51 protein-coding genes (2 of these 51 only partly in view) are annotated in these 57,671 nt (G+C 70.0%); 32 read left to right on the top strand and 19 right to left on the bottom strand.

Translation table 11 applies throughout. The annotated features are described in order from the left end of the window. The 3 genes from G361_RS0132680 to G361_RS45750 form a co-directional block, all read right to left on the bottom strand. Window positions 1-99 carry the 5' portion of a TetR/AcrR family transcriptional regulator gene (locus G361_RS0132680; RefSeq protein ID WP_019931354.1) on the bottom strand. 486 nt of this gene lie to the left of the window's left edge, so the window shows 99 of its 585 coding nt (coding positions 1-99); it begins with the start codon at window positions 97-99; the stop codon falls past the left edge of the window. Continuing rightward, the gene (locus G361_RS0132675; RefSeq protein WP_019931353.1) at window positions 96-1,334 is read right to left on the bottom strand and encodes a cytochrome P450; all 1,239 of its coding nucleotides are present in this window, start codon (window positions 1,332-1,334) and stop codon (window positions 96-98) included. The genes G361_RS0132680 and G361_RS0132675 overlap by 4 nt, the downstream gene beginning before the upstream one ends. A gap of 72 nt (window positions 1,335-1,406) precedes the next feature. Beyond that, a complete protein-coding gene (locus G361_RS45750; protein WP_036496158.1) occupies window positions 1,407-2,081 on the bottom strand; it encodes a phosphoribosyltransferase in 675 nt (224 codons plus the stop codon). Between the two features lie 269 nt (window positions 2,082-2,350). Between G361_RS45750 and G361_RS0132665 the strand changes: the two genes are divergently transcribed. From G361_RS0132665 to G361_RS0132615, 11 genes are all read left to right on the top strand, one after another. Beyond that, the gene (locus tag G361_RS0132665) at window positions 2,351-3,562 is read left to right on the top strand and encodes a hypothetical protein (RefSeq protein ID WP_231387176.1); all 1,212 of its coding nucleotides are present in this window, start codon (window positions 2,351-2,353) and stop codon (window positions 3,560-3,562) included. Next, window positions 3,559-4,527 (top strand): glutamate ABC transporter substrate-binding protein, encoded by a 969-nt coding sequence (locus G361_RS0132660; protein ID WP_019931350.1) that lies wholly within the window; start codon window positions 3,559-3,561, stop codon window positions 4,525-4,527. Before G361_RS0132665 ends, G361_RS0132660 begins: the two co-directional genes overlap by 4 nt. Before the next feature lie 7 nt (window positions 4,528-4,534). Beyond that, window positions 4,535-5,713, top strand: a complete 1,179-nt coding sequence (locus tag G361_RS0132655; RefSeq protein ID WP_019931349.1) for a hypothetical protein — start codon at window positions 4,535-4,537, stop codon at window positions 5,711-5,713. Then, window positions 5,710-8,028: a serine/threonine-protein kinase gene (locus G361_RS0132650; protein WP_019931348.1), complete on the top strand. Its 2,319-nt coding sequence runs from the start codon at window positions 5,710-5,712 to the stop codon at window positions 8,026-8,028. Before G361_RS0132655 ends, G361_RS0132650 begins: the two co-directional genes overlap by 4 nt. Beyond that, on the top strand, window positions 8,025-9,143 hold the full coding sequence (locus tag G361_RS45745) for a serine/threonine-protein phosphatase (protein ID WP_019931347.1): 1,119 nt from the start codon (window positions 8,025-8,027) through the stop codon (window positions 9,141-9,143). The genes G361_RS0132650 and G361_RS45745 overlap by 4 nt, the downstream gene beginning before the upstream one ends. 47 nt (window positions 9,144-9,190) lie before the next feature. Further along, window positions 9,191-10,450 (top strand): VWA domain-containing protein, encoded by a 1,260-nt coding sequence (locus tag G361_RS51660; protein ID WP_019931346.1) that lies wholly within the window; start codon window positions 9,191-9,193, stop codon window positions 10,448-10,450. 165 nt (window positions 10,451-10,615) lie between these two features. Further along, window positions 10,616-11,293 (top strand): FHA domain-containing protein, encoded by a 678-nt coding sequence (locus G361_RS0132635; protein ID WP_019931345.1) that lies wholly within the window; start codon window positions 10,616-10,618, stop codon window positions 11,291-11,293. A gap of 339 nt (window positions 11,294-11,632) precedes the next feature. Next, the gene (locus tag G361_RS0132630) at window positions 11,633-12,526 is read left to right on the top strand and encodes a DMT family transporter (protein ID WP_026343776.1); all 894 of its coding nucleotides are present in this window, start codon (window positions 11,633-11,635) and stop codon (window positions 12,524-12,526) included. 335 nt (window positions 12,527-12,861) lie between these two features. Further along, a complete protein-coding gene (locus G361_RS47515) occupies window positions 12,862-13,377 on the top strand; it encodes a C40 family peptidase (RefSeq protein ID WP_231387175.1) in 516 nt (171 codons plus the stop codon). Between the two features lie 518 nt (window positions 13,378-13,895). Further along, a complete protein-coding gene (locus tag G361_RS0132620; protein ID WP_019931342.1) occupies window positions 13,896-14,558 on the top strand; it encodes an MspA family porin in 663 nt (220 codons plus the stop codon). Between the two features lie 56 nt (window positions 14,559-14,614). Beyond that, a complete protein-coding gene (locus G361_RS0132615) occupies window positions 14,615-15,307 on the top strand; it encodes an MspA family porin (RefSeq protein ID WP_019931341.1) in 693 nt (230 codons plus the stop codon). 72 nt (window positions 15,308-15,379) lie between these two features. Here the strand turns inward: G361_RS0132615 and G361_RS45735 are convergent, their stop codons facing one another. Next, window positions 15,380-16,234, bottom strand: a complete 855-nt coding sequence (locus G361_RS45735; protein ID WP_196814708.1) for a hypothetical protein — start codon at window positions 16,232-16,234, stop codon at window positions 15,380-15,382. A gap of 512 nt (window positions 16,235-16,746) precedes the next feature. On the opposite strand from G361_RS45735, the gene G361_RS0132605 reads away from it, so the two are divergent. Further along, window positions 16,747-17,538, top strand: coding sequence for an IclR family transcriptional regulator (locus G361_RS0132605; RefSeq protein WP_036496156.1), 792 nt, complete (start codon window positions 16,747-16,749; stop codon window positions 17,536-17,538). A 71-nt stretch (window positions 17,539-17,609) separates the two neighbouring features. Here G361_RS0132605 and G361_RS0132600 read toward each other — a convergent pair whose 3' ends face one another. The 5 genes from G361_RS0132600 to G361_RS0132580 form a co-directional block, all read right to left on the bottom strand. Beyond that, window positions 17,610-18,425, bottom strand: coding sequence for a hypothetical protein (locus G361_RS0132600; RefSeq protein ID WP_019931338.1), 816 nt, complete (start codon window positions 18,423-18,425; stop codon window positions 17,610-17,612). Window positions 18,426-18,821: 396 nt separating this feature from the next. Beyond that, window positions 18,822-19,649: a hypothetical protein gene (locus G361_RS0132595; protein WP_019931337.1), complete on the bottom strand. Its 828-nt coding sequence runs from the start codon at window positions 19,647-19,649 to the stop codon at window positions 18,822-18,824. A 94-nt stretch (window positions 19,650-19,743) separates the two neighbouring features. After that, entirely contained in the window at window positions 19,744-20,586 is an 843-nt protein-coding gene (locus G361_RS0132590) for a hypothetical protein (RefSeq protein WP_019931336.1), read from the bottom strand. Window positions 20,587-21,124: 538 nt separating this feature from the next. Next, window positions 21,125-22,864, bottom strand: a complete 1,740-nt coding sequence (locus tag G361_RS0132585; RefSeq protein WP_036496154.1) for a dynamin family protein — start codon at window positions 22,862-22,864, stop codon at window positions 21,125-21,127. Window positions 22,865-22,925: 61 nt separating this feature from the next. Continuing rightward, complete coding sequence (locus G361_RS0132580) at window positions 22,926-27,704, bottom strand: hypothetical protein (protein WP_019931334.1); 4,779 nt, start codon at window positions 27,702-27,704, stop codon at window positions 22,926-22,928. A gap of 565 nt (window positions 27,705-28,269) precedes the next feature. On the opposite strand from G361_RS0132580, the gene G361_RS0132575 reads away from it, so the two are divergent. The 9 genes from G361_RS0132575 (at window position 28,270) to G361_RS0132535 (ending at window position 37,121) form a co-directional block, all read left to right on the top strand. Then, on the top strand, window positions 28,270-28,569 hold the full coding sequence (locus G361_RS0132575) for a hypothetical protein (RefSeq protein ID WP_019931333.1): 300 nt from the start codon (window positions 28,270-28,272) through the stop codon (window positions 28,567-28,569). Window positions 28,570-28,860: 291 nt separating this feature from the next. After that, complete coding sequence (locus G361_RS0132570) at window positions 28,861-29,694, top strand: metal ABC transporter solute-binding protein, Zn/Mn family (protein ID WP_231387174.1); 834 nt, start codon at window positions 28,861-28,863, stop codon at window positions 29,692-29,694. Then, on the top strand, window positions 29,695-30,597 hold the full coding sequence (locus G361_RS0132565) for a metal ABC transporter ATP-binding protein (RefSeq protein WP_019931331.1): 903 nt from the start codon (window positions 29,695-29,697) through the stop codon (window positions 30,595-30,597). It abuts the gene before it with no gap. Beyond that, window positions 30,594-31,658, top strand: a complete 1,065-nt coding sequence (locus tag G361_RS45730) for a metal ABC transporter permease (protein ID WP_019931330.1) — start codon at window positions 30,594-30,596, stop codon at window positions 31,656-31,658. The genes G361_RS0132565 and G361_RS45730 overlap by 4 nt, the downstream gene beginning before the upstream one ends. Beyond that, entirely contained in the window at window positions 31,655-32,518 is an 864-nt protein-coding gene (locus G361_RS0132555) for a metal ABC transporter permease (protein WP_019931329.1), read from the top strand. Before G361_RS45730 ends, G361_RS0132555 begins: the two co-directional genes overlap by 4 nt. A 232-nt stretch (window positions 32,519-32,750) precedes the next feature. Next, on the top strand, window positions 32,751-33,851 hold the full coding sequence (locus G361_RS0132550; RefSeq protein ID WP_019931328.1) for an amidohydrolase family protein: 1,101 nt from the start codon (window positions 32,751-32,753) through the stop codon (window positions 33,849-33,851). Between the two features lie 49 nt (window positions 33,852-33,900). Beyond that, window positions 33,901-35,043, top strand: a complete 1,143-nt coding sequence (locus tag G361_RS0132545) for an amidohydrolase family protein (protein WP_026343773.1) — start codon at window positions 33,901-33,903, stop codon at window positions 35,041-35,043. Beyond that, window positions 35,040-35,456, top strand: a complete 417-nt coding sequence (locus G361_RS0132540) for a Rieske 2Fe-2S domain-containing protein (protein ID WP_019931326.1) — start codon at window positions 35,040-35,042, stop codon at window positions 35,454-35,456. The genes G361_RS0132545 and G361_RS0132540 overlap by 4 nt, the downstream gene beginning before the upstream one ends. Window positions 35,457-35,666: 210 nt before the next feature. Then, a complete protein-coding gene (locus G361_RS0132535) occupies window positions 35,667-37,121 on the top strand; it encodes an aldehyde dehydrogenase family protein (RefSeq protein ID WP_019931325.1) in 1,455 nt (484 codons plus the stop codon). Window positions 37,122-37,184: 63 nt separating this feature from the next. Here G361_RS0132535 and G361_RS0132530 read toward each other — a convergent pair whose 3' ends face one another. Together G361_RS0132530 and G361_RS45725 are read right to left on the bottom strand one after the other, a co-directional pair. Then, window positions 37,185-38,738, bottom strand: a complete 1,554-nt coding sequence (locus G361_RS0132530) for an AMP-binding protein (protein ID WP_019931324.1) — start codon at window positions 38,736-38,738, stop codon at window positions 37,185-37,187. A 267-nt stretch (window positions 38,739-39,005) separates the two neighbouring features. After that, window positions 39,006-39,224 carry a hypothetical protein gene (locus tag G361_RS45725; RefSeq protein WP_019931323.1) on the bottom strand — a complete coding sequence of 73 codons (219 nt, stop codon included), beginning with the start codon at window positions 39,222-39,224 and terminating at the stop codon, window positions 39,006-39,008. Window positions 39,225-39,385: 161 nt separating this feature from the next. Here G361_RS45725 and G361_RS0132520 point away from each other — a divergent pair, with 161 nt between their 5' ends. The 7 genes from G361_RS0132520 (at window position 39,386) to G361_RS0132490 (ending at window position 47,593) form a co-directional block, all read left to right on the top strand. Further along, window positions 39,386-40,282, top strand: coding sequence for a helix-turn-helix transcriptional regulator (locus tag G361_RS0132520; RefSeq protein ID WP_019931322.1), 897 nt, complete (start codon window positions 39,386-39,388; stop codon window positions 40,280-40,282). Between the two features lie 16 nt (window positions 40,283-40,298). Continuing rightward, window positions 40,299-41,129: an SAM-dependent methyltransferase gene (locus G361_RS0132515; RefSeq protein WP_019931321.1), complete on the top strand. Its 831-nt coding sequence runs from the start codon at window positions 40,299-40,301 to the stop codon at window positions 41,127-41,129. Between the two features lie 87 nt (window positions 41,130-41,216). Then, window positions 41,217-42,770, top strand: a complete 1,554-nt coding sequence (locus tag G361_RS45720; protein ID WP_019931320.1) for an MFS transporter — start codon at window positions 41,217-41,219, stop codon at window positions 42,768-42,770. Further along, on the top strand, window positions 42,763-44,013 hold the full coding sequence (locus tag G361_RS0132505; RefSeq protein WP_019931319.1) for a serine hydrolase: 1,251 nt from the start codon (window positions 42,763-42,765) through the stop codon (window positions 44,011-44,013). The genes G361_RS45720 and G361_RS0132505 overlap by 8 nt, the downstream gene beginning before the upstream one ends. Before the next feature lie 311 nt (window positions 44,014-44,324). Further along, window positions 44,325-45,101, top strand: coding sequence for a hypothetical protein (locus G361_RS0132500; RefSeq protein WP_196814706.1), 777 nt, complete (start codon window positions 44,325-44,327; stop codon window positions 45,099-45,101). Window positions 45,102-45,394: 293 nt separating this feature from the next. Further along, window positions 45,395-46,882 (top strand): MDR family MFS transporter, encoded by a 1,488-nt coding sequence (locus tag G361_RS0132495; RefSeq protein WP_019931317.1) that lies wholly within the window; start codon window positions 45,395-45,397, stop codon window positions 46,880-46,882. A 99-nt stretch (window positions 46,883-46,981) separates the two neighbouring features. Next, complete coding sequence (locus G361_RS0132490) at window positions 46,982-47,593, top strand: Uma2 family endonuclease (RefSeq protein WP_019931316.1); 612 nt, start codon at window positions 46,982-46,984, stop codon at window positions 47,591-47,593. 15 nt (window positions 47,594-47,608) lie between these two features. Here the strand turns inward: G361_RS0132490 and G361_RS0132485 are convergent, their stop codons facing one another. The 4 genes from G361_RS0132485 to G361_RS0132470 all read right to left on the bottom strand — a co-directional run bounded on the left by G361_RS0132485 (window position 47,609) and on the right by G361_RS0132470 (window position 51,439). After that, complete coding sequence (locus tag G361_RS0132485) at window positions 47,609-49,126, bottom strand: long-chain fatty acid--CoA ligase (protein ID WP_019931315.1); 1,518 nt, start codon at window positions 49,124-49,126, stop codon at window positions 47,609-47,611. A 38-nt stretch (window positions 49,127-49,164) separates the two neighbouring features. Beyond that, the gene (locus G361_RS0132480) at window positions 49,165-49,980 is read right to left on the bottom strand and encodes a crotonase/enoyl-CoA hydratase family protein (protein ID WP_196814705.1); all 816 of its coding nucleotides are present in this window, start codon (window positions 49,978-49,980) and stop codon (window positions 49,165-49,167) included. A 62-nt stretch (window positions 49,981-50,042) separates the two neighbouring features. Then, window positions 50,043-50,693, bottom strand: a complete 651-nt coding sequence (locus tag G361_RS0132475; RefSeq protein ID WP_026343770.1) for a 3-oxoacid CoA-transferase subunit B — start codon at window positions 50,691-50,693, stop codon at window positions 50,043-50,045. Continuing rightward, a complete protein-coding gene (locus tag G361_RS0132470) occupies window positions 50,690-51,439 on the bottom strand; it encodes a CoA transferase subunit A (protein WP_019931312.1) in 750 nt (249 codons plus the stop codon). Before G361_RS0132470 ends, G361_RS0132475 begins: the two co-directional genes overlap by 4 nt. Window positions 51,440-51,598: 159 nt before the next feature. On the opposite strand from G361_RS0132470, the gene G361_RS0132465 reads away from it, so the two are divergent. The 3 genes from G361_RS0132465 to G361_RS0132455 all read left to right on the top strand — a co-directional run bounded on the left by G361_RS0132465 (window position 51,599) and on the right by G361_RS0132455 (window position 54,317). After that, a complete protein-coding gene (locus G361_RS0132465; RefSeq protein WP_019931311.1) occupies window positions 51,599-52,360 on the top strand; it encodes an IclR family transcriptional regulator in 762 nt (253 codons plus the stop codon). A 92-nt stretch (window positions 52,361-52,452) separates the two neighbouring features. Then, a complete protein-coding gene (locus tag G361_RS0132460) occupies window positions 52,453-53,115 on the top strand; it encodes a hypothetical protein (RefSeq protein WP_019931310.1) in 663 nt (220 codons plus the stop codon). Next, window positions 53,112-54,317, top strand: coding sequence for a PrsW family intramembrane metalloprotease (locus G361_RS0132455; protein ID WP_019931309.1), 1,206 nt, complete (start codon window positions 53,112-53,114; stop codon window positions 54,315-54,317). The genes G361_RS0132460 and G361_RS0132455 overlap by 4 nt, the downstream gene beginning before the upstream one ends. A gap of 49 nt (window positions 54,318-54,366) precedes the next feature. Here G361_RS0132455 and G361_RS0132450 read toward each other — a convergent pair whose 3' ends face one another. The 3 genes from G361_RS0132450 to G361_RS45715 form a co-directional block, all read right to left on the bottom strand. Further along, window positions 54,367-54,990, bottom strand: coding sequence for an HD domain-containing protein (locus G361_RS0132450; RefSeq protein WP_026343769.1), 624 nt, complete (start codon window positions 54,988-54,990; stop codon window positions 54,367-54,369). Window positions 54,991-55,096: 106 nt separating this feature from the next. Further along, window positions 55,097-55,714 carry a DUF305 domain-containing protein gene (locus G361_RS0132445; RefSeq protein ID WP_019931307.1) on the bottom strand — a complete coding sequence of 206 codons (618 nt, stop codon included), beginning with the start codon at window positions 55,712-55,714 and terminating at the stop codon, window positions 55,097-55,099. A gap of 80 nt (window positions 55,715-55,794) precedes the next feature. Further along, window positions 55,795-56,277, bottom strand: a complete 483-nt coding sequence (locus G361_RS45715; RefSeq protein WP_019931306.1) for a hypothetical protein — start codon at window positions 56,275-56,277, stop codon at window positions 55,795-55,797. Between the two features lie 120 nt (window positions 56,278-56,397). On the opposite strand from G361_RS45715, the gene G361_RS0132435 reads away from it, so the two are divergent. Beyond that, a complete protein-coding gene (locus tag G361_RS0132435; RefSeq protein WP_019931305.1) occupies window positions 56,398-57,387 on the top strand; it encodes an alpha/beta hydrolase in 990 nt (329 codons plus the stop codon). Between the two features lie 28 nt (window positions 57,388-57,415). Here G361_RS0132435 and G361_RS0132430 read toward each other — a convergent pair whose 3' ends face one another. Then, window positions 57,416-57,671 carry the 3' portion of a glycosyltransferase gene (locus G361_RS0132430; protein WP_019931304.1) on the bottom strand. 878 nt of this gene lie beyond the right edge of the window, so only the last 256 of its 1,134 coding nucleotides appear in the window; the start codon falls outside the window, past its right edge; it ends in the stop codon at window positions 57,416-57,418.

Raw genomic sequence — 57,671 nt, 5'->3', positions numbered from 1 at the left:
GGTGGCGGCGACGCCGCGTTCGGCGAATTCCGCGGCCGCGGCGTCGAGGATCCGCTCGGCGGCCCGCATCGAGTGCTCCGCGCTGAGCCAGCCGCTCATACCGTGGCCGCCCGTGCGGCATCCGCCACGAACGGCACCCGCACCGGCCAGCGCACATAGCTGCCCTCGGCGTATTCGACGCCGTCCGGATCGACCGCGAAATCCGGGCAGCGCGCGAGCAATTCGCGCAGTGCGACGGTGGCCTGCATCCGTGCGGCCGCCGCGCCCAGGCAGTGGTGGTTGCCGTGGCCGAAGGTGACGATGCCGCGCGGACTCCGGGTGACGTCGAGTTGATCTGCGTCCGAACCGAATTCGCGCTCGTCGCGATTCGCCGAGGCGTACAGCAGCAGTACCCGGCGGCCGGCCGGGACGGTCACGCCGTGCAGTTCCACCTCGCGGGTGGTGGTGCGCGCGAGACCCTGCACCGGGGAGGTGAGACGCAGGAATTCGTCGATCGCGCCGGGGATCAGATCCGGATCGTCGATCAGCCGCTGCCGCTGCTGCGGGAACCGGGTCAGCAATTGCACCGCGCCGCCGAGGTTTCCGGTGGTGGTGTCGTTACCGCCGGACACCATGGTGAAGGCGAATCCGAGGATCTGCAGGATGCCGCCGACATCCCCGTCCGCCCCGAGCCCCGAGGCGATCAGATGCGAGACGGTGTCGTCACCGGGTTCGCGGCGGCGGCGCTCGACCAATTCCGTGAAGTACCCGGCCAATTCGGCGACCGCCTGTTGCGCACCCGCCAGCGCGCCGGTGGCGGAGGCGCCGACGATGGCATGGCTCCAGGAGTCGAAGCGCTGCCGATCGGCCTCGGGCACACCGAGATAGTGCGCCACCACCATCGTGGGCAGCGGCTTGAACAACTCCTGCGAGATGTCGCCGCCGCCGGCCGCGCGCAGCGCCTCGAGCCGCTGCACCACGAAATCTCTTACCGCGGGCAGGATCTCCTGCACCTGCCGCGGGGTGAAACCCTGGGCGACGCGACGGCGGAACGCGGTGTGATCGGGTGGATCGGTGAAGACGAACGGGCGGTTCTCGCCCAGGCCGATCTCGGCGATGTCGTGGTAGTCGACGGTGAGGCCCGCGGCGGAGGAGAAGGTTTCGGGATCGCGCACCGCGTCGTAGACGTCCCGGTAGCGCGACAGGACGTAGTAGTCCTCGGCCGGGCGGTCGGCCGGCACCACGTGGTGCACCGGATCATGTTCGCGCAGTGCGGAATACATCTCCCAGGGGTCGCGCCAGGTAGCGCCGGACCGCAGTTCGAACCGAGTCGAGTGAGACAGATCGCCGTCCATGTATCGACGGTAGGACACCCAGCGGCGACTGTCTATAACTTGTTGCAGAAATGGCCGAAATGGAGAACCTGTTCAGCGCGGCGGGAAGCGCGCGGCCGGCGCGGCCGCCCGCTGTCCGCTCGCCCGGTCCAGCAGTTCGGACACCAGCGCGGGCGGCACCGGATCGAAGTGGCGATACCACTGGCCGAGGGTGTGGAACAGCGCGGGCGTCTCCAGGCAGACCACGTGGTCGGCGTGCGCGGACAGTTCGAGGATGGGCCGGCAGGCGCCGACCGGGGTCGCGAACACGATCCGGGCCGCGCCGCGCGCCCGCGCCAGGGCGCAGGCCGCGCGGGCGGTGGCGCCGGTGGTCACGCCGTCGTCGACGAACACCGCCGTGTACCCGGCGATCGACAGCCGGTCCCGGCCGGCCCGGAAGCGGGCGGAATCGTTGCGCACGGCCTCCCGGGCGATCCGTTCGACCCGGCTCTGCTCGGCCGGATCGATCAGGGCCCGCCGCACCTGCTCGTGGTCGACGACGCGCACCGCGCCCTCGGCGACCGCGCCGAACGCCTGCTGATGCGAGCCCGGCGCGGCCAGCCGGCGCACCACCGCGATATCCAGCGGCAGCCGCAACGCCGCGGCCACCTCGTACGCCACCGGCACACCCCCGCACGGCAGCCCGAGCACGACCGTCTCCGGCCCGCGAAAGGGCCGCAGGCGCTCGACGAGTCGGCGTCCTGCTTCACGGCGGTCGAAAAATGGCATCCGTTTCACCAGGTGTCGGTTGCGAAAGAGGGCCCACCACACCCGGCCCGGGAAGACAGCAGGCCACTCTACCCGCGAGCTCCTTTCGCGGGTACGGAAACCCCGCGGTTCGCGGGGTCCCGACGGTGGAAACGATCGTCGCGCGATACCGATTCGCCTCCCGTACCATCCTGGGCGAGACAGCGTGACGACGGGAGGAGGGGGCGATCTTGGCACCTCGTCTGCCGGGGTCACTGCGGACCGGGACCCGGTGGTTGCGGCGATTCGCCGTGACGACGCCCGGTGTGCTCGTCGCCATCGCTTTCGGGGCCGTATTGCTGTGCCTGGTCACCGGACTGGTCGGGGCGAACGAACTCAACGACCGGACCGGCCGGCGCGACGCCGCGCTGCAACGGGAGGAACCGCTGGCCGACGCGGCGCAGCGGTTGTATGTCGCGCTGTCCGCCGCGGATGCCTCCGCGGCGAGCGCGTTCCTGTCCGGCGGGGTCGAATCACCGCAGATCCGAGCGCAATACGAGCAGTCGCTCACCGATGCCGCGAATGCACTGGCTGCGGCCACCGCCGGCGTCGGCGATCCGGACACCCGGCAGATCGTCGCCCGCATCGACGCCGATCTGCCCGTCTACACCGGACTGGTGGAGTCGGCGCGGGCGAACAACCGCCAGGGCTTCCCGGTCGGTTCGGCCTATCTGCGCGAGGCGTCGGCGCTGATGCAGAATTCGTTGCTGCCCACTGCGGCCCGGCTCACCACCCAGCGCTACGCGGCCGTGCGCGCGGACCAGGGGGTACTGACCCGGCCGCCGTGGATCACCGTGGTGCTGCTGCTCCTGGTGATCGGCGGCGCGGTCGCCGGTTCCCGGATCCTGTTGCGGCGCACCAACCGGCTGTTCAATCTCGGACTGGTCGCCGCGGCCGCGGCCGCCGTACTGGCCCTGGTGTGGATCGTGGCCGCGACCGTCGCGGCGCACGGCGCGATCGACGGCGGCCCGGGTGGAACCGCGGCCCGCACCGAGAATCTCGCGCGGGCACGGATTCTGGCGCAGCAGGCCCGCACCGACGAAACCCTGGAACTGATCACCCGCGGCGACACCCAGGCGCCCGAGGACGATTTCAAGGCCAAATCCACCGCGCTGCGCGATCAACTCGCCGCCGCGGCCGGTCCCGGATCGCCCATGCCGCAACAACTCGCGCGCTGGCTGGACGGCCACCAACTGCAGGTGAACGCCTACAACGGCGCCAACTACCTGTCGGCGGTGGATCAGGCGATCGGTTCCGGACCGGACTCGTCGGCCCGGCGTTTCACCGACCTCGACGGATCGTTGCGCGACGCGATCGCCGGCAGCCGCGACCACCTGCGCGCGGATATCGGTGACGGTGGTGGCAGCTGGAGTGGCTGCGATCTTGGCACACTGGGATTGATGGTGTTCGCGGCCATCGCCGCCGTCGGCGGATTGTGGCCGCGGCTGAAGGAGTTTCTGTGAGTGCCGGGCGACTGTTGCGGGTCGTGGTGGCCGCCACCGCGGTGCTGGCGGCCGGCTGCGGCGTGGACACCCGGGTGCCGGTGACGACGGCCCCGTCGGCGGTGCAGCCGCAACCGCCGGGTGCGCAGCCGATCACCATGTCGGGTGCGGTGGACAACGGCTGCGACGTGGAGGCCAGTCTCCGGCCCGGCGCGCAGCCGCAACCCGGTGCCATGCCGCCGAATTCGGTGATGGCGAGAATTCTCGCCAAGGGCCGGCTGACCGTCGGCGTCGACCAGAACACCTACCTGTTCGGCTACCGCAATCCGGCCACCGGCCAATTGCAGGGCTTCGACATCGATCTGGCCCGGGAGATCGCCCGCGACCTGTTCGGGGATCCGAATCGGGTGGAACTGCGGTCGGTTTCGACCGCGGGCCGGGTGCCGGCATTGCAGAAGGGGCAGGTCGACCTGGTGGTCCGCACCTTCTCGGTGACCTGCGACCGCCGCCGCGACGTCGACTTCTCCAGCGTGTACTACCGTGCGCCGCAACGGATTCTGGTGCCGATCGGCTCGGGTATCCGCTCCAACGCCGACCTCGCGGGCAAGCGGGTGTGCGTCACCTTCGGCTCCGATTCCACGGCGCCGCTGCTGGCGATTCCGAATCCGCCGATCGTGCAGGGCGTGGACAACTGGACCGACTGCCTGGTCGAACTGCAACAGGGCCAGGTCGACGCGGTCCGCACCGACGAGGCCATTCTGGCCGGCCTCGCGGCCCAGGACCCGAATCTCCAATTGATCGGCGACGCCATGGGTTTCGAGCCGTACGCGGTCGGATTGCCCAAGGGCGAACCGGAATTCGTGCGATTCGTGAACGGCGTGCTGGAACGCATCCGCAGCGACGGCACCTGGCAGCGCCTGTACGCCACGAACCTCACGCCCCTGGGTCCGTCGCCGGGGCCGCCGGCCGCCCGCTACAGCGATTGAGGCGACGATGTACGCCTTGACCGTTGCCGAGATCGACACCGAACTGGCCACGCGGGGCAGGGAGATCGACGCCGTCACCGCGACACTGCTGGAGCTGGACCGGCATCCGGGCCTGACGCTGCTGCGCGGCTTCCCGCCGGCCGGGACGACCGCGCAGCGCTGGCCGCCGATCCAGCGGCAACTGGACCTGATGTGGACGGATTTCGGCCGCCTCCAGTCGATCGTGGAGGAGGCTCGCGCGATCCGGGCCCGTCGGCACCGGCCCACCGACGCCGAGCGCGCGGAGCTGACCCGGCTGTTGCGGGAACGTCCGCACGAGGTGTCGCGCACCCCGATCCCGATGGCGCAGCGCACCCTGACCGGTCCGGGGGAGCAGGTGCTGTTCGTCGGCATCGCCGACACCCTGGACCGGATGCGCCGCACCTTCCCGGCGATCGCCGAATTCCTCGACTCCGTCGACGCGCGCAATTCCCGGGTGCTGACCGGCCTGGCGCCCGTCCAGGCCCGGCTGGACCGGCTCGGCGGCGCCACCGCCGAACTCGTCGACATCGGCGCCGCGGTGGCCGAACTGCTGGCCCGCTCGGCCACCGACCCGCTGTCCCTGTCGCCCGCGGACGCCGACGCGCGGATCGCCGCACTGGCCGAGCGGGTGCGCCGGGAGGACGAGGCGCTGGCCCAACTGCGGACGCTGCTCGCGGACTGGCCCACCGCGATCGCCGAGACCCGGGGCCGCCTCGACGCGCTGCGCGTCGCCGCCGGCCGCGCCGACCGGATCCGCGCCGAGGTGGAGGAGAAGATACTCACCGCGGCGCTGCCTCGGCGTCCCGATCCGACCCGGGCCCCGGCCGCCGATCTGAACGTGCTGGCCGCCGGTGCGGCCACCGCCGCCACCGCCGTGACCCTGCTGGACATCCGCCGCCGGATCGAGGCCGCCGGCCGGGCCGTCGCGGCCGACGAGGAACTGGCGCAGGGCCTGCTCGACCGCCGTGCCGAACTCCGCGGCCGGCTCGGCGCCTATCAGGCGAAGGCGGCCCGGCTGGGGGTCGGCGAGGACCGCGACGTGCTGTCCTGCCATCGCCTCGCCGACGGCCTGCTGGCCCACCACCCCTGCGACCTGGCGGCCGCCACCCGTGCCGTCGCCGACTATCAGCAGATCATCGCGGAGAAATCGGGGAGGCGGGGATGAAATGCCGCGAAACCGGCTGTGCCGGAACGGTGATCGACGGTTACTGCGTCCACTGCGGGATGGCAGCGGAGTCGCCGGGCACGGTGGTGCCCGAACCGCCGGGCACGGTGGCGGTGGAATCGCCGGGCACGGTGGCGGTGGAATCGCCGGGCACGGAGGCGGTGGAATCGCTCGGCACGCAGGCGGTGGAACCATCCGGTACGGAGGCGGTGGAGCCGCTCGGTACGGTGGCGGCGGCGCGGACCGGTCCGTCGACCGCGCGGACGGTGCGCACCCGCACGACCGGTTCGCGGCGGCGTAATCGGCGCGGGGCCGGGCTGGTGGAGGTGCCGCCGGTACCGCGGGTGGATCCGGCGACGGCGGTGCTCACCGATCCGTGTGTGCCGGAGTCGAAACGGTTCTGCGCCAAGTGCGAACAGCCGGTCGGCCGCGGGCGTGACGAGCGGGCCGGCCGGGCCGAGGGCTTCTGCGCGCACTGCGGTACGCGATTCTCCTTCGTGCCCAAGCTTTCCCGGGGCGAGCTGGTCGGCAATCAGTACGAGGTGGCGGGGGCGCTGGCGCACGGCGGGCTGGGCTGGATCTATCTGGCCGTCGATCGTCAGGTCAGCAATCGCTGGGTGGTGCTGAAAGGTCTGCTGAATTCGGAGGATCCGACCGCGATGGCCGCCGCGCTGGCGGAGCGCCGATTTCTCGCCCAGGTCGAGCATCCGAACATCGTCAAGATCTTCAATTTCGTGGAACACACCGGATCCGACGGTGTCCCAGTCGGTTACATCGTGATGGAGTACGTCGGTGGCACCTCACTGGATCAATTGCTGCGGGATCGGCTCGACGGGCGGGACGGTCATCTGCCGCCCGCCCAGGCGATCGCGTACGTGCTCGACATCCTCCCCGCGCTCGGTTACCTGCACGGACTGGGCCTGGCCTACTGCGATTTCAAACCGGGCAACGTCATGCTGACCGCGGAGCAGCCGAAGCTGATCGACCTCGGCGCCGTGATCGCGATCGACGACGAGGACAGCCCGATCTACGGCACCGCCGGCTATCAGGCGCCGGAGATCGCGCGCACCGGCCCGACCGTCGCGAGCGAGGCCTACACGGTGGGCCGCACCCTCGCCGTGCTGATGATGAAGGTGCCGCAGCGTGACGGGCATTTCGCGGATCTGCCCGGCCCGGATACCGAACCGCTGCTGGCCGGTCACGACTCCCTGCACCGATTCCTGTTGCGGGCCACCGATATCGATCCGGACGCGCGCTTCGGCTCCATGGAGGAACTGGCCGAACAGCTGACCGGGGTGCTGCGCGAGGTGCTCGCGACCGGCGACGGCCGGCCCCGGCCGCCGGAACAGCCGATCAACTTCGGACCGCCGCGGGCGCCGTTCGGGATCGCCGCCGTGCCCACGCCGCGCGAGATCGTCGCGGCCCTGCCGGTGCCGCTGGTCGACACCGGCGATCCGGGCGCGGCCCTGCTGGCCGCGACCACCGGGACGACGGTCGCGGAACTGGAAACCGGCCTGGCCGGCGGCAGCGACGAGTCGGTGGAGATCCCGCTGCGGCTGATCCGCGCCGCGATCGAATCCGGTGACGCCGCCGACGCGGGCCGCCGCATCGGCGACCTGGCCCCGGTGGTGGGCGCGGACTGGCGACTGGCCTGGTTCCGCGGCGCCGCTCGCCTGATCGAGGGCGAATTCGATTCCGCGGCAGCGGAATTCGATGCGGTCTACAGTGCACTACCGGGTGAGGCGGCGCCGAAACTGGCGCTGGCCGTGGCCTCGGAACTGGGCCGCGCCGCGGCGGGCGCCGACCCGGACGCGGAGACCGGCCGCTACTACGAAACCGTATGGCAGACCGATCATGCCCACGTGTCGGCCGCCTTCGGCCTGGCCAGGCTGCGGCGCGCGGCCGGCGACCGCGCCGGCGCAGTGGCGGTGCTGGATCAGGTCGAGCCGTCCTCGGCGCTGTATTCGGAGGCCCGCGTCGCGGCGGTGGAGGCCCTGCTGCACGATCGGAATCCCACGGAGATCACGGAGGAACTGTTGCGCGACTGTGGCGAACGGGTGAGCCGGCTGACGCTGGACTCCACCCGCCGAGCGGTCGCGGTCCGCTCGCTGGTGCTGGAGACCTCGCTGCGCTGGCTGGCCGCGGGGCATCGTCCCGGCCCGGCGCCGTTGCTGGGCAACAGCTTCGACCTCGGCGGGGTCCGGGCCGGGCTGGAATCGTGCTATCGCGCGGTCGCCCACGACACCGGCGACATGTGGCGGCGCTTCGCACTGGTGCAGCGCGCCAACGAGATCCGGCCGAGGTCGGTCCTGTGAGCGCGCCGAACCGATGCCCCGCCTGCGGGGCCGAGATCGCCGGGCCGGCGGACCGGTTCTGCGAGAACTGCGGCCGGGACCTGAATCCCGCCCCCGACGAACCCGCGACCACCCTCCCGATCCCGACCGGGGAGCCCGGGATCCCGCACACGACCCTGCCCGCGACGGCCGCGGATGCGTCGGCCCCCTGCGCGGGCTGCGGCGGCACCGGTTTCGACGCCGACGGCTACTGCGCCGGCTGCGGCGAACTGCGCAGCCCGCCGGACGGCAGTTCGGCCGATCTGGGCGCGGTACTGCTGAGCACCCATCGCGGAAAAGTGCACGCGCACAACGAGGATGCGGTGTCGGCGACCGTGGTCGACGACGGATCCGGCCCGGTGGCGGTGATCGTGCTGTGCGACGGGGTGTCCACCTCCTCGGATCCGCAGGCCGCGTCCGGCGCGGCGGTTCGCGCCGGTGGCGAGGGCATCGTGGCGGCCCTGGCCGGGGGCCGGGATCCGGTGGCGGCCAGCAGGTTCGGACTCGACGCGGCCTTCGAGGCGGTCCGCGCGACGGCGGGCCGGGATCGCAACGCGCCGTCGTGCACCTATGTCTCGGCGATCGTGCGCCGCGACCCGGCGGCCGCCTCCGGCGACCCGCAATACGAGATCACCGTCGCGAATGTCGGTGACAGCCGCGGCTATTGGCTGGCGGCCGGGTCCGAGTCGCGCCGGCTGACCGTCGACGATTCGTGGGCGCAGGTCGTGATCGCCGCCGGACAGCTCGACGAGGCCACGGCGATGCGCGATCCCCGCGCGCACGCGCTGGTGCGCTGGCTGGGTGCGGATTCCACCGATTCCGCCGCCACCACCGATATCCGGACCCACCGGGTCGGCGGTCCCGGGCTGGTACTGCTGTGCAGCGACGGACTCTGGAACTATCTGCCCGGCGCCGACGATCTGGCGAACCTGGTCGCCGCGACGGCCCCGGACGCGGCGGCGAACGCACTGGTCGACTTCGCGCTCGCCGGCGGTGGCAGCGACAACATCACGGTCGCGCTGGTGCCCGTGCCCATGCCGGGGCAGTCGCGCGCGAAGAGCACACCCTGGTCGCGAACGGGAGGAGAACAACGGTGAGCACCGGGTCGGAATCTGGCAGAGCCGATGGGGGGCAAGGCATTTCGGTGACCATCGACCAGAACTCGTATCTGGCCGCCGGCGCCGACACCGTCGACGCCATCGTCACCATCGAGGCGGGTGCGGATTTCGCGGCCGCCGCTCCGCCACCGCAGCGGCTCGAGATCATCATCATCGACTGCTCCGGTTCGATGGGGGCCGGTGACCGGTTCCAGGGCGCCCGGCGGGCGGCCTTCGCGGCGATCGAAACCATCACCGACGGAACGTTGTTCACGGTCATCGCGGGCACCGCCGAGGCGCAGGTGGTCTATCCGCGGCGCGGGCCGTTGCTGCCCGCCGACGACACCACCCGCGGTGCGGCCCGGCTGGAACTGGATCGGCTGCGGCCCTACGGCGGTACCGCGATGGGCACCTGGGTCGGCCTGGCCCGGCAGATCGCGCAGCAGCATCCGGGCACCCTCGCGCACGCGATCCTGTTGTCCGACGGTAAGAACGAGCACGAGAGCCCGGAACAGCTGGCCGCCGAGATCGGCCGTTCCCAGGGTCTGCTGAGCGTCGACTGCCGCGGCGTCGGCGACAGCTACATCGTGGAGGAGTTGCGTTCGATCGCGTTCGCGCTCAACGGAACCCTGGACGTGCTGCGCCAACCGGCGGAACTGGCCGCGGAATTCGCGGCGATGATGCAGGCCTCGATGAACAAGGCCGTATCCGATCTGACGCTGCGGGTGTGGACCCCGGCCGGGGCGGTGGTGCGCTTCGTCAAGCAGGTCGCCCCCGATCTGACCGACCTGTCCCGCACCGAGGCGGGCGGGCAGATCGGCGAATATCTGCTCGGTCCGTGGGGCGGCACCGACGACCGCGACTACCACGTCCAGGTGCGGGTGGATCCGGCCCCGGTGGGCCGGGAGAAGCTGGCGGCCCGGATCAGTGTGGTGTCCGGTACCGAGGTGCTGGGGCAGGGCCTGGTCAAGGCGATGTGGACCGCCGATACCGAACTGTCCACCCGGATCAATCACCGCGTGGCGCATTACACCGGACAGGCCGAACTCGCCCAGACGATCCAGGACGGGCTGGCGGCGCGGCAGCAGGGCGATCTGTCCACCGCGACCGCGAAACTGCAACGCGCCGTGGTACTCGCCGCCGAATCCGGTAACGACAACACCGCCAAACTGCTGCGCGGCGTGGTCGAGGTCGACGACCACACCGGCACCGTCCGGCTGCGCCGCACCATCGACACCTTCGACGAGAAGGCACTCGACGCCCGCTCCACGAAGACGGCGCGGGTGCGGAAAGCGCAGGAGGGATGATGAGCGACAATCGCGTAGCGGCTCGTCGTCCCGACCGGGTGCGGGTGTCCCGCACATTGCACGAGGCATGATGGGTGGCAGCCGCGCCGCGGCTCGTCGTCCCGACCGGGTGCAGGTGCCTCGAAAGCTACAGGAGCAGTGATGGTTCGGTGTCCCGACGGGCATATGTCCACTGCCACGGACTACTGCGATGTGTGCGGTACCGCGCTCGAGGGTGATCCGGCGGCGGCCACCGTGGTGTCGGCGGCCGCGCCGGAACCGGCGCGCTGTCCGGCCTGCGATGCCCCGATCGCGGGCCGGTTCTGCGAGGAGTGCGGCCACGATTCGGCACTGCCGGCGCCGCCGCGATCCGAGGACACGGCGGTGATGGCCGTCTACGAGCCCGCCGCCGGCGCCGCGATCCCGGTGGCCGGCGATCCGGAAACGCCTGCTGGAGACTATGTCTGGATCGCCACCGTGGCCGCGGATCGGGAATTCTTCCAGCGGGTGCTGACCCGCGAGGGCCCCGACGCCGAGCGGGTGGAATTCCCGGCCTACTACCCGGAGCGGCGAATCCTGTTGCACGGCAGCGATTTTCTCATCGGCAAGCGCAGTGCGTCGCAGGGCCTGATGCCGGAGATCGACCTCGGTATCGCGCCGGCCGATATCGGCGTCTCCCGGGCCCACGCCCGCCTGCACCTGGACGGGAACGGCCTGACCGTCACCGATCTCGGCTCCACCAACGGCACCAGCCTCAACGGCAGCGACGATCTGATCCCCGCGCGGGTCCCGATCCCGTTGCATCCCGGCGACCGGATCCACGTCGGCGGCTGGACCACCATCACCGTCACCTTCGAGCCGTAGCCGGGGGCGGGCCGATCCCGCCCCAGCCGCGGGCCGCCGATCTCGCCACGGCCGCGGGCGGCCGATCTCCACGCAGCCCGCAGGCGGCCGATCCCGCCCCAGTCTCCGCCCCGGCACCGGTGTTAGGGTGACGCTCGTGCATCGACTCTTCTGCATCACCCCGCCGCCCGCTCGCTGAGCGGGGCGATTCTCCCGGGCCGAGCGGTGTGACCGCCCGGTTCGTTCTCCGTACCGGTTTTCTCCGGCCCCGTTGCGGCCGACCGGTTCCCGCGACGCCGATCGTCGCGTATCGCCCCGCGTCGTCGATTCCCACATCCTTCGACGCAGGAGCACATGCACATGTCCGTCGACCTCGTCGCGCGCTCGCGCGACCGTTCGGCACCGGTCCTGATGACGGCCGGAATCCTCTGGGGCACAGGCGGTCTCGCCGGCGCCCGGCTGGGTGCGCTGGCCCAGCTGCAGCCGGTGGCGGTGGCCTGTTACCGGCTGCTGCTCGGTGGCGGTTTCGCCGTGGCCTATCTGGCCGTGACCGGTGGGTTGCGCGCGCTGCCGCGCACCCGGCCGGCATTGCGCCGGATCCTGGTCAGCGGTGCGCTGCTGGGCCAGTTCCAGGGCTGCTATTTCGCTGCCGTGCACTACATTTCGGTCAGCCTGGCGACCATGGTGACGATCGGCACGATGCCGGTCTTCGTCGCGCTGGGCACCGCGGCCCGAACCCGGCGGCGGCCGGATGCCCGCACGATCGCGGCGCCGACCGCCGCGGTGGCCGGGCTGGTCCTGCTCACCTGGTCGCCCGGGGTGGTGACGACCACCGCCGGCCTGGCGGCGGGGCTGGGCCTGGCGCTGGTCTGCGCGCTGGGCTTCGCCACGCTCACCCTGCTCACCGCGGAGCCGGTACCGGGCCTGCAACCCCTGCCCACCACCGCCTTCGGCATGGTGTTCGGGGGCGCGCTGCTGGTCCCGATCGCCGCGACGACGGGCCTGGCCCTGCCGGTCCGGCCGGCCGTCGTCGGGACCGCGCTCTATCTGGGCAGCGTGCCCACCGCGCTGGCGTACACGCTGTACTTCCGGGGGTTGCGCACCGCGACGCCGTTCTTCGCGGCGCTCGCGGCGTTGCTGGAACCGCTCACCGCCACGGTGCTCGCGGTCGTGTTGCTGGGCGACCACCTCACCCCGATCGGCTGGTGCGGTGCGGCGCTGCTGATCGGCACCGTCGCGCTGAGTCCCCGGTGACCCGGTAGGGCCGCGGGAGGTGCGGACGGCCGTGCTCGCGGGCCGTCCGCACCCTCGGCGGGCGAGATCTGTCATATAACAGATGTTTATTGTTTCGTTATCGCGGGCATCCGTGTTGTCTTTGTGTTCCGGGGTGCCGCCACGAAAGATGGCAACCGATTCGCAGGACTGACAGATCATCGGATGTTTTTCGAAATCCATCGAGAAGACCGGATGGCGTCCGCGCGCTTCTCGTGCGGTCCACCGGCGCTCGTACGAGGATCGGAGGACCGCGTCGTATGTCAGGAACCGCAGAGGGTCGAAGTCGCAGCCGCCTCAGGCGGATGCTCTGGTGTGTGCTTGCGGCCGCACTGGTCGTGATCTGCGCGATCGGCACCCTGTTGCTGACCACCGGACAGGTGACGGCACACGGGAAGTCGTCGCCGGGAGTCCGGCCCGTGGGCTGGCTGGACAATCCGTTCGCCGAATTCACCGATTCGCTGCCGTGGTTGCCACACACCCACCAGCGGACGGCCGGGGAGGTGGCTGCGGAGGCCGCACGCTCCAAGATCGGCTCGAGTTACATCTTCGGCGCCACCGGCCCCGATACCTTCGACTGCTCCGGATTGGTGGTGTGGTCGTACGAACAGGCCGGGATGGAACTGCCCCGCACCAGCTACGACCAGCTCGCCGCGGGCATCCCGGTGTCGCTGGACGAGCTGCGGCTCGGGGATCTGGTGTCCTTCTACGACGGCGACCATTCCGCCATCTACGCCGGTGACGGCCAGGTGATCCATGCCTCCACGTCCGCGCGAGGGGTGGTGCTGTCGCCCATCGACGATATGCCGGTGACGGGCGCCCGGCGCTTCTGAGCTACGGCCTGCCCCGGCGACTCCGTGGAGATTGCCGGGGTATTGCCGTTTTCGGAACAATTGTCCGTTGAGAAAGGCGCGTACCCGCCGGGAGACGATGAGGGGCACACTTCCGACGGGTACGCGCGGCGGCCCGATGGTCGTTGCGGAGAGTCGTCGAATAGCGCGAGCGCTGGGCGGAAGGATGCCGGCCGACCGCCGCGGCAGCTGGGCGACGAGGCGGCTCACTGCACGGGCCGATACCGACGATTGCGGCCGCGCAGCGCCCCGGCCAGCGGGTTTGCTTCCAATGAAACTGGATGCCGAATATTTGCTGAAGTGTCGAAAATGATATCCGGATCACTTTCATTCATAGAAAGTCGTGCTAACGAGATCCGATTGTTCCATTAGTTTTCGATTTCGGTGCGCGTATTCGGCCGGTGCCGCGGGGACGGCGGCGGGCAGAACGAATCGGAACGCGTCACCCGATACGTCTCGACTGCCGCGAGATGTTCGGACGGAATCGACGAGGAAAGATCATGAGGGAAAATCGTGTCGCCGGCCCGATGTGGGCGTGGCGAGCCGCCGGTGTGGCGCTGGCCGCCGCGGCCGCCGTCGGGTGCTGTGCGGCCGGTGCCGCGAACGCGGACACCTTCGTACCGCTGGCCGACGGTCATACCGCCGGTGCCGGCGTGGTGATCGACTCGCGCGGGGAACACGCGGTGATCTCGCCGTCGCTGGCAGGCAACGGGGCCGGCCGCAACGTCTGGATCACCGGCGACGTGACCGCCGAGGTGGACACCCCGGACGGCGCCGCGGGCCCGTGGAACGGCGCGGCCGGCACCTCGGGGACGAACAACTCCTCGACGCACGGCACCTCCGAACTCACCGTCGGCTACGTGGTCGGCTGCCAGGTGGCGCTGGGCAGCCTGTCCACCTCGATGTCGGCGGCGCTGGGCAGCGCGCCGAGCCTCGCGGGATCGCTGTCGCTGCCGCTGAAGCCGGGCGAGATCGAATGGGTCACCGTCGATCGGAAGGATCTCCCGCACAGCGGCACCTATCACGTCGACTATCAGGATTCGCAACTGTCGATCGAGGGCTGCGCCGGGTACGCGCAGGCCCGCCAGGTGGTCGTGGTCGAGATCATCGGCGACGACTACTCCAAGACCACGCTGTACGGCCGGCCGTTCGGTCTCGGCTGAGTTCGCCGCCGCTCCCGTCTCGCTCCGGCGAACGAATTCCCGAGGAAGTCAGCATCATGCACATCGTCAAGGGCGCCGCCGCGGCCGCGGTCGCGGGGATCGCGATCGGGCTGTTCGCCGCCGGTGCGGCCGACGCGGACACCTTCGTCCCGCTGCCGGGCGGCGATATCACCCGGACGCTGGAGGACGGCACATCCGTGCACGTCACGCTGTCGGGCGAGTCGGCGAACATCAATCCGTCCATGGGCGGCACGCCGCTGCACCGCAACGCCTGGGTCTCCGGCCACGGCGAGGTGAACCTCACCGGCGGCGACGCCGACGACCCGTCCACCTCTACCCGGGTGCGCCCCGGCTACGTGGTCGGCTGTCAGGTGGATCTGAGCGACGGCGTCACCCTCGGCGTGAACGGCACCGCCTCCGGCTCGGTGAGTGCGGGCAGCGACGGCAGGCCGTCGGTGTCCGGGTCGGTCACCCCCGGCGCCTCCGCCGATCTGACCCTCACCGCCGGCCAGGCCCGGTCGTTGTACGTACTCGATCTGGAATCGGCCGACGACTTCGGCGCCGACTCGCACGACAACCGGCATTCGGCGAAGGGCGGCCACAACAGCGTGACCTGGAAGGACGAGACCATCGCGGTGAACGGCTGCGGCGGATATGCCCAGGCCCGTGCGTTCGTCGAGGTCATGGTCGCCACGCCGACCGTCACCGGGCATGTGACGCTGTGGGGCGAGCCGTTCGGCATCGGCTGACGACACGACGCGACGGGCCCCGAACCGGATAGGTTCGGGGCCCGTCGCGTCGGATGCTGTCCGGGGAGATGTCTACCGGTTGCCCTGCCGCGGCGCGTTGTTCGGGCCGGGGGCCGCGACCTCCTGGCCCGGGGCGGGCTGCAGGGTGGTCTGGCCGGTCGGCTTGTCGGCGTAGCGGGAGGTGCCGTCGGCGGCCTGCATGGTGCCGACCAGGTCCAGGCCGGTGGCGATCAGGGTCGGTCCGCCCGCGGCGATGGTGCCCACGATGCCGCCGACACCGGCGCCGGTGACCAGGCCCGCCACACAACCCGCGGCGATGGTCACGACACAGCCGATGGTCGCGCCGACCGCGGTGCCGATGAAGCCGCCGACCGCGGTGGCCAGGCTGAACTTCGTGCTGAAGTCGGACATCGCCTTCTGGTTCTCGGCGTCCGACGCGATGGCCTGCGCGGCGATCGGCTTGGTGGCGACCGGGTTCAGCGCCAGCGGCTGGGACACGTCCAGGCCGGAGGGCCGCTGCGGGGTCAGCTCCAGCACGCTGCCGTTTTCCTTGACCGCGGGGGCGACCGGGATGACCAGGCCGACCACGTGCACGTCGAGCGGCAGCGTGGCGACGGTGTGCCCGCCGTTGTCGCGGACGTCGACGACATCCACGGCGTCGGTGGCCGGGGTGACCGCGCCGTCGGCGGCGTACAGCGCACCGTCACGCTCGGTCAGCCGCACGTCCTTGCCGTCGGCCAGATCGGCCCGGCGCGCCTTGGCGAGTGCGAAGGTGCCGTCCCGGAGGGTCGTGACGACCTTCTGGTCGACGAGTTTGGCCGAATATCGGACCTCCGGCTGCGCGGCGGCGGGATCGGCATGGCTGATGCCCGCGGTCGCGGCCAGAGCACCCACAACCAGGGCGGCGGCCGCTGTAACGCTGCGCATTTGCATGGCGGTTGTTCCAATCCTTCTCGTCGGCTCGGCTTTCCGGTGGGATCGGCGCGAAACCTGCTGTGTGACGGTTTCTTTCGATCGGGCCGGAGCAGAGTGATACGGCAGATCGCCTCGGATCATATTCGAGATATTCCGAGAATGCGACATCGTATGTCGACCTCTGTCAATCCGGTCCGCAATCGAACGCCGGTCGGTTGCCATGAAGTGAAATAGTTCCGCAGCCGCGGAGAAACCACTGCTGAGGGTGGCCGGGCCGATGCCGGGAGGTCGGGCCGAGTGTTTGCCGGAGCGCTCCGAGAGTTACCATGATTGAGAGCGAAATAGCATCGTTCCACGTGAACGGGCCTTTCGGGCGGGCGGTCCGGGGACGTGTCCGCCGCGTTGCCGGAGAAAATCCGGCGATCCCGCCCGACGGAACGACGCCCGGGGTGGGCAAGGTCACTCCCGGACGTATCCGGTAGGACCGTTTTCCGCGGTTGCGGACGGAAGTGAGGCTGAGATCGATGGCGCGACATTCCAACGGGGAATCGGTCTTCTCCAGAGTGGCACGGATTTTCGAGGGTTTCGATCCGGAGCATTCGGCGCTGACGGTCTCGGAACTGTCCGAACGGACCGGGATTCCGCTGCCGTCGACCTCGCGAATGGTCGCGGAGATGATCGAATACGGCTGGCTGTGCCGGGACGCGGACAAACGGGTCCGGGTGGGGATGCGGATCTGGGAGCTGGTGGCGCGGGCCGCGCCCGTCAACGAGTTGCGCGCCGCGGCGCTGCCGGTGATGACCGATCTGCTCGGCCGGGCCGGACGGCATGTCCACCTGAGTATCCGGGCCGGACGCGAGGTGCTGTGCGTCGAGCGGCTCAGCGCCCCCGGGGCGATTCCGGATCGCACCACCACCGTCGGCGGCCGGTCGCCGTTGCCGGTGTCGGCGCCGGGGCTGGTGCTGCTGGCCCACGCGCCCGCCGGTCTTCGCGAGGCGGTGCTCGCGGCCCCGCTGCCGGCCATCGCCGGCGAGCCCGTGACCGATCCGAATGCGTTGCGCCGCTTGCTGTCCGAGATCCGCCACACCGGCGTCGCGCACTGTCCCGGCATCCTCGACCCGGCGGTGACCGCCCTCGCGGTGCCGGTGCGCGCCGCCGGTGGCAGCACGGTGGCGGCGCTGTCGGTGGCGCTGCCGGCCACCGCGGCGATCCCGCCGATGGTGCCCCCGCTGCGCGCGGCCGGCGCCCGGATCGGCCGCGCCCTCGGTGATCACGGGCCGGTGCGCGTCGGCCTGCCGGATACGCTCACCGCCTGAACTCTCCGAAACGCCCCGCGGGCGGGTCCCTCCGGAGAAGGACCCGCCCGCGGGGTGGTGCCGAGTCGGCGTCAGTGCGCCGGGGCCGGAGCCGGGGCGTTCGGGTCGACGCAGTAGCTGCCCGGGCCGTGGCACGGGGCGTTGATCGTGTCGAAGTACTGGTAGGCCGACCACAGCATGATCGGGCCGGCGACCAGGGCGGCGCCGGCGAGGGTGCCGACCGAGCCGATGGTCGCGACACCGGCGATGCAGCCCACCAGCGCGCCCGGGATGACGCCCGCGAGCAGAGTGGTGATCGCCGTGGACACCGAACCGATGGCCGCACCGGCGAGGCAGCCGAGGCCGCCGCCGATGAGACCGCCGATGACGGCGCCGGTGGCGCTGGAGATGGTGGCGCGCGAGCTGAACGCCGACAGTTCCTGCTGATCACGCGGGGTGAACGACTCGGTGATCGGCTGCGCGGTCGCGTCGACGCCCTTGGCGACGGCATCGGGGGTGATCGGATTGTCGACCGGCTGACCGGCGGCCGGATCGGTGCTCGGGGTGAGCCGCACGGTGTGGTCGCCGATCTCGGCGGCGATCGGGAACGTGGTCGCATTCTTGCGGTAGCTCAACGGGATCGAGTCGACGGCGTCACCCTGGGCGTTGTCGGCGACCAGGCTGCCGTTCACCGCCTGGAAGGAACCGTCCGAGGTGAGCACGACGGAGTTGCCGTCCGCGGTGACGGTGTAGTGCACACCGTTGAGGTCCAGGGCCTGCGACGCCGGCACGTGCACCATGCCGTCGGCGGCGGGCGCCGGAGCGGCCGGGTCGGCATATGCGGTGGCGGATGCGATGGCGACGGCACCGGTGGCCAGTACCGCGCACGCGGCGATCTTCTTCATCATAGGTGGGGCGACCTAGCTTTCAGATGAGGATTCCGAACGCATCGAAAGTGTTCCGATGCGGGGGCGAAGCCCGGCAGAACTTTATCTCAGCGGCGATCTCATTTTGAAATAGGCGAAAGACATCAAAGCTGGTCAGGGCTATCAGGAACCTCGCGGTTAATACACAGAAAGCCTTTTCAGAAGGGGTCTGCAGGGCTGGCCCAGGGTTTTGGAATACCATTTCTTTACATTCTTTTCGGAAAAGTTTTCCGAACCTCCCGGGAGTGCCCCGAAAAATGACGGAGGGCGGGCCCTCCGTGAGGAGGACCCGCCCTGCGGCATAATTTCCCGCAGCAGCGGAAATATCCGCTCCTGATTATCGGGAGACTATTGTCCCGGCCGTGGCCGGAGCGTTTTCTACTTGGCCGGGGCCGGCGCCGCGGGGGCGGCCGGGTCGACGCAGTAGGTGCCCGGGCCGTTGCACGGGCCGGTCACGGTGCTGAAGTACTGGTACGCGTTCCACAGCACGATCGGGCCGGCGACCAGGGCGGCGCCGGCGAGGGTGCCCACCGAGCCGATGGCCGCGACACCGGCGACACAACCGACCAGCGCGGCCGGGATGACGCCCGCGAGGAGGGTGGTGATCGCGGAGGACACCGAGCCCACGGCCGCACCGGCGAGGCAGCCGAGGCCGCCGCCGATCAGGCCGCCGATGACCGCACCGGTCGCCGAGGCGATGGTGGTGCGCGACGAGAAGGCCGACAGCTCCTGGGCGTCACGCGGGGTGAACGACTCGGTGATCGGCTGCGCGGTGGCATCGGTACCGGAGGCGATCGCGGCGGCGGTGACCGGGTGGTCGACCGGCTTGCCGTCCTCGGCCTTGGTGTCCGGGGTCAGCCGGACGGTGTTGTCGCTGATCTGGACCGCGATCGGGAACTCGGTCGCGTCCTTGCGGTAGGTCAGCGGGATGGAGTCGACGGCGTCACCGGCGGCGTTGTTCACCAGCAGGGTGGAGCCGCTGGCCTTGAACGAGCCGTCGCTGGTCAGCACGACCGAGTCGCCGTCGCGGGCGATGGTGTAGTGCGAACCGTTCAGGTCCAGGGCCTGCGCGGCCGGGACGTGGACGACGCCGGCCTGGTCGATCGTGACGCCCGACGGGGCGGCCGGATCGGCGTAGGCGGTGGCGGACGCGATGGCCACGGCGCTGGTGGCGAGCACCGCGGCGGCAGTGAACTTCTTCATCATGGTGAGGAACGACCTGTTCTGTCGTGGTCGAAAAAAGGAAAGACCCGCACGGGGCGTGCCGCGGCTGCGGCACGCCCTCGCACCGATGTCGGGACTACTTGGCCGGAACCGGCGCCGGAGCGTTCGGGTCGACGCAGTAGGTGCCCGGGCCGACGCACGGCGAGGACAGGGTGCTGAAGTACTGGTAGGCCGACCACAGCAGCACGGGGCCGGTCGCGATGATCGTGCCGGTCAGCGAACCGGCGGCACCCACGGTGGCGGCACCGGCGATGCAGCCGACCAGCGCGCCGGGCAGCACGCCCGCGAGCAGGGTGGTGATCGCGGTGGAGACCGAACCGACCACGGCGCCGATGAGGCAGCCGCCCACGCCACCGATGATGGCGCCGGTGATGGCGCCCACGGTGGAGGAGATGCTGGCGCGCTGCGAGAACGCGGTCAGCTCCTGCAGGTCACGCGGGGAGAAGGACTCGTAGACGTCCTTGGCCTGCGGCTTGGTGACGTCCTGACCGGCGGCGATCGCCTCGGCGGTGATCGCGTGGTCGACCGGCTTGCCGGCCTCCGGCGCGGTGTCCGGGGTGAGGCGGACGGTGTTGTCGCTGATCTGGGCCGCGATCGGGAACTCGGTCGCGTCCTTGCGGTAGCTCAGCGGGATGGAGTCGACCGCATCGCCGGTGGCGTTGCTCACGACCAGGCTGCTGCCGACGGTCTTGAACGAACCGTCGGTGGCGGTCAGGACGGCGGAGCCGCCGTCCTGGGCCACGGTGTAGTGAACGCCGTTGACCTCGAGGGTCTGCGACGCGGGAACGTGGATGACACCGGCCTGGTCGATCGCGACACCCGTGGTGGGCGCGGCGGCGGCCGGATCGGCATAGGCGGGGGCGGCCGCAACGCCGACGGCGCTGACGGTCAGTGCTGCATAAGCAGCGAATTTCCTCATCAGGGGGACCTCTTGCTTCTTTTGTTGCGTGAGACCTACGCGGAGCCCTACGGACACAGCGCAGTACGGACCTTCCCAGGCAACTGAGCAGGAGTCAAGATTCTACTCATCATGAATAATTCGTGAACGGCGCGCGACACCTCGCCGTAAATATCTGGACACCTCACGGTGGGTTTCGGGCCAGCTCACGGCTACCGATACCAAACTGTATGTAACCGTTGGTAACGTTATCCAGCTCACCAGAATTAACGTCCTCTTCAGAGAGTAGACGGTGGTCGGACATTCGGCCATTCTCACCGCTGTCGTGCAATGATAGCCGTCTGCAATGAAATAGGGGGTCGGGACCTGCGGAGTTCGCACCGCCGGGCCGGGGGTACTGCCGGAATTAATTCATCGACAATTTACGGCGTCCCGGTGCGGCTTTCATCGACAACCCAACCGGTGTGGTCGCTATTTACCCGAGTGATACACACCATGGAAACACCGAGGCCCTCGCGTTGTCCCGCGAGGGCCTCGGATCGTGTTGTCGCCGAACCGCTTATGCGGCCGCCACGTCGGCCAGATGTGCGGCCCGCATCCGGATCCGCTGCAGCCGTTCCAGATCGGCGGCCACCGCGCTGACCCGGTCGCGGCGGTCGTCCTCGTGCCGGTCGACCGCGCGCGCGGCATCGGCGATCGCGGCGTCCGCCGCGGTCGCCCGCTGCTCGGCCACCTCGGTGAAATGGTCACGCAGCGAGCGCTGTACCTCGCGCAGCCGCTGCTTGGACTCCTTGCCGACCTGGAAGGAGACCTCGTCCATCAGCTTGCCGACGGCGATCTTCGCCTCCAGCTGCCGCCGGGCCTTCACGTTCTTCAGGTCTTCCCAGACCGTGTGCCCGCCCAGCAGCAGACCGGCCGCGATCGACCACGGGTTGACCAGCGCCAGGCCGGCCAGGGTGGTGGCCACGCCGATCATCAGCACGCCGCTGTAGGAGCCGCGCAGCGCGCTGACCGCCCGCTGGGTGATCGAACCCTTGGCGCTCTCCAGCTCCTCGAGCTGCCCGTAGCTGTTCAGTACGTCGTGGGTGTCGGAAACGCGGATGCGCGGCACCGAATTCCGCTCCTCGTCCGCGAACCGGGCCGCCACCGTGCCCGCGAGCTCGACCGAGAGACGTTGGGCGAGCAGGAAGTTGTCGGTCACCTCGGCGTTGATGCGATCGTCGACCCAGGTGTTGAACTGCGCCCAGCGCTTGCTCGGATCACCCTTGGCGATCTCGTGTTCCGCCTCGCGGATCAGGGCCCGCAGCCGATTGCGCAGGTCGTGCTCGACGGCCACGTTCAGCTCGGTGACCCCGTCGCCCAGGGCGTACGGCCAGTTCGAGGTGCGCTTGCGCAACGCCAGAGCGGCCTGCCGGGCCTGCTCGAGATGGGTGCGCGCCACCAGATCCCGCTGCGGGTCCTGCAGCCGGGTCACCTCCGAATTCAGGGCCAGCGTCACCTGATCGGACACCACCCGGACGTCGTTGATGACCGACTCGCGGGCCAGCAGCGCCGCGCGGGCCAGCAGATGTTCGCGGATGTATCCGACCAGCTGGGGGATGCCCGACTCGACGATCTTCCCGTTGTCGTTGCCGCGGTGGCCGGTCCGGTGCGATTCGGCCGACACCGGCAGCAGCGGCAGATCCAGTCCGGCCTCGGTGAGCAGTTTGCGGTTCGCCCGCTGCACATCGGACCAGCGCGGATTGGCGTCGATCTTGTTGATCACGCAGGCGACCACCGCGCAGGCGGCCTGCAACTGCTTGAGGTAGCGGATGTCCGCGGGGGTCAGCTCGTGTGCCGCGTCGGCCACGAACAGGACCGCGTCGGCGGTCGGCGCCAGATCCAGAGTGGCTGCCGCGGTGCGGGATTCGGGCCCGCTCAGGCCGGGTGTGTCGACCAGGACCACGCCGGCGGCCAGCAGGTCGGCCGGGGCCGTCACGGCCACCAGACCGTCGCGGCGGGCGGGGGTGCGGGTCACCCGGTCGCCGTGTTCGATCACGGCGGCCTGCGGGCTGTGCTGGCCGACCGGTGCGACGTCCGCGGCGACCAGGGCGTTGACGATGGAGCTGAGCCCCGCCCGGGATTCACCGGTCACGACGATGCGCAGCCGGTCGTCGCCGATGCGGCGCTGGGCCGCGGCGAGCCGCCGCGACAGGTCGGTGCGGCCGACGGTGTCGGTCACCGATTGCAGATCGGTGAGGATTTCGGTCATCGTTGCAGTTGCGTCGGTCACTTTGCCGACCAGTGCAGGGGCGCTCACGGGTGGAAGTCCTTTCGGCCGGCCCGTCCCGCCGGGTTGCGGCGGGACGGGCCGGGGTGAATCAGTGCTGGAGAAGGGCGCTCGAGTCGTGGCTCGCATCCGTGGTCGGATGCGCGCTCGCCGACGGATCGGCGCCCGACGACAGGCCGCTGGACAGACCGCTGGAGTGCGAGTCGGTCAGGCCGTGATCCGCCGTGCCGCCGGTGCCCGCCGTCACATCGGTGTGCGTCGCGGTGGTCGCCGCGGCCGAGTGGCCGCTGTCGGTGCCCGCGGTGGCATCCGTATGCGTGGTGGTGCCGGTGCTCGCCGTGCCCGCGCTCGTGGTCGGGGCGGAGCCGCCGGTGGCGGCGCCGGTACCCGTCGAGGTGGAACCCGACGTGCCGTGCGAATCGGTGCCGGTGCTGGTCGACCCGGAGGTCGCTCCACCGGTCGAACCCGCGGGGCTCGAGCCGCCCTGCTGCAACTGGGTCACGTTGTCGTTGGTGTGCGAGCTGACCCCGCCACCGCTGTTGGTGCTGCCACCCAGATCGGGCTTCGGGGCCGCGCCGCCGCTGGTGGTGGCGGTGCTGCCGCCGGCGGCGGTCGTCGGAGCCGAGTGCGTCGGATCCGCCGGTGCCGAGCCGGTGCCGGTGGTGCCCGGGGTCGCCGTGCCGGTGGTGCCGGTGGTGGCGTGGGAACCGTCGGTCGTCGTGGTGGTCGGCGCGTGGGTGGTCCCGGTGGTGGCCGTGGAGCCGGTGCCGGTGGTACCCGTCGTACCGGTGTGGGCGGTGCCGCTGGTCGCGGTCGAGCCGGTGGTGCCGGTGCCCGTCGTACCGGTACCCGTCGTGCCGGTGTGGCCGGTGCCGGTGGACGAGTGGCCCGCGCCGGTGGTCGAGGTGCCGACCACGGCCGCCGCCCGGGCGTCGGTGTTGGTCGCCTGGGTGACCGTGGAGGACAGCGAGGTGGTCGCGGCGTTGGCGGTCGAGGCCGCCACCGGGGTGGCGATCACCGGCTGCGCGGCCGCGGCCGTCGCCGAGGCGTCGGTCGCCGCCACTGTGGTGGCCGCGCCGGCGTGCGCCACCGACGCGGTGGTCGACTGGCCCAGCGCGGACTGGCCGAGCGCGCTCGACGAGGCGCCGAGGCCCGCGGACGTGCTGGTGGCGAGGTTCGCGGAGAGGCCGGCGTTGTGCGCCGCGCTGTCCGCGGTCGCCGCCGAGCTCTGCGAGAACACCGGCCGCGCGTCGGCGCTCGCCGACCCACCGGCGTTGACCGAGGCGTTGCCGTTCACACCCGTGTTGACCGAGGCGTTGCCGTTCGCCGAGGCGCCCGTGCCGACCGAGGTCGTCCGGATCTCGCCCGGCTGCTGGCTCCCGCCCGGCTGACCGCCGGCGCGCACGTCCTGCGAGCCGCGGCCGTCGTTGTCGTGCGAACCGGTGCGTCCGTCGTTGTCGTGCCCGATGCCGTGGTCACCGGTACGGCCGGACACGCCCTCCCGGTCGGACCCGCCGTCGTGATCGAAACCACGGTCGGAGTGGTCGGCGAAACCCTGCCCGGCGCTGTGGCCGTCGTGGTTCTGCGCGCCGGAGCCGGGGCGACCGCCCTCGAAGCCGCCGCCCGCCTGACCGCCGAGCCCGATGCCGACACCGGCGTGGCCGCCGATTCCGGCACCGAGTCCGCCGCCGAACCCGCCACCGATGCCCGCATGACCCCAGTCGGCCGCCGGCGCCTGGCCGTGACCCTCGAAGCCACCCTGGCCACCGAACCCGCTGTGGTCCTGTCCACCGAAGCCGTTGTGGTCTTGACCGCCGAAGCCGTTGTGGTCTTGACCGCCGAAGCCGTTGTGGTTCTGTCCGCCGAACCCGTTGTGGTTCTGTCCGCCGAAGCCACCCTGGCCGCCGAAGCCGCCGTGGTTCTGCCCGCCGAACCCGTTGTGATCCTGCCCGCCGAAACCGTCATGACCCTGGCCGCCGAACCCGTTGTGGTCGCCACCGAAGCCCGGCTGGCCGAAGCCGACCTGGCCGTGGTCGCCGAAGCCACCCTGGCCGTTGTGGCCCTGGTCGAAGCCGCCCACACCGAAGCCGCCCTGACCGGGACCGCCGTGGCCCTGATCGCCGAAGCCGGGGCCGTTGTGCAGGCCGTTGGCGAGGCCGACGCCCTCCTGGCCGCCGAAGCCGCCGTGCTCGCCGCCGAGGCCGCCGTTGCCCACGCCGAGCCCGGCGCCGGTGTTGATGCCGAATTCGAAGCCCACGCCGCCGATGTTCACGCCGACCTCGACGCCCGCCGAACCGCCGACCGGGACGGCCGGTCCGCCGTTGGCCGACACCGTGTCCTGCACGACGCTGGTCTCGATGGTCGCCGAGAATCCGGGTCCGCCGGGGATCAGCGATCCGCCGATGGAGTGGATGTCGTCGGTCTCGGTCTGGGTCTCGGTGAGCGAGCCGCCGCCACCGCCGAGCGGGGAGGAAGCGCCGCCGGCGACCTTCACGCTGTCCTGGGACACCCGGTGCTCGTCGACCGTCTGGAAGCTGGGGCCGAAGGTGCCCAGCGAGGCGTCGGTCTCGTGCACGGTGTCCGTCTCGGCGTGCGTCTCGTCGACGGTCTCGTAGGCCCCGCCGAACGGGGTGTTCACCGCATTGGTGACCTCGTGCTCGTCGAACTCCGAGTGGCTCGCGTCGACCGTCTCGTAGTGCGAGCCGAACGGGCCGGTGCTCTCGTCGATGTGCAGGTTGTCCGATTCGGCGTGGGTGTCGTCCACGGAGTGCGAGGCCGAGCCGAACGGGGTGTTCACGGCCTGCACCGAGTGGTAGCCGTCGGCCTCCTGATGCGACGCGTCGACCGTCTCGTGACCGAAGCCGAACAGCCCGGTCTCGCTCGACTCGTGCAGGGTGTCGGCCTCCGCGTGCGACTGGTCGGTCGCCTCGTAGGCCCCGCCGAACGGGGTGCTGACGAAGTGGCTCGACTGCTGATCGTCGTACTCGTTGTGCGCGGCGTCGATGTTCTCGTGGCTGCCGAACAGGCCGGCGCCGCGGTCGACGTGCAGGCTGTCGTTCTCGAGGTGCACGGCGTCGGCGGTCGAGCCGGCGGAGCCGAACGGGGTGCTCACGACGTCGACGGCGTGGTAGCCGTCGGCCTCGTGATGGCCCGCGTCGATGGTCTGCGAGTTGCCGAGCCAACCGGCGCGCTCGCTCTCGTGCAGGGTGTCGGACTCGGCGTGCGACTGGTCCACGGCCTGGTACGAACCACCGAACGGGGTGTTCACGAGGTGGCTCGAGGACTGGTCGTCGTATTCACTGTGCGCCGCGTCGACATCGTTGTAGCTGCCGAACAGGTTGGCGCCGCGATCCTCGTGCAGGGTGTCGTTCTCGACGTGCACGCGATCCGCGGTGTCGGCGGCCGAGCCGAACGGGGTGTTGACGATGTCGACGGCGTGGTAGCCGTCGGCCTCGTGGTGGCCCGCGTCGATGCTCGACGAGTTGCCCAGCCAGCCGGCCTGCTCGCTCTCGTGGAAGCTGTCCGCCTCGGCGTGCGACTGGTCGACCGACTGGTATCCGGAGGCCAGCGGGGTGTTCACCACGTGGGTGATCCGCTGGTCGTCGAACTCGTCGTGCGACGCGTCGATGTCCTCGTGGCTGCCGAACAGGTTCGCGCCGCGGTCCTCGTGGAAGGTGTCGTCCTCGCCGTGGATCCGGTCGACGGTCTCCGAGGCGGAGGCGAAGGGGGTGCTCACCGCGGTGACCCCGTGGTAGACGTCGCCCTCGTGATGGCCCGCGTCGATCGACTCGGAGGAGCCGAACAGTCCGTGCTGCTCGGCGATACGCAGGTTGTCGGACTCGCTGTGCGCGGCGTCGGTGGCCTGGTAGGCCGAACCGAACACGCCGTTGACCGAATGCGCGCTGTGTTCCTGATCGGCCTCGCTGTGCCGGTTGTCGACGTCCTGGTATCCGCCGAACAGCCCGGAACCGGCGCTGACGTGCCGGCTGTCGTCCTCGGTGTACGCGGTCTGCGAGCCGTCGAACTCGGTGCCGAAGGGGGTGACCGCACCGGCCACGTGCACGCTGTCGCCGGCGACATGGGACTGCTCGTCGGATGCGAAGGCGCTGCCCCACGGGGTGACATAGCCGGAGGCATCGGCGCTGTGGTCGGCGACGTGGTCGCTGCGATCGGCCTCGAATTCGGTGCCGAACGGGGAGACCGAGGTGTGCACGTCGGCGCTGTGGTCGGCCTCGTGATCGGCCTCGGAGCTGGTGTACGCGCTGCCGAACGGGGTCGACACGGAACCGACGTGCGCGGTCTCGTCGTACACGTGGCTGGAGTTCGAGGCGTCGAATTCCGAGCCGAGCAGGCCCGTGGTGCTGCTCACGTGGCTGGACTCGGCATCGACGTGGTTCGCCTCGTTCGCGTCGTACACCGAGCCGAAGGGGGTGGAGAGGCCCGCGGCGCCGGCGCTGTGATCGGCGACGTAGGTGTCCTGACCGGCGTCGAAGGTGGTGGCGAGCAGGCCCGGGGTGACCCCGACGTGGCTCTGCTGATCCAGGATGTGGCTCTGTTCACCGGCGACGAAGGAGCTGCCCACCGGGGTGGCGACCCCGGCGGCGAAGCCGTGCGCGTCCACGGCGGTGACATGCTCGCCGGCCTGGAAGGACAGGCCGTCGGAAGTGGGTACGACACCGGCGCCGGAGTCGACGTTCAGGGTATCGATATTGCCGACCAGGAGTCCGGTGCCGGCCGGCCCGAGGGCGGAACCCGCCTCGGCAGCCAGATGGGGGGTCGCGGCGGCGTGAATGTCGTCGGGCTGGTCGTTCGCTGGGCTGTTGCCAAAGCCGAGGACCGTGTTTTCCCCGAGGTTGTTGCCGAGGGCCATGGTGGAACTGCCTTTCCTGATCTCAATCGGCACAATCGCCTATGTGGGCTGTATCGCCATCCCTGCCTGCGAAGTTACGATCATCCGCTGGCGGGAAGGTGGGAGAAGTCTGTGAGTAAGCCGAGTGCTCACACCGGGCTCACAGCAGACGCCAGGACTACTGCCCGTGAAATTCGGGGGTTGCCGGACGTCGGGACACAGGCCCCTGGCTGAGACCGGTCGGCGCTATTCGCAAGACGGCGACACGCGGTCGGCGCTCGGCCACGCGGGCTGCGCGGCACGAACCGCCGGGATCGGGGGTCCTCGGCATCACCGTTACCGCGATGATACCTACACTTGGCTATAAGCGCAGGTCCCGGGTTTGTTGCCGGACAAACCGCCCATCACGAACAGATCACCCGCCGGCCCGTGCGGTTCCCGTTCGGCCGGCCGGATGGATGTCGCGATGTGGACATCGCCGCGGTACCACCGTGGCAGATGTGCGATGGCGGATATACATGGGAAACACGTTGCGGCACAATGCAAGGCGTACGTATTCGGGTGGTCCCGTGGGTGGCGGAGGGACGTGACGGTGAGCGGTGGCGGTACGGGAGCGGGTCCGGGCGATTCGTCGTACCCGGGGGACGCCACCGGTGACTGGGAGCCGGCGGATACGTCCGGGTCGCCCCGGCTGGCGAAGGACTACGGCGAATATCGCGGTCGCGTGACGCCGACCGCCGGCGCGACCTGTGTCTGGCGGGTCGACCGGCCGGACGGGACCATGCTGCGGGAATCCTCGGCGCGCAGTGCCGAGGAGGCCAAGGCGCTCGCGGATGCCTGGGTGGCCCGCGCCCGGCAACAGCCCGAGGACGCCGACCGATTCTGATCGCCGCCGCCGGCGCTCGCGTACTTCCTCTGAATACTTTGCCGCTCAACTGATTTCGCGATCATCCGCGCTGCCGCCCGCTCGGGCCGGGCCGAGTGTGCTTGCCGTGCGCCGGAGAGTGCTGTTACCTTATCGACAATGATTTTCACTTTCAAAGTCTGATGAGGGATTTCGATGGCTCGACCCGGTTTCGGCAGGCGTGTGAGGGGTGCGGCGTTCGGTGCGGCCGCGCTGGCGATGGTGACGGCGGGCTGCGGCACGTCCGCGCCGCAATCGCCGAAGAATGGCGGAATGCCTTCCGCCGCTAACGGATTGGCGGTGGTCGCCACCATCGACGCGTGGGGTGGCATCGCCGCCCGGCTCGGTGGCGACAAGGTGCACGAGACGAGCATCATCAGCGATCCGGGCGTCGATCCGCACGATTACGAGCCGTCCCCGGCCGACGCGCGCGCCGTGGCCGGCGCGAAGGTGGTGATCGCCAACGGCATCGGATACGACGCCTGGGCGGACAAACTGCTCGCCGCCGACCCGGGCCGGGACCGCATCGACGTGAACATCGGCACGCAGCTCGGCGTTCCGGCCGACGGCAATCCGCACCAGTGGTACTCGCCCGCCTCGGTCGCGACGGTCGTCGATCTGATCACCGCGACCTACAAGCGGGCCGATCCGGCCGACGCCGGCTACTTCGACCAGCAGCACGACCGATTCCTGGCCGCCGACCTGGCGGGATATCGGAGCCTGGTCACGGAGATCCGGCAGAAGTACGCGGGTACCCCGGTGGGCGCCAGCGAATCCATCGTCGAACCGCTGGCCCAGGCGCTGGGGCTGAATCTCGTGACACCCCCGGCCTTCCTGAAGGCGATCAGCGAGGGCACCGATCCGCCGCCGGCCGACAAGGCCGCCATCGACGCGCAGATCGCCGCCGGGGCGCTGAAGGTCTACATATACAACAGCCAGAACAGCACCCCGGACGTACAGGCCCAGGTCGACGCGGCGAAGCGGCAGGGGATCGAGGTCACGACGGTCACCGAGACCCCGGCCCCCGCCGGCGCCGCCTTCCGGGACTGGCAGACCGGGCAGTTGCAGGCGCTCGCCGACGCGCTGCACCGGGCGACCGGCCGCTAGATGAGGAGCGCGCAGACCCACGCGGCGCCCGCCGGAGCGACCGTGCCGGCGGCCGGTTCCGGCGGTCCGCCCGTCATCCGGCTGCGCGATCTGGCGGCGGCGCGCGGCGGCCGCCGGATCTGGTCGGATGTCACGCTCGAGGTCCGGCCCGGTGAGTTCGTCGCGGTGCTCGGCCCCAACGGCGCCGGCAAATCCACCCTGCTCGATGTGCTGCTCGGTCTCGTGCCGGCGGCCGCGGGCAGGGTGGAGGTGCTCGGCGACCGGCCCGGCCGGCGCAACGCGCGGATCGGATATCTGCCGCAGCGCCGCGCCTTCGACGCCGCGGTCCGGCTGCGCGGCAGCGATGTGGTCCGGCTCGGTCTCGACGGATCACGCTGGGGCACACCGATTCCCGTGCTCTCCCGGATGCTGTTCCCGCAGCGGACGCGGGCCCGGCGGCAGCGGCTGCGCGAGGTGCTGGCCCGGGTCGGGGCGAGCGGCTACGCCGATCGGCCGATCGGCCGGTGCTCCGGCGGCGAACAACAACGCCTGCTGATCGCTCAGGCGCTGATCCGCCGCCCCGCGCTGCTGCTGCTCGACGAGCCGCTGGACAGCCTCGACCTGCCCGGCCAGGCGGGCATCATCGACCTGATCCGCGATCTGTGCCGGACCGACGGGGTCGCGGTGCTGATGGTCGCGCACGACGTGAATCCGCTGCTGCCGCACCTGGATCGGGTCGTCTACCTGGCGGGCGGCACGGCGGCGTCGGGAACCCCCGCCGAAGTGATCACCGCGCCGCGGCTGACCGCGCTGCACGGCATCCCGATCGAGGTGTTGCGTGACTCGGCCGGGCGGGCGGTGGTGGTCGGCCGGCCCGGGACCCCGGCCGGCCCCGCCGAGCCGGATCCGGGGGCGGCGCGATGACCCCGCACCTGTACTGGAATCCGTGGCTGGATCTGCGGCAGATGCTGTCGTATCCGTTCATGGTCAACGCATTTCGCGCGGGCACCATCGTCGCGGTGGTGGCCGGCGCGGTGGGCTGGGTGATGGTGCTGCGCCGCGAGGCCTTCGCCGGGCACACCCTGGCGGTCCTCGGCTTCCCCGGCGCGGCCGCCGCCACCTGGCTCGGAATCGCCTCCGGCTACGGCAGTTTCGCCTCCTGCGCGACCGCCGCCCTGGTGATCGGCGCGCTGCCCGCCGCGACCCGGGCCCGCGGTTCCGGGGAACAGTCGGCGGTCATCGGCACCGTACAGGCCTTCGCGCTGGCGGCCGGAATGCTGTTCGTGAGCCTGTACCACGGCTTCCTCTCCGGCCTGACCAATCTGCTGTTCGGCACCATCGCCGGCGTCACCACCGGTCAGGTGCTGCTCCTGCTCGCCGCCGGCACCGTCTGCCTGCTGGTGCTCCTGCTGTCGGGCCGTCCGCTGCTGTGGTCCTCGATCGACCCGAAAGCCGCTGCCGTGCAAGGAATTCCGACGCGCGTCATGACGTCCGGATTCCTGGTGCTGCTCGGTATCGCCGCCGCCGGCGCGGGCCAGGTCACCGGCGCCCTACTGGTGTTCGCGCTGTTGGTCGCCCCACCGGCGGCGGCCCACCGCCTCACCACCCGCCCCGGCCCCGGCATCGCCTGCTCCGTCGCGATCGCGCTGACCGTCACCTGGCTGGGACTGTCCTGCGCCTTCTTCTCCTCCTATCCGATCGGATTCTGGGTCAGCACATTCGCCTTCACCGCCCACCTGGCAAGCACCGGACTCGCCGCCTGCCGCGATCGCCGCGGCGGACAGCGCCCCGGCCCGCCCGGCCCGCTACGTGAAAAGCCTTCCCTCCCTGCCACGTCCACCTCGCCGGACGCGGCCGCAGCATCGGCGCCGCGGCGTGGACGTGAGGGGTCCCCGCCGCGCGCCGCTGCTGTCGCCACCCTCCCCGATGCCACCGCCACCGCCACCGGCGACGGCGACGGCGAGACGAAAGTGGTTGCCGCGTGAGCATTCTCGCGCACCCCTTCATGGTGCACGCGCTGGTGGCGGGGACCGCGGTGGCGATATTGTGCGGCGCGGTGGGGTATTTCCTGGTGCTGCGGCGGGAGGTGTTCGCCGGTGACGCGCTCGGACACGTCGCCTACACCGGCGGGATGGCCGCGCTGCTGTTCGGATTCGCGCCCCGGGCAGGACTTTTCGTGGCCGCGGTGCTGGCCGGAGTGATACTCGGCCTCGGGTCGGCGCGCGGCGGCGCCGACGAGGAGGCGATCGGTTCGTTGTTCGCCTGGGTCCTCGGCCTGGGCGTGCTGTTCCTCTATCTCTATACGACGCATCGCAGCGGCGGCGGCGGTCACGGCAACGCCAACGTCAACGTGTTGTTCGGCAGCGTCTTCGGCATCGGTGCGCGGGGGGCGGAGATCGCGGTCGCGGTGGCGGTGCTCGCCGGGCTCGTGCTGCTGGCGATCGCGCGGCCGTTGCTGTTCGCGACCATCGATCCCGCGGTGGCCCGCGCGGCCGGGGTGCCGGTGCGGCTGCTGGGCGTGGTGTTCCTGGCGGTAGTGGGCGCGACCGTCGCGGAGGCGTCGCAGTTGGTCGGGGCGGTGGTGGTGCTCGGCCTGCTGACCGCGCCGGCCGCCACCGCGGCCCGGCTGACCGCGCGGCCCTGGCCGGCGTTCTGCCTGTCGGCGGTCCTGGCCACGGTGGCGGTGTGGGCGGGTATCGCCTTGTCCTGGGCCGTTCCGGCCGCACCGGCCGCTTTCACCGTGACGGCGACGGCCACCGGGGGATACCTCGTGGTGGTGGCCCTGGGCCGGACCGGGTTGTGGATGTCGGCTGCGCGCCGCGCGCGACGGGCGCATAGTGGGTAGCAGCGACGGGTATCCGGTACCCGTGGCGGAGCCGATCCACGCAGGTCCGGCAGGCTCGGCGGGGGCATCCCCGACCCGTTCCGGCAACCTTCCAGCAGTAAGCGGAGACTCACTACGGTATTGCCATTCTCCAAATCCGGAAGTATCGTTATCACTGTAAGGATTGCAAGAGTGTGCCTGTTGTCGTGCGGGCATGTCTTGCGGTCCGGACGACCGTGAGTGGGAGCTGCAATTGCTGGATTTGCCTGACGGCACCCGCATTCCGTTGATCGATGCGAGTGTGCACATCTTCTTCCGTTCGAACCGGGACTTCCGGAGCGCGCTGCGCGAGCCGTACCGGTCCCGGGGCATCCCGGACGTGGAGATGGACTGGTACGGCGCGCCGGGCGGGGAGTACGCACCGGGCACCGAAGGGCCGAACGGGGAGTATCCGGGCTCGGAACCGGATGTGGTGGGTGAACACCTGTTCCTGGAGCGGGGTGTGGATGTGGCGGTGCTGCATCCGATGACCCGCGGCGTCCTGCCCGACCGGCATCTCACCTCGGCGATTCTGGCGGCGCACAACGAGATGATGGTCTCGCGCTGGCTGGAGTCCGGCCGGTACGCGGAGCGGTTCCGCGGCACCATCCGGGTGTGCCCCGACGACATCTCCGGCGCGATCCGGGAGATCCGCCGCTGGCAGGGTAATCCGCAGATCGTGCAGATCGGGATTCCGTTGCAGTCGCGCGAGTTGTACGGCAAGCCGCAGTTCTGGCCGCTGTGGGAGGCCGCCGAGGAGGCGGGCCTGCCGGTGGCGGTGCACATCGAGACGGGCAGCGGCGTGGAGAACCCGCCGACGCCGTCCGGACACCCGCGCACCTATGAGCAGTACGCGTCGTTCATGGCGTTGAACTACATCTACCACCTGATGAACATGATCGCGGAGGGCGTCTTCGAGCGCTTCCCGCGGCTGCGGTGGGTGTGGGCCGACGGCGCCGCGGACATGCTGACCCCGTTCATGTGGCGGATGGACACCTTCGGCCGCCCGCATCTGGAGCAGACCCCGTGGGCGCCGCAGATGCCGAGCGCCTACCTGCCCGAGCACGTCTACTTCGTGCAGGGTGCGATGGACGGCCCCGGCGACGTCGAATACGCCGGGGAGTGGTTCGGTTTCACCGGCAAGGAGAACATGGTCATGTTCGGGTCGAGTTACCCGCACTGGCAGCTGGACGAGACGGTGAAGGTGCCGTCGGCCCTGTCCGGCGAGCAGCGGGAGAAGCTGTTGTGGCGCAACGCCGCCGGTCTCTACGGCATCGACATCGACACCACCATCACCACCGCCGGGGTGCGGTGAACCAACACGTTTTCCGGCAGCACGGGCCGAAAGACAGTGGGAGGCAATCATGACGCAGGCAATGATCCGGTCCCGGGTGCCCAGTACCGAACTGGTCCCGATCCGGGTGGTCGACTCGGACATCCATCCGGTGCCCGCACCGGGGCAGCTGGTGGAGTACATCCCCGAGCCGTTGCGGAGCAAGATCCTGTCGCACAAGGTCGGTAGCACGATCTATTACGACGCACCGGATTTCAATCACGCCTTCGCGATGCGGGTCGACTCGTTCACCGAGGACGGCGGATTCCCGGGCAGCGACCCGGATCTCGCCTTCCAGCAGGCGATCATCGAGGGCGGCTCGGACATCGGCATCCTGGAGCCGGGTTTCGGCGCCAAGCGGCTGCCGGAGTGGTCGCAGGCGATCGGCGCCGCGCACAACACCTGGCTGGCCAACCACTGGCTCGACAGCCACAACAACTGGCACAAGCGCTGGCGCGGCTCCATCTGCGCTGCGACGGAAGACATTCCGGGCGCGGTCCGCGAGATCGAGAAGTGGGCCGGCCACGAGTACATGTCGCAGATCCTGATCAAGGCCGAGCCGCGTCCGGCGTGGGGCGACCCGCACTACGACCCGATCTGGGCCGCCGCGGTGAAGCACAACATGCCGGTGGCCTGCCACCTGTCCCGTGGCTACTACGAGACGCTGCCGATCCCGCCGGTCGGTGTGCCCTCGTACAACCACGATTTCATGGTCAGCTACTCGCTGCTGGCGAACAACCAGGTGATGAGCCTGATCTTCGACGGCACCTTCGACCGGTTCCCGGATCTGCGAATCGTGTTGGTAGAGCACGCTTTCACCTGGATCCTGCCGCTGATGTGGCGGATGGACGCGATCTACGAGGCCCGCAAGTCCTGGATGGACATCAAGCGCAAGCCGTCGGAGTACGTCAAGGAACACATCAAGTTCACCACCCAGCCGCTGGACTACCCGGACGACAAGACCGAGTTGACCCGCGCGTTCGAGTGGATGGACTGCGAGAAGATCCTGCTGTTCTCCTCGGACTACCCGCACTGGACCTACGACGATCCGCGCTGGCTGGTGAAGCATCTGCCGGCCCACGCGCGCGAGGCGATCATGTTCCGCAACGGGATCGACACCTACCATCTGCCCGAGTCGGTTCCGGCGCTGCCGGGGCAGACCAAGGTCTGGTGACGGGCTTGGCCGAGGAAGCACTGCACGACAAGGCATCCGAGCCCCGCTTGGCGCAGGGCCGGGAGCATGTGGTGGCCAAGGTGGACGAAATCGCCCCCGGCACCCACAAACTCGTGCCGATCGGTCGCCACGGCGTCGGTGTCTACAACGTGAACGGCACCTTCTACGCCATCGCCAACTACTGCCCGCACGAGGGTGGTCCGCTGTGTTCCGGTCGCGCCCGCGGCCGGACCGTGGTGGACGAGAACGCCCCCGGCGACGCGGTGGAAGTGCGCGACCAGGAGTACATCTACTGCCCGTGGCACCAGTGGGGTTTCGAACTCTCCACCGGCACCACCGCGGTGAAGCCGGAGTGGAGCATCCGCACCTATCCGGTCCGGGTCGTCGGCGACGAGGTTCTGGTCACCGCCTGACCGATCGGGCGCGCGGATCACCGCGCGCCCGTGAGCAAACATCGGAAACACCGTGTCCGGGTGCGCCCGGCACGGTGTTTTTTCTTGGAATCGACCGGTGGATCTGCCCGAATCCGAGGTAGCGCCGCGTCGCCGAATGTAGGATTCTCGAATACGAGAATGAAGTTTTCATTGCTCGAAATTGATCTTCCAACTCATCGAGGAGACGGGATGCCAGCGACAACGGGCGTCACGAAGCGACTGCTCATCGACGGCCAGCTGGTCGACGCGGCGCAGTCGTACCCATCGATCAACCCGGCCACCGGCGAGATCTTCGGTTATGCCCCGGATGCCGGGCTCGCCGAGGCGGAGGCCGCGATCGCAGCCGCCCGCAAGGCGTTCGACACCACCGATTGGGCCACCAACGTCGAGCTGCGGGCCCGCTGCCTCGATCAGTTGCACCGAGCCCTGTCCGACAACGTGGAACAGTTGCGCGATCTGACGGTCGGCGATGTGGGCGCGACCCGCATGTCCACCTCCGGCCCGCAGCTGGAGACGCCGATCGAGATCGTGCGGTACTACGCCGATCTGCTGCCCGGCTACTCGTTCAGCGAGGACCGCGGCACCATCGAGGTGCGCGGCGCCAACCACCTGCGCTGGGTGGAGAAGGAAGCCGCGGGCGTGGTCGCGGCGATCATCGCCTACAACTACCCCACTCAGCTGGCGCTGGCGAAGCTCGCCCCCGCGCTCGCCGCCGGCTGCACCGTGGTGCTGAAGGCCGCGCCCGACACCCCGCTGATCACCCTCGGCATCGCCGAACTGATCGCGGAGCACACCGACATCCCGCCGGGCGTGGTGAACGTGCTGTCCTCGACCAGCGTCGAGGTCGGCGAGCTGATGACCACGCATCCGGACGTCGACATGGTCACCTTCACCGGCTCCACCCCGGTGGGCAAGAAGATCATGGCCGCCGCCAGCGGCACCCTGAAGCGGGTCTTCCTGGAGCTCGGCGGCAAGTCCGCCGCGGTGGTCCTGGACGACGCCGATTTCGACATGGTCGCGATGATGTCGGCCTTCGCCGGATGCAGCCACGCCGGTCAGGGTTGTGCGATCACCACCCGCATCCTGGTCCCGGCGAGCAAGCACGACGAGATCGTCGACAAGATCGCGGCGATGCTCGGCAACGTGAGCGTCGGCGACCCCGAGGATCCGACCAAGTACATGGGTCCGCTGGTCAGCGCGCGGCAGCGGGACAAGGTCGCGGGCATGGTCGATCGGGCCGTCGCGGCGGGTGCGAAGCTGGTGTGCGGCGGGGAGAAGGTCGATCCCGGCTTCTTCTACACCCCGACCCTGCTCACCAACGTCGATCCCGACTCCGAGATCGCACAGGAGGAGGTGTTCGGTCCGGTCCTGGTCGTGCTCACCTACGAGGACGACGACGACGCGGTCCGCATCGCCAACAACTCCGCCTACGGCCTGTCCGGCGCGGTCTACGGCAACGAGGAACGCGCCCTGGCGATCGCCCGCAAGGTCCGCACCGGCACCCTCAGCGTCAACGGCGGCATGTACTTCGCCCCCGACGTCCCGTTCGGCGGCTACAAGCAGTCCGGACTCGGCCGCGAGATGGGCCCCGAGGGGCTGGAGGAATTCCTCCAGCGCAAGACCATCGCCAAACCCGTTGCCTGAGTAGGTGATCGGAACTGCGGCCCCGCCGGATCGGCGGGGCCGCAGTGCGTTTCGCCGAGGGCGTTACTCGGCCGGTGTGCCGATCGTGCCGTCGGCGATCGCCTGCCGCAGCCGGAAGCGCTGCACCTTACCGCTGGGCGTGCGCGGGAAATCGGTGACGATGTGCAGCTCCTCCGGCCACTTCTGTTTCGCCAGGCCAACTTCCGCGAGATGCGCGCGCAGATCCGCGAGCGTCGGCGCGGCCGCGTCCGCCCGCAACCGCAGCACCGCGGCCGCGTGCTCGCCGAGCCGGGGATCGGGCGCGGCCACCACGGCGGCCTCCGCGACGGCCGGTATACCGAGCAGCACCTCCTCCACCTCGAGCGCGCCGATGTTCTCCCCGCCCCGGATGATCAGGTCGGATTTGCGATCGGTGACGGTGAGATAGCCGTCCGCGTCGAAGACCCCGATATCGCCGGTGTGATACCAGCCCTCGGCGTCGAAGGCCCGCTCGGTGAGTTTGTCGTCGGTGTAGCCGAGGCACAATTCCGGTCCGCGCGTGACGATTTCGCCGTCCTCGGCCAGCCGCACCTCCACCCCGGGCAGCGCCTTACCGTCGGTGTACAGGCGTTTACCGGCCTCGGCGGTGTAGTGCGATCCGGTCACCGAGGGATGTTCGGTACTCCCGTAGGAGCGGAACACCGTGATGCCGAGTTCGGTGAGCCGGCCGGTGACCGCCGCGGGCACCGGCGCCCCGCCGAATCCGACATACCGGATGCACGCGAGATGTTCGGTCCGGAAGTCGGGATGGTCGAGCAGACTGGTGACGTAATACGGCACCCCGCCCTTGATCGCGACACCGTGCCGCCCCATCAGCTCCAGCACCCGCGCCGGATTCCAGACATCCATGAGATGGACCGGGCTGCCGTCCAGCACCGGCAGCAGCAGCGCACCGAGCATCCCGATGAAGTGCCCGACCGGCGCGGCGGTCAGCGCCGGCCCCGAATACGGCGGATTGTGCGCCCCGAGCTGGCGGATCTCGAATCCGAGGGTGCGATGGCTGTGCACCACCCCCTTCGGATCCCGGGTGGTCCCGGAGGTGAAGGCGATCAGCGCGGGTGCGTCCGGATCGGTGGCGGCGATCCCGGTCAGCGGCTCGTCGGCCAGCAGCCGATCGAAATCCCGGCCGACCACCCCGACGACGGGCACCTGCGCCGCCACCTCGGGCCGGAATCGCAACGGCCCGAAGGCTTCCGCGGTCAGGAAGGCCCGCGGCCGCACGGTCCGCAGAATGAACTCGACCTCCCTGCGCCCGTAGATGTGCACGATCGGCACCACCACCGCGCCGAGCAGCGCCGCCGCCCAGAAGCCCACCGCGGCCTCGACCCAGTTGGGCAGTTGCAACGCCACCGCGTCACCGGGCCCGACCCCCCGCTCCCGCAGCCCCGCCGCCAGACGCCGGGCCCGCAACTCCACTTCCCCGAACGTGCCCGACCACGGCCGCACCTCGGAGTGCACATGGAATTCGGTATCCGGCGCGGCGGCCAGGCCGCGGCCGAGCAGATCGCCGAGCGTATCGTCGGTCCACCAGCCTTCTGCCACATACCTTTCGGCCAGGTCGGCGGGGATCTTGCGCATGGGAGCTCCATTGCCCGAGGGGAGGACCGCCACCGCCCCCGAGGGCCGCCACGGTCGGCTGACAGGCGGGGCACAGGGCTCTCCGCTCGGGCCCCATGATACCCGCCGGCCGGCCTGAATGTGAATGTTTACTTACAAAATCCCGGCGCGCGACGATACCGGAAAGCATTGCGGAGCAAGACCTTTGGCACACCACCGGAACCGGCAGTGCGCGACGGCGAAAAGCCTTGTCGCCATTGCGCACCGGCCGGCGCCGGGGTGGATCGTTCAGGCCGGAGTACGCAGTTCGGCGGTCGGGGTGCCGAATCCTGCTGCGCTGAGCTCCGCTTCGATCGCGTGCGCCGCGAACCACTGGCCGTCGGCCCGCAATTGATCGACGCGGCGCAGGATCGCCTCGATCCCGTAGGCCGCGGCGACATCTGTTATACCGATGCGGTCACCGGGTATCCGCTCGCCGTGGCGGGTGCCGGTGAGGGCGTGTGTCACCGCTCTCCTCTCCGAGGCATCGCCGGTATGTTCCGGGCAATTTTCCCGGTCGGAGTATAACGCCGTTGCACGTGCATCGGCACGTGCAGGCCGATCCGCTGCCGAGGCAGAACTGTTGTGGCACACTCGAACCCGCGACCTCATGGTCGGCAGGAGGGTCAATGATCGAAAGCAGCAGTGTCGTCGAGGGCGGTAGCGGTGACCACGGCGGCGAGCCGGGGGTGGATCCGAGACTGCTGCGCGTGATTCTCGGAGCCCGGTTACGGCGCTTGCGCGAGGCGGCGGGGATCAGCGGTGACATCGCCGGCAACGCGATCCGCGCCTCACATTCCAAGATCAGCCGGATGGAGGCGGGCCGGGTCGGCTGTCGCACCCGCGATATCGAGGATCTGCTCACCGTCTACGGGATCGGCGATCCGCAGCGGCGGGCCGAGTACCTGGATCTGGCCCGGCGGGCCAATGCGGCGAGCCAGTGGCACGCCGACGTCGGCTCGCCCACCCAGCGCTGGGACACCTATTTCACGCTCGAGGACGCGGCCGCGCTGATCCGCAGCTACGCGCCGGGGGTGATGCCGCCACTGCTCCAGACGGCGGCCTACGCGCAGGCGATTCTCGCGGTGGCACAACAGGGTTCGACGCTGGAGCTGCAACGGCGGGTCGAGGTGCTGATCCGTCGGCAGCGGCTGCTCACCCGCCCGGACGCGCCGCGGCTGTGGGTGGTGGTCGAGGAGGCCGCACTGCGCCGGCCGCTCGGCGGTACCGCGGTGTGGCGGGCGCAGCTGGAATATCTGGCCCGGACGGCGCTGCGGCCCAATGTCACCGTGCAGATTCTGCCCGATCACCGGGGTGGGCCGGCGATCAGTGCGGTACCGTTCACGATGTTGCGGTTCGGTGCCGCGGATCTCGGTGACCTGGTCCATCTCCATCACGCGACCGGTACCCAATTCCTCGACCGCAGAAGCGATCTCGACGCGTACCGGGAGATCTGGGACCGGTTGTCGGTGGTCGCGATGGCGCCGGAACAGACCATCGACCGGATAGCCGCAATCCTGGGATGACCGATCAGGGGGGAACATGCCGGACAGTACCGTCGACCCGGGGCTGCCGACCGAGATAGATATCAGCGTGCCGCACGAGGCCAGGGTCTACGACTACTGGCTCGGCGGCCGGGACAACTACCCGGCGGACCGTGCGCTCGGCGACACCATCGCCGCGCACGTTCCCACCATCAAGACCATGGCGCGGGCCAACCGGGCCTTCCTCGGGCGTGCGGTGCGGTATCTCGTCGCCGAGGCGGGCATCACCCGCTTCCTCGACATCGGCACCGGCATCCCGACCGCGGGCAACACCCACGAGGTCGCCCAGGCGCTCGATCCGGCGGCCCGCGTCGTGTACGTCGACAAGGATCCGATCGTGCTGGCGCACGCTCGCGCGCTGATGGCCGGCGCACCGACCGGTCGCACCGATTTCGTCTACGCCGATCTGCACGATCCGCGGTCCATCCTGGACCATCCCGCGCTCGCGGCGACCCTGGACGGTACCGAGCCGATCGCGATCATGCTGGTCGCGATCCTGATGTACTTCCGCGACGCCGACGATCCGGCCGGTATCGTCACGACCCTGCTCGACGCCGCACCGCCCGGCAGCCACCTGGTGATCACCCATCCCACCGCGGACTTCGACGCCAAGGCCATGGCCGGTGTGGTCGCCGCCGCCGAATCCTCCGGCATCCCGTTCGTCCCCCGCAGCCGCGCGGACACCACGGCCCTGTTCGCCGGAACCGAGCTGGTACCGCCCGGAGTCGTCCCGGTCGTCACCTGGCGCCCGGACGCCGCGACCGGCCCGGTCGCCACCGCCGAGGCCGACAGCGCCTGGTACTGGGCGGGCATCGGCCGCAAGGACTGAGTAGCCGGGCCGCTCCGACGGCGCGGGCGTGGTGTGAAGGTTCCCACTCCGATGCCCGGCGGTGCTCGTTGCCTGGACCATGGTCACATGACCGGTTCGACGATCGACACCTCCGGAAACGGCGGAAATCCCGACCCGCGCGACGTTGCCGCCGGTCCGCGGCCCCTGCCCGGCATCGCCGGCTCGCCTCGTCTCCATGGCTCGTCGGCGCGCGCCGCCTCGTCCCAACCCGGCGAATCGCACGGTCTCGTCGGCTCGCACGGTCTCGTCGGCTCGGATGGTGGCGTCGGCTCGGATGGTGGCGCCGGCTCGGATGGTGGCGCCGGTTCACCCGGTCGCGGCGGGCCGGACAATCTCGGCGATCCGACCGATCCGACCGATCCGACCGATCCGACCGATCCGACCGATCCGACCGATCCGGCCGGCCCATCGGTCACGCTCACCCGTCCGATGGTCTTGCTGTTCTCGATCACCGCCGGATCGTCGGTGGCTGGGCTGTATTACCTGCAACCCGTCCTGCACCGGGTCGCCGGCGATCTGCGGTTGTCGACCGCCACGGCGGCGCTGCTCGTCAGTGCCGCGCAGGTCGGTTATCTGTGCGGGCTGGCGTTGCTGGTGCCGCTGGGCGACTTCCTGGAACGCCGCCGCCTGGTACCCGCACTCCTGCTGGGTTCGGCTGTCGCACTGGCGGTTTCGGCGGCGGCGCCGAATTTCGCGGTACTGCTGGCGGCGATGGTGGTCACCGGGGTGACCGCGTCGGCGGCGCAGGTGGTGGTGCCGTGGTCGTCGGCGCTGGCGCCGCCGCACCGGCGCGGTCAGATCGTCGGCACCGTGATGAGCGGGCTGCTGCTCGGTATCCTGCTGTCGCGGGTGGTCTCCGGGGCCGTCGCGCAGGTGGCCGGGTGGCGGGTGATGCTGCTGGCCGGCGCGATCGCCGAACTGGTCGTCGCGATCTGCCTGTATGTGCTGGTCCCGGCGACCGGCCGGGCCGCGGCGGGGGAGCGGTACCCGGAGGTCCTCGCCTCGATCCTGGCGCTGATCCGCACCCATCCGGTCCTGCGGCACCGGATGGCGCTGGGGTTCCTGTCGATGGCCTGCTTCTCGGGCGTGTGGAGTTCGATCGCGTTCCTGCTGGCCGGGGTGCACGGCAGCGGCTACCACTATTCCGAGTTCGAGATCGGGCTGTTCGGGCTCGCGGGGGTCGCGGGTGCGCTCGGCGCGCCGGTCGTCGGCCGCTTCGCCGACCGCGGCCGGCTGCGCGCGGTGACCACCTCGGTCTGGCTGGTACTGCTGCTGAGCTGGGCGTTGCTGGCCTGGGGCGGGCACAGCACCTGGGCGCTGATCGCGGCGCTGCTGGTGTTCGACTTCGGCATCCAGGGCATCCAGCTGTCCAATCAGACCGCCGTCTACGCGCTCGATCCGGCCGCGCGCAGCCGGCTCACGACCGCCTACATGGTGACCTACTTCCTCGGCGGCGTCGCCGGCTCGGTCACCGCGGGCCTCGCATACCAGTCCGGCGGCTGGGCTCTGGTCTGCGAAATCGGCACTGCCGCAACGGTTCTGGGCCTGGCGCTGTGGGCCCTGTTCGCGTGGCGGACGAGACCGGTCCGCAGGTCACCGTATGCTCGGGTGAATGAGTGAGCCTGCAGCCACGCTGGTCGCGGTCGGTCCGGATCTGGACGCGGTGACCTGCGTCGGCCCCGAGGACGATCCCGCCGCGGCGGGCCTCGATCCCGCCGATGTCGCGGCGGTCTGGGAATCGGTGCGGAACTGGTACCGGCTGGGGACGACCCCCGCGATCCAGATCTGCCTGCGCCGCGACGGGAAAGTGGTGCTGAACCGGGCGATCGGGCACGGCTGGGGTAACGCGCCGGCCGACGGCCCGGACGCGGTGCGGGTGCCGGTCACCACCGAGATGCCGTTCTGCGGCTTCTCCACCGCGAAGGGCGTGGCGGCCACGCTGACCGCGATGCTGATCGAACAGGGCGCCTTCACCTGGGAGGACCGGGTCTGCCGCTACATTCCCGAATTCGCCGCGAACGGCAAACAGGACATCACCATCGGCGACGTGCTGTCGCATGCGGCGGGCGTGCCGTTCGTGACCGGGCCGTATCGCGGTTCGGAACTGGTCGTGGACGAGGATCTGGCGGTCCGGGCGCTGACCGACCTGCGGCCGGCCTGGCCGCGGCGGCGGTTCCGGGTGTACCACGCGATGACGGGCGGACTGATCCTGCGCCTGCTGGTCCAGCGGGCCACCGGCCGCCGGATGCGCGAGCACCTCGCCGATCAGGTACTGCGCCCACTCGGATTCCGCTGGACCAATTTCGGGGTGGACGCGGCGGACGTGCCGCGGGTGATCCCCAGCGTACCGATCGGTCCCGGACCGTCGCGGGCGTGGAAGTTCCTGGCGCGCAAGGCACTCGGTGGCGGCATGGGCCGGGTGGCGAATACCGCCTCGGGGTCCTTCCTGACCGCCGAGCTGCCCTCGGGCAATCTGGTCACCACCGCCTGGGAGTTGTCGAGGTTCTACGAGATCCTCGCGCGCGGAGGTGAATTGGACGGTGTCCGGATCATCCGGCCGGAGACGCTGCGCACCGCGGTGGCCCCCGCGCCCCGGTTACCCGGGGTGGCCGGGCGGGTGAGCCGGGCCGGTTTCGAACTGGGCTCGCGCCGTTCGAAGTTCGGGCACGACACCGGCGCGCACTTCGGCCGCAGCGGACTCACCACCCAGTACGGCTGGGCCGATCCGGACCGCGGCCTCTCGGGGGCGATTCTGACCAGTGGCAAGGCGACGCTGGATGGTCGCCGGCCGTGGCAACTGTGTGCGCAGATCGCCGACGTGTGCGCAGTGCGCGTACCCGCCGGGGATTCGTTCCGCTGGTGATCATCACAGCTTACGGACGACTGAGAATTCGATCGGAAGTTCCCGTATTCCATTGTGGCCCGGAGGTTGCTTTCGATATGCTCGGCCGCGGTCGTCGCTGTGTGTGAGATGAGTCTGCACGCGGGGGTGCGGATTCGGGTCGGAGGGCTCTGTCGCGCAGCGTTTTCCGTAGTTCGAGGTCGGCGCGGGTATCCGGCCGCCGGGAATCGGCCATGCTGTTGCGTTTCACGTTCACCGCACGATATCGAGATCGCTTTTGGATACCACCGGGGGTGACGCTGCGGCGTCGCTGGTGTTAGGGAAAGAGGGACATGAGTATTCGCGCATGGATCGGCGCGCCGATCATTGCGGCCGTAACCGTGGGGGCCGTGGGGGCGGCAACCGTCATCGGGTCCGGAACGGCGATCGCCGCACCGGATCCGGCTGCCCCGCAACCGGAAGCGGCGGCGACGATCGTGCCGACCGTCTCCGGGGTGGCGGCGCCGGCGCCGGGATCGCCGGGGTCCGTTCAGTATTCGGTCAAGCTGGTGGATCACACCGTGCTCACCACGCTGACCGGCGCCACCTTCCGGCTGGCCCCGGACGGCAAGGCCTACGACATCGCCGACGGTAGCGGCGCCACCGTCATGACGTTGCCCACCACGTTCGGCGCCGCGGGTACCGCGATCCCGGTCGCGGCCGAGGTCCGCGACGGCGGCGCGGTACTGGCGCTCACCCCGCAGGCCACCGCACCGGCGGGGACCACGGTCGATTCGGTCGAGGTGCACGCCGCCCCGATCGCGTCGTCGCGGGAGAACCAGCTGGCCGAGCAGTCCTTCGCCACCCAGTTCGGGCTGGCGACCGCGGTCGGTGGTTTCCTCGGCACCGCGGCGGGCGTCGTGATCGGCGCCATCGCGGGCTGTGCGCTGGGTCTGCCGCTGTTCGGGGTCGGCTGCATTCCCGCCGCCATCACCGGCGCCGGCATCGGCGGCATCATCGGCACGCTGATCGTCGGCGGCCCGGCCCTGATCGCGGCCGGCATGGATCTGATCAACACGCTGCAGGCCGCACCCGGTACGTCCCCGTGGTCGGAGAACGCGCCGAAGTAGTTTCCGGCCCGTTCCGACGCCCGCGCCGATTCCCGGCGCGGGCGTCGCGCATTTCCGGGGTGAATTCCGAGGCAGAGTAGGTTTTCCGCGCACCGAACCCCAATGTCCTTCCGGGTCGCGGATTTCGGTCTTCCGGGGGTTCGGCGGAAATTTGTTTGCACCACCGATCAGTTCCACGCATCATTACCGTCCGAACTGGTGTGTGGTGCCGCGATGCGGCGAGCACGCCCGGCGCCGCTGCCGGGTCCGCCTCGAGCCACATGCGACCTGCTCACCGATTCCCCGGAGGATCCATGCCCGCCGACCTATCCGCCGCAACCGGCGGCAGACGCACGCCCGTCGTGATCCGATTGCTCGTGCTGGCCACGTTCGTGGTGATCCTGAACGAGACCATCATGATCAACGCGATTCCGCGCCTGATGGTCGACCTGCACGTCACCGAGCGGACCGCGCAGTGGGTGTCCACGGCGTTCATGCTCACCATGGCCGCGATCATCCCGGTCACCGGCTGGTTCCTGCAGCGGGTCACCACCCGCCGCGCCTACACGATCGCGATGAGCGTCTTCCTGGCCGGCACCGCGCTGGCGGCCGTCTCCCCGTCCTTCCCGCTGCTGCTGGCGGGCCGGATCGTGCAGGCCGGCGGCACCGCGGTCATGATGCCCCTGCTGATGACCACCCTCATGACGGTCGTGGCCGAGCGCGATCGCGGCCGGGTGATGGGCAATGTCACCCTCGCCATCTCGGTGGCGCCGGCGATGGGCCCGGTGATCTCCGGCCTGGTGCTCCAGATCGCCTCGTGGCGCTGGCTTTTCGCGCTGATGCTGCCGATCGCTGGTGCGGTGACGATCTTCGGCCTGCGCCGCCTGGACAATATCGACGAACCGCAGGACGGTGACATCGACTGGGTCAGCGTGGTTTTCGCGGCGCTGGGCTTCGGCGGCCTGGTGTACGGCCTGAGCCGCTTCGGTTCCGGCAGCGTCGTCGAACCGATCGTCATCGTGGTCGCCGGCCTCCTGGCGATCACCACCTTCGTCCTGCGCCAGCTGTACCTGCAGCGGCACGGCACCCCGCTGCTGGACCTGCGAATCCTGTTGGCCGGCAGCTACACCAAGGCCCTGGTGCTGATGTCGGTGGCCTTCATGGCGATGCTCGGCTCGATGATCCTGCTCCCGCTGTACCTGCAGAACCTGCGCCACCTCAGCCCGTTGCAGACCGGCCTGCTGGTGATGCCGGGCGGAATGGCGATGGGTGTGCTCGGCCCGACCATCGGCCGCATCTACGACCGCTTCGGCGGCCGCCTGCTGGTCATCCCCGGCACGATCGCGATCACCGCGGCCCTGACCGGCTTCACCCAGATCACCCTGCACACCCCGTACTGGCAACTGCTGGCCCTGCACATCCTGCTGAGCCTCGCCCTGGCCGCGGCCTTCACCCCGGTGTTCACCCTCGGCCTCGGCGCCCTGCCGGCCCACCTGTACTCCCACGGCAGCTCGATGCTCGGCACCCTGCAACAGGTGGCCGCCGCCTTCGGCACCGCCCTGGTGGTCACCATCATGACCGCCCGCAGCACCACCCTCACCAACCACGGCACCGACCCCCTGATCGCCCACCTGGACGGCATGCGCCTGGCCTTCGCCGTCTCCGCCGCCCTCTCCCTGATCGTCATCGTCATGGCGATCCTCCTCCCCAACCGCTCCACCTCCCCGGACGATTCCGAGGTCGTGGCCACCTCGGCGGACACCCTCCCCGAACCGGAGGTCGCAACCCTCGTCGCCGACTGACCAGCGCGCGACCGGACCCCGGGGTCCGGTCGCGGCCGAGGTCGCTCCGGCATCGGGTGTCGTGGGCTCGAACCAGCCGGATCACACCAGGAGTCGACTGTGTCGGTGATTCATCCCGATGAGCACCCACGTTTCACCGCCGAAGAGTTTCTGGCGGCCGAGCCCGACATGCTCAGCACCACACGCGGTGATGTCGAGATCGTGGACGGCCTGGTGGTGCGATTGCCGGCGCAAACCGAAGCCCACAGTCGCGTGGTGCGGCGACTGGCCGCAGCCCTCGACGACACCCGCGATCGCGCAGGCCCGTGTCTGCGCATCGGCTCCGATGTCGCCGTCCGCTTCGCCGACGCCGAGGATCGCCGCGTCGACCACCGCCTCAATGTCCGCTATCCGGACATCTTCGTGCGTGACTGTGAACCGTACGACGTCAACACCGTTCGTGACCACATCGCCCTCATCGTCGAAGTTGCCTCCGAGTCGACCGTCGACAGCGATACCGGCGAGAAATACCGGGCGTATGCCCGCGCCGGGATTCCGGTCTATCTCATCGTCCATTTCGACAAGAGCTGGGAGGCGATCGACCGTATCGAGGAGTACCGCCTCGACTGGTCCGGCCTGCGGTACATGCCGCACAAGGTCCACCGCACCGCCCTCGTCCTGGACACTCCGGTCACGCTCGCGATCACCTTCGACGCGCTCCACCGTCCCTGAACGGCCGGTGCCTGGTTACCGATGGTCCCCCGCGGCGTCGCCGTATTCCGTGCGGATGCGGGCCTTGGCGAGTTTGCCGGCGGCGTTGTGCGGTAGGTCGGTGACGAAGACGACGGATTTCGGGATCTTGTAGCGGGCGATGCGGGTGGTGAGGAAGGTCAGCAGGTCCGATTCGGTCGGGGCCGCACCGGGTTTCGGGGTGACGACGGCTCGGCCCACCTCGCCCCAGACCGGGTCGGGGACGCCGATCACCGCGCATTCGGCGACCGCGTCGTGGGCATACAGGGCCTGTTCCACCTCGGCCGGGTACACGTTCTCGCCGCCGGAGATGTACATATCCTTGAGCCGGTCCACGATATAGAGGTAGCCGTCCTCGTCGCGGCGGGCCACATCGCCGGTGTGCAGCCACCCGTCGGTGTGGGCGGCGGGCCGATTCCAGTAGCCCGGACTGACATTCGGGCCCTGCACCAGCACCTCGCCGACGTCGCCGGACGCGTCGGTGGGCGCCAGCGCGACATCGGTGAAGAAGCACGGCGTACCCGCCGAGCCGAGTTTGCCCGCGCCGGAACCGGGATCGGTGGCGCGCAGCATTGTCACCCCTGGCGACGCCTCCGTGAGCCCGTAGCCCTGGATGACGGTCAGGCCCCGATCCCGGTAGGTCTCGAGCAGCGACACCGGAATCGGCGCACCGCCGGACAGCGCGGTGCGCAGCGTCCGCAGATCGGCGGTGCCGAACGCGGCCGCGCGGGACAACCCGAGATACATCGAGGTGACACCGAAAAGCATGGTCACGCCGTAGGTTTCGATGAGGTGCAGGGCGCGGTCCGGATCCCAGCGGGCTTCGATCAGCGCGGTGCCGCCCTTGAGCAGCACCGGCAACAGCACCTGGTTGAGTGCGGCGGTGTGGAACAACGGCGCGGTGACCAGCGCGATCTCGGTGTTGCGGAGATCGAGGTCGACCAGCAGGTTGTAGACGTTCCAGGTGATGTTGCCGTGGGTCAGCAGCACCCCCTTGGGCCGTCCGGTGGTGCCCGAGGTGTACTGGATCATGAAAAGCTCGTCGAGCGTGATGATTTCGTCGATCGGCTCCTCGGAACCGTTGTCCCGCAACGTCTCCAGCGTGACACCTGAGCTCTCCGGCGCGACCGCCACCGTCTCGATGCGCAGCTCCCGCACCTCCGGTGATCCGGCGACCGATTCGAAGCCGCGATCGTGGATCAGCAGTCGCGCACCGCAATCGGCGAGGATGAACGCGGTCTCGGCCGGTGCGAGCCGCGTGTTCAGCGGTACGGTGACCGCCCCGAGGGCGGCGAGCGCGAACATGGTCTCGACGAAGGCCACCGAATTCGAGCCCAGATATCCGACCCGATCGCCGCGGCCGATCCCGTGCCGCCGCAGGCCGTGCGCGAGCCGGGTCGCGCGGCGGTGCAGGGTCAGATAGGTGGTCTCCGCGCCGTCCTGGATCAATGCCACGCGATGCGGCGTCATCCGGGCCCGCCGGCCCGGCCAGGAGCCCATGCCCTGATCCTGCATGACTGTTTCCGTTCGATCGTGTTGCGGGCGAATCGGTTTCAGGACAATCCGGGAACCGGCTCCTCGGTGGCCTTCGCGGCGCGGCCGGCGAGGAAGTCGTTCATCCGGTGTTTCGCGTCGGCGCTGCTCCCGGCGATCGCCGACATCAGCGACTCCAGCAGATACCCCTCTCGCGGGCCGGCCTCGGCGATCCGCGGCAAGGCTTGCAGCACAGCAAAATTCGATTGCGGCGCGTTCTCCGCGACCGTGGCGGCCAGTGCCTGCGCGCGGTCGGGACCGGCGCCGGTGGGCACCACGTACTGCGACAGCCCGATCGCGGCGCCCTCGGTGGCGTCGTAGCGACGGCCGGTGAGCATCATGTCGGTCATCCGCGCCACCCCGATCAGGCGCGGGATGCGCACCGATCCGCCCCCGCCGACGAACAGCCCGCGCTGTCCTTCCGGCAACGCGTAGAACGCGGACTGCTCGGCGACCCGGATGTGCGCGGCCGCCGCGAGTTCCAGCCCGCCGCCGATCACCGCGCCCCGCAGCACCGCGATCACGGGCACGCCGCCGTTCTCGACGGCGTCGAAGGCCCGGTGCCACATCCGCGAATGCGCGACCGCGCCGAGGGTGTCGCGTTCCACCATCTCCGCCAGGTCTAGCCCGGCGCAGAAGTGATCACCCTCGGCGGTCAGCACCACCGCACGGACCCCCGGGTCCAGCTCGGTGAAGAAATGCCCGATCCCGCGCACCGTCTCGTCGTCCAGCGCGTTGCGCTTGTGCGGTCGGTTCAGTGTCAGCGTGGCCACCGCGCCGGTCACCTCCGCACGCAGGGTGTGCGGCAGCGGCACGGGCCGCGGAATCGGGTTCACCGGAACTCCTTCCAACCTCGGGGGATCTACCCTCCCGAGGTTAAATAAGGAATCCTGTCAATTCAACCGCGGGCGTCCGCGAGCTCGACCACGATCTCCGGCTCGGTCGCGGCGATCACCTGCTCGACGGTGACCTCCGGGGCCAGTTCGCGCAGCACCAGCGTGCCGTCGCGCACGTCCAGGACGGCGAGATCGGTGATGATGCGGTGCACCACGGCCCGCCCGGTCAGCGGCAGTGTGCACGATTCGACGATCTTCGGATTGCCGTCGCGGTCGGTATGTTCCATGACCACGATGACCCGCCGGGCGCCGTGCACCAGATCCATGGCCCCGCCCATACCCTTGACCATCTTGCCGGGCACCATCCAGTTTGCGAGATCCCCGTGCCGCGAGACCTGCATCCCGCCGAGCACCGCGGTATCGATGTGCCCGCCGCGGATCATGCCGAACGACAACGCCGAATCGAAGAACGTCGCCCCCGGATTGACGGTGACGGTCTCCTTGCCGGCGTTGATCAGATCCGGATCGACCGCGTCGGGATGCGGGTACGGGCCGGTGCCCAGGATGCCGTTCTCCGAATGCAGCACCACCCGCACGTCGGCGGGCAGATGGTTCGGGATCAGCGTCGGCAGCCCGATGCCCAGGTTGACGTACTCGCCGTCGACCATCTCGGCGGCCGCGCGGGCCGCCATCTCCTCACGTGACCAGCTCACAGCGCCACCGTCCGCTTCTCGATTCGCTTCTCCTGGGGACCGACGTGCACCACGCGCTGCACGAACACGCCGGGCAGATGCACCTGCGCCGGATCCAGTTCGCCCGGCTGCACCAGGGTCTCGACCTCCGCGATGGTGATCCGGCCGGCCATCGCGGCCAGCGGGTTGAAGTTCATCGCGGTCTTGTTGAACACGAGGTTGCCCTCGGTATCGCCGATCTCGGCGTGCACCAGCGCGAAGTCGGCGTTGATCGCCCGCTCCAGCACGTAGGTCCGGCCGTCGAATTCGCGCGTCTCCTTCGCGGGCGACTGCACCGAGACCGATCCGTCGGAGGAGTACCGCCACGGCAGGCCGCCCTCGGCGACCGGGGTGCCGACGCCGGCCGGGGTGTAGAAGGCCGGGATGCCCGCGCCGCCGGCGCGCAGCCGTTCGGCCAGCGTGCCCTGCGGGGTCAGTTCCACCTCCAGTTCGCCGGAGAGGTACTGCCGCGCGAACTCCTTGTTCTCACCCACATAGGAGGCGGTGACCCGGCGAATCCGCCCGGCCGACAACAGGATTCCCAGACCCCAGTCGTCGACGCCGCAATTGTTGGAGAACACCTCGAGTCCGGCGGTGCCCTGCTCGCGTAGCGCGGCGATCAGCCCGGACGGAATACCACACAGACCGAATCCACCCACCGCCAGTGACGACCCGTCCGCGATATCGGCCACGGCCGTCCTCGCGTCGGCGACCAGCTTCGTCGACATATACCTACCCGTTCACTCAGTGATCACTTCGGATCCCCCGAGACGAGTCAAGTCGGTCGAAGTGCCCTGATCAAGGGCTTACCGGTACCGTTTACGCGATCGTTCGCACAGTGGCCGATCACCGCCGAAGCGTTCAGCTGGTGAACGTATACTCGGCCGATGCCGGACGACTCGAAACCGCAGCTGGTGGCGCGCGCCGCGGCCATCCTGCGGGCGATCGCCGCGCTGGAGCCCGAGGGTGGTTCCACCGCGGGCATCGCCCGCGCGGCCGGACTGGCCCGGCCCACCGCGCACCGGGTGCTGTCCGCGCTGGCCGAACAGGGCCTGGTCGACCGCGACAAACGGTCGGCCCGCTGGACCCTGGGCCCGGAGCTCTACCTGCTGGGCACGCTGGCCGCCGCCCGCTACGACATCACCGACCAGGCCGGCGGCGTGCTGCGCCGGCTGGCCCGCGACACCGGCGAGAGCGCCTTCCTCTCCGCGCGCCGCGGTGACGAAACCGTCTGTCTCGCAGCCGAAGAGGGGACCTTCCCACTCCGCTCGCACGTTCTGCACATCGGTATCCGGTTCCCGCTCGGCGTCGCGTCCGCGGGCCTGGTCCTCCTGGCGCATCTGCCCGATCGCGAGATCGACGAATATCTGGCCCGCTCCGATCTCACCGGCGCGTGGGGCCCGGCGCACGGCACCCCGGCGCTGCGAACCCGGCTCGCCGAGGTCCGCCGCGACGGTTACGCGACCAATCCCGGACTGATCGTGGAGGGTAGCTGGGGGATGGCCGCCGCGGTTTTCGATCGCCGCGACGAACCGGCCTGGGCGCTCAGCCTCACCGGCGTCGAGACCCGGTTCGGCGACGTCCGGCGGCGGCAGCTCGGCGAGTTGCTGTTGCAGAGCGCGCACGATCTCGGACAGTCGCTGCGCTGACGCCCGTTTTCGCGGGATTGTCCGGCCGCGTGATCGCGCCGCCGGATACCCCGCTGCGGTAGGTTGACGGCTGATCGAGGGAGGAGACAGCCGTGACGACGGTGGTGGGTTCCGAGGGCGCCGGGGGTACCGGCCACGGATTCGATCCGGGCGATCGCTGGGTGCCCGTCGATCGGCGCTGGCTCGGCCTGGATCGGGCGACGCTCCTACCGGCCCTGATCGTGCTCGGCCTGGCGATCCTGATGGGCTCGATCCTGCCGGCGATCGACGCGGCCGTACCCTATCGCGACACGGTCGCCGCGGGCGATGTCATGCAGCTCGACGGCGGGATCACCTTCACCCCGGCGGCCGGCTGGGGCATCACCGACGGCGTGCGGGCCGGCGCTAATCCCGTCACGAAGGTGTATCCGCCGACGGCGAAGCTGGTCGACGGGCCGATCCGGTTCTCCCTCTACACCGCACCCTTCGCCGGTAACCCCGTCGACCTGCTGCGCCAGATCGAGCGCACCGACGCGCTGCTCAACGGCGATTCCGCGATCACCGGCGATCCGGCGGTGATCACCAATCAGGACGGAGCCAAGGGTTTGCTGGCCCGCTTCACTCGCGGCGGATCGGACGGCGTGATCGCCGCATTCGTCCTCGACGGGCGCGGGGTGCAGGCCGTCGCGCTCGGCCCGACCGGCCTCACCCCCACCCAGACCCAGAACATCGCCGAGATGATCGTCAGCATCGGCCGGACCCGGGAGGCCGTGTGACCGCCCCGACGCTCGACCAGCTCGAGGCCGACCGCCGCGCCACCATCGCCGATTCCGGCTGGGGCCGGTCGTTCACCCTGTGGCAGCCGCGCAACCTGGCCTTCTGGGTCTATCTGGCCCTGGTGGCCAGCGGTGCGTGGGCCTGGGTATCGATGATCAGCGGTCAGTACGCCGCCTACGGTCACGCCATCGTGGTCGCGGTCGAACTGTTCGCGATCTACGGGGCGATCTTCTGGTGGTTCACGCACAGCATCGACCGCTACGCGCGGCAGCCGATCGGCGCGCTCGTCGCGGCCTTCCTGTGGGGCGGTTTCGGCGCCACCTGGCAGCTGGCCGCCACCGCCAACACGGCCCTGCTCACGTTGTACGCCAAGGCTTTCGGTCAGGCGTGGGCACTGGACTGGGGCGCCGGGCTGGCCGCCCCGTTCACCGAGGAGATCGCCAAGGGCGCGGGCCTACTGCTGCTGATCGCGCTGGGCCCGCGACTGGTCCGCACCGCCTTCGACGGTTTCATCCTCGGCGCGTTCATCGGCCTGGGTTTCCAGATCCTGGAGGACATCGCGTACGCGGTGAACTCGGCGGCCTCGCAGTTCGGCGCCAATCAGATCGGCGCGGAACTGCCGACCATCTGGCTGCGCGTGATCTTCGGCGTCGCCGCCCACACCCTCTACAGCGCGGTGTTCGGCGCCGGGCTGATCTACCTGATCGGCCGCCCGGCCGAACCCCGCCGCCCGCTGCGCGGCCTGGCCCTGATCGCCTCCGCGATGCTGCTGCACGGGATCTGGGACGATCTGTCGGCGCTGGTGCGCGGCCGGGCCGGACTGCTGTTCCTGGCCTGGATCGTGATCCCCGCCGCCGCACTGCTGCTCGCGATCAAGATCTTCGGCATCACCGTCCGCCGCGAACGCGAATTCCTCGGCCGCATCCTCGCTCCCGAGGTGGCGACCGGCGTCGTGCTGCCCCAGGAAATGGCGGCCGTGTGCGGAACCCGCAAGGAGCGCAAGGCATTCCGCAAATCGCTACCCGACCGCCGGACCCGCCGGGTGGCCGGCAATGTGCTCGACGCCGCCGCCGACCTCGCCGATGCGCTGGCGAACGCGCACGGAACATCCACGCCCGCAGTGGAATTCGCACGCGGCGAGGTCCTCCGGATCCGCTCCGGCCGACCGCCCCGCTCCCGTGACGCCGACCCTGTGGAGTAGGGCAGGCGGCTTCGACTGACGAAACCCGTTCTCGCGCAGGCCGACCGGATCAGCCGCCCCAGCGTCCGGCGGCCGCGGCCCGCTCCAGCCCGGTCTCGCCCGCACGGCGTTCGCGTAGCAGATCACCGGCAAAGGTGTACGGCGCCGCCTTCGCCGGATTCGCTTCGGCCTGAACGACAACCGCGTCGACGAGCGAACTCGCCATCGCCAGCCGCGGATAGGCGGCGTGGATCGCGACCGCCTGCTCCTCGGTGATCACCGCCGAGCCGCGCCCGAAGTCGATCCCGACACCGGAGCGGGTGAGATAGGCCAGCGGTCCCCGCCGTTCCGCGATCCCGCCCGAGGTGTGCAGCGCGATCGCCTCCCAGATCAGCGCGCGCTCCGCCGCCGGCACCCCGAGCGGCGTCAGGAGCGAGTCCGCGGCATCGGCCCCGTCCACCTCGAACCGCTGATTCCCGTTGCCGCGCGCGGTCAATCCGATGTCGTGCAGGACGCACGCCGCGAACAGCGTGCGCTCGGCGACGACCAGCTCTTCGTGCCGCGCCAGCAACCGTGCGAACAGATAACTGCGCAGGCTGTGGTTGGCGACGGCCGCCGACTCCTCCGCCCGCACGATCTCCAGGACCGGTGCGACGATCGGATCCTCGGGCAACTGCAACGCGTCGGCGGACATGAACCGATCGTCGCGGATCGCGCGGCCGCCTACCAGCACCGATCCGGCCGAAAATCGTCACGATCCGGCCGTCCGGTCCGGGGCCGACCCCGGACCGGACCCGTGGTCAGCTGCCGAGCATCGTGCGCATCCGATCGATCTCACTCTGCTGCGCGGTGACGATGGACTGCGCCAGCGCCTTCGAATCGGCGTTGGAGCCGTGCGCGAGTTCGTCGTTCGCCATGGTGATCGCCCCGCTGTGATGGTCGATCATCATCTGCAACCAGGCCCGATCGAATTCCGGCCCGGACAGGGCCCGCAATTTCGCCATATCGGCATCGGGCATCATGCCCGGCGTGGTCGACATGCCCGGCATATCGGAGATATCCGGCATCGCGTGGCCGCCGGTGGCGGGCGCGGGCTTTCCGAAACCGCGCAGCAGCGCGCTCATCCGTTCCATCTCGGGTGCCTGCGCGTCCCGGATGGCCGCGGCCAGCGCCACGACCTGTTGGTTCTGTGATCGCGACGGCACCAACTGCGCCATCGCGACGGCCTGTGCGTGATGCGGATACATCATCTGCAGAAACGAGACATCCGCGTCGTCGAAATCGGTCCGCATCGCGGCGCCGGACGTGGTGGACATCGTCATTTCCGGCGAATGCGAGGACGTCGAGTTGCCGCACCCCGCGACGAGCAACGCGAATCCGGTTGCGCCGAGGACGTATACGGTACGGGTACCGAACATGAGAGCTCTCCTGGTGAATTGTGAGAAGGGAAGACAGAACGAAATCGCCACCACGACAGCGCGGCGGCGACGAAAATCCGTCAGATCCGCAGAATCGACAATTCGGCCAACGAGGGCACCGTCCAGGGTGGCGGCCGCCCCCGATGCCCACGCGCGAGCCCGGCGCGCAATCGCGCCGCGTGATCGTCGGCCCCTGCCCCGACGTGATCGAGCGGGACCATCCCGAGATCCGGGACCGACCGGGACAGCACGAACTTGCACGCATGAATCGCCCCGTGCCCGGCCCCGCTCGCCTCGCGCGTGGCGACCTCGCCGTGCACAGCAACCTCGCGCGTGGCTACCTCGGGCGCGCCGACCGCGTGCGTGGCGACTTTGTGCACGGCGACCTCGGACGCGCCGGCCGCCACATGCCCGGCCGCCACATGCCCGGACATCCCGTCGTGCATCTGTCCGCCGACGCAGAACACCCCGGCGTGCATGGTCGCGATACCGAAGACGAGCAGCAGCAATCCGAGCGCCCGGACCCACCGGGGCACCCGCGACCGCCGCCGCTGTTCGACCACGCCGCCATCCTACGGACCGGTTCGCCCGAAACCGCTCTCGCGAACACGTTTCGCAAACGCCCGCCGATCCGATGAATCCGATGAAGACCCCACTGCATCCGATGTGCAGGAAGGAGCCCGGTGCACACCACCCCCGCCGCCTACCGTGACCAACCGGATTGGCAGGCGCTACAACGCCTCCTGCCCGCCCGCCTGCACCTGACCGAGCAGACGGCCCCCACGGAGGAATTCTGGCCCTGGCGAGGCCACGAGATCCACCTCGACCGCTATCCCGCCCCGGCGGCCCCCGCGAAGATCCTCCTGCACCACGGCGTGGGCACCAACGGCCGCCACCTCACCCTGATCCTCGGCGCCCCCCTGGCCCGCCGCGGCTTCGAAACCATCGCCCTCGACAACCTCGGCTACGGCCTCACCCGTCTCCGCCGCGGCCACACCCCCACCTACGAGGACTGGGTCGACCTCGTGGTCGACTACCTCGCCCACGAACGTGCCCGCGACGACCGTCCGATCATCCTCTACGGCCTCAGCGCGGGCGGCATGCTGGCCTACCATGTGGCCGCGAAGGCCCCCGCGAACACCCTGCACGGCATAGTCGGCATGACGTTCCTCGACCAGCGTGTCCAGCAGGTCCGCGACGAAACGGCCCACGACCTGCTCAACGCCCGCGTCGGCGCCCCCTTCCTGCGCCTCCTGGCCCCCACCCCCGCCGGCCGGGTCCGCTACCCCATGACCCTCGCCGCCAAGATGTCCGCGCTGGTGAACGATCCGGCCGCTCTGCGCCTCATGATCGCCGACCCCACCTCCGCGGGCAACCGGGTCCCGATCCGCTTCCTGAGCAGCTACCTGAACTACCGTCCCGCGGTCGAACCGGAGGACTTCACCGCCTGCCCGATCCTGCTGACCCAGCCCGCCCGCGACCGCTGGTCCCCGCCGCATCTGGCCGAATCGTTCCTGTCCCGCATCACCCGGGTGCCGGTCCAGCGGGTGCTGCTGGAGAACGCCGGCCACTATCCGCTCGAGGAGCCGGGCCTGCGTCAACTGGAGGACGCGGTCGCCGAATTCGCGACCGCCACCACCCTTCCCGGGCCGGACTCCCGGTCGGCCGGTTAGGTCACCGGCGCGCAGCCCGGCCTGCTCGTCACGAAACTACAACGTGGGCAACAACTTCCGACATCCGCTGCCGGAAGGCGCCGGGGGAGAAGGATTCGGCGTGCTTGCGGACCACCGCCGGATCGTAGGCCGCGGGGTCGAAATCGCGCATGGCACGGGCGAATTCGGCGACCACCGCGTCGTCGTCGCCGAATCGGATGTGTTCGCCGCTGATTCCGGGCAGGACGGTGTCCACCGCGCCGCCGGCGCCGACCGCGATCACCGGTGTACCGCAGGCCATGGCC

This window comes from Nocardia sp. BMG111209, assembly GCF_000381925.1.
Lineage (GTDB): Bacteria > Actinomycetota > Actinomycetes > Mycobacteriales > Mycobacteriaceae > Nocardia.
Note: the sequence above shows the minus strand (reverse complement) of the source record. Positions and strands in the feature narration are given on the sequence as shown.

Coding starts and splice junctions, on each gene's coding strand:
- G361_RS45730 (WP_019931330.1), top strand. CDS start 30,594: ATGACCCCGCACCTGTACTGGAATCCGTGGCTGGATCTGCGGCAGATG.
- G361_RS45735 (WP_196814708.1), bottom strand. CDS start 16,234: ATGCGCAGCGTTACAGCGGCCGCCGCCCTGGTTGTGGGTGCTCTGGCC.
- G361_RS0132635 (WP_019931345.1), top strand. CDS start 10,616: ATGTCCACTGCCACGGACTACTGCGATGTGTGCGGTACCGCGCTCGAG.
- G361_RS0132590 (WP_019931336.1), bottom strand. CDS start 20,586: ATGAGGAAATTCGCTGCTTATGCAGCACTGACCGTCAGCGCCGTCGGC.
- G361_RS0132450 (WP_026343769.1), bottom strand. CDS start 54,990: ATGTCCGCCGACGCGTTGCAGTTGCCCGAGGATCCGATCGTCGCACCG.
- G361_RS0132600 (WP_019931338.1), bottom strand. CDS start 18,425: ATGATGAAGAAGATCGCCGCGTGCGCGGTACTGGCCACCGGTGCCGTC.
- G361_RS0132615 (WP_019931341.1), top strand. CDS start 14,615: ATGCACATCGTCAAGGGCGCCGCCGCGGCCGCGGTCGCGGGGATCGCG.
- G361_RS0132620 (WP_019931342.1), top strand. CDS start 13,896: ATGAGGGAAAATCGTGTCGCCGGCCCGATGTGGGCGTGGCGAGCCGCC.
- G361_RS0132605 (WP_036496156.1), top strand. CDS start 16,747: ATGGCGCGACATTCCAACGGGGAATCGGTCTTCTCCAGAGTGGCACGG.
- G361_RS0132595 (WP_019931337.1), bottom strand. CDS start 19,649: ATGATGAAGAAGTTCACTGCCGCCGCGGTGCTCGCCACCAGCGCCGTG.
- G361_RS45720 (WP_019931320.1), top strand. CDS start 41,217: ATGACCGGTTCGACGATCGACACCTCCGGAAACGGCGGAAATCCCGAC.
- G361_RS0132530 (WP_019931324.1), bottom strand. CDS start 38,738: ATGCGCAAGATCCCCGCCGACCTGGCCGAAAGGTATGTGGCAGAAGGC.
- G361_RS0132495 (WP_019931317.1), top strand. CDS start 45,395: ATGCCCGCCGACCTATCCGCCGCAACCGGCGGCAGACGCACGCCCGTC.
- G361_RS45750 (WP_036496158.1), bottom strand. CDS start 2,081: ATGCCATTTTTCGACCGCCGTGAAGCAGGACGCCGACTCGTCGAGCGC.
- G361_RS0132630 (WP_026343776.1), top strand. CDS start 11,633: ATGTCCGTCGACCTCGTCGCGCGCTCGCGCGACCGTTCGGCACCGGTC.
- G361_RS0132565 (WP_019931331.1), top strand. CDS start 29,695: ATGAGGAGCGCGCAGACCCACGCGGCGCCCGCCGGAGCGACCGTGCCG.
- G361_RS0132515 (WP_019931321.1), top strand. CDS start 40,299: ATGCCGGACAGTACCGTCGACCCGGGGCTGCCGACCGAGATAGATATC.
- G361_RS0132505 (WP_019931319.1), top strand. CDS start 42,763: ATGAGTGAGCCTGCAGCCACGCTGGTCGCGGTCGGTCCGGATCTGGAC.
- G361_RS0132470 (WP_019931312.1), bottom strand. CDS start 51,439: ATGTCGACGAAGCTGGTCGCCGACGCGAGGACGGCCGTGGCCGATATC.
- G361_RS0132465 (WP_019931311.1), top strand. CDS start 51,599: ATGCCGGACGACTCGAAACCGCAGCTGGTGGCGCGCGCCGCGGCCATC.
- G361_RS0132655 (WP_019931349.1), top strand. CDS start 4,535: ATGTACGCCTTGACCGTTGCCGAGATCGACACCGAACTGGCCACGCGG.
- G361_RS0132650 (WP_019931348.1), top strand. CDS start 5,710: ATGAAATGCCGCGAAACCGGCTGTGCCGGAACGGTGATCGACGGTTAC.
- G361_RS0132445 (WP_019931307.1), bottom strand. CDS start 55,714: ATGTTCGGTACCCGTACCGTATACGTCCTCGGCGCAACCGGATTCGCG.
- G361_RS0132485 (WP_019931315.1), bottom strand. CDS start 49,126: ATGCAGGATCAGGGCATGGGCTCCTGGCCGGGCCGGCGGGCCCGGATG.
- G361_RS0132545 (WP_026343773.1), top strand. CDS start 33,901: ATGACGCAGGCAATGATCCGGTCCCGGGTGCCCAGTACCGAACTGGTC.
- G361_RS0132500 (WP_196814706.1), top strand. CDS start 44,325: ATGAGTATTCGCGCATGGATCGGCGCGCCGATCATTGCGGCCGTAACC.
- G361_RS0132535 (WP_019931325.1), top strand. CDS start 35,667: ATGCCAGCGACAACGGGCGTCACGAAGCGACTGCTCATCGACGGCCAG.
- G361_RS0132520 (WP_019931322.1), top strand. CDS start 39,386: ATGATCGAAAGCAGCAGTGTCGTCGAGGGCGGTAGCGGTGACCACGGC.
- G361_RS0132570 (WP_231387174.1), top strand. CDS start 28,861: ATGCCTTCCGCCGCTAACGGATTGGCGGTGGTCGCCACCATCGACGCG.
- G361_RS0132675 (WP_019931353.1), bottom strand. CDS start 1,334: ATGGACGGCGATCTGTCTCACTCGACTCGGTTCGAACTGCGGTCCGGC.
- G361_RS0132580 (WP_019931334.1), bottom strand. CDS start 27,704: ATGGCCCTCGGCAACAACCTCGGGGAAAACACGGTCCTCGGCTTTGGC.